The sequence below is a fragment of the Lentihominibacter faecis genome (genome assembly GCF_014306095.1).
Classification (GTDB): Bacteria; Bacillota; Clostridia; order Peptostreptococcales; family Anaerovoracaceae; genus Lentihominibacter; species Lentihominibacter faecis.
In genome coordinates this window covers 1-57,671 of sequence record NZ_JACRWC010000109.1, presented here as the reverse complement: position 1 = coordinate 57,671, position 57,671 = coordinate 1, and the positions used below count along the sequence as shown (strand labels likewise).

The following is a 57,671-nucleotide window of genomic DNA, read 5'->3' as shown; positions in this document are numbered from 1 at the left end:
AGTTTGCCTGCCATGGCCCGTATCTTGGATATTTTGATAAGGTTCATGGTCGCTTTCGGAATATCGCCAAACCGATCCAGCAGTTCATCTATGATCTCCGATTCATCTTCGTCACTGGTGATCATGGCGATCTTTTTATACATCTGCAGCCTGAGCATTTCGTTTTCAATGTAACGTTCCGAAAGGATCGCAGGGATCGGCAGATTGAATGCCGTTTCTTCCGCTTCCGGGATCTCCTCGATCCCGCGGGCTTTGTCGACAGCCTCTTCCAGCATTTTGCAGTACAGCTCATATCCTATATTCAACATATGGCCCGACTGCTCCGTTCCCAGAAGATTCCCGGCGCCACGAAGCTCCAGATCACGCATGGCGATCTTGAAGCCGGAGCCAAACTCCGTAAATTCCTTGATGGCTCGCAGCCTTTTTTCCGAGATCTCAGTAAGCGTCTTATCTTTTTTATACATTAAATACGCATATGCCATCCGATCCGAGCGACCTACCCGCCCGCGAAGCTGATAGAGCTGCGCCAGACCAAAATGATCAGCATCCAGCACGATCATGGTGTTGACGTTAGGGATATCCATGCCGGACTCGATGATCGTGGTAGAAACCAGCACATTGTATTCCCCATTGGAAAAGTCCATGATGATATCTTCCAGCTGGTGCTCCCGCATCTTGCCATGTCCCACAGCCACCGATGCCTCCGGAACCAGCCTCTCTATCTCGCTGGCGACCCGATTGATGGAATCCACCCGGTTGTACAGCACATAAACCTGACCTCCACGCGCCAGCTCCTTTTCGATGGCCTCCCGGATCACAAAATCATCCATTTCCATAACGTATGTCTGCACCGGATATCGGTCTTCCGGCGGTTCTTCAATAGTACTCATATCTTTGATCCCGGAAAGAGACATATGCAAAGTTCTCGGGATCGGCGTTGCCGAAAGAGTCAGCACATCTACATTCTCTTTCAGCTGTTTTATTTTTTCTTTATGCTTGACGCCAAACCGCTGTTCCTCGTCGATGACCAGAAGTCCCAGATCCTTGAACTTTACATCAGAAGAAAGCAGCCTGTGAGTTCCGATCAGCAGATCGATGCTCCCATTCTCCACACCTTCCAGAATAGCCTTCTGCTGCGCTGCGGTACGAAAACGGGACAGCATTTCCACTTTAAACGGAAACTTTTCGAATCGATCCTTCATCGTATAATAATGCTGATTAGCCAGCAGAGTCGTCGGCACTAACACAGCCGCCTGTTTGCCGTCCGCCACACATTTAAACAATGCTCTGGCCGCCACTTCCGTCTTGCCAAATCCCACATCACCACACAGCAGCCGGTCCATAGGCACATCACGTTCCATGTCCTGCTTGATCTCTTCAATGCATCGCAGCTGATCTTCCGTTTCGGTATAAGGAAAGCTGTCTTCAAACTCACTCTGCCATACGGTATCTTCCGAAAAAGCATAACCTTTCTCATGCATCCTGGCCGCTGATACCCGGATCAGTTCCTGCGCCATATCATCGACTGCTGCACGGGCTCTCGCCTTGGTCGCTTTCCACTCGCCACCGGAAAGTTTGTTGAGTCGCGGCGCCACACCGTCTCCTCCAATGTATTTCTGAAGCATTCCCAGCTGATCCACCGGAATGTAGAGAGAATCCTCTCCCGCGTACTTGACTTTCAGATAGTCCTTACGCACCCCCTGCACAGTCAGCTGTTCGATACCCACGAATTTACCGATTCCGTGACTTTCATGGACCACATAATCGCCCGCCTGCACATCCGCAAAACTCTTGATCTGCTCTCCACGCGTTTTCCTGCGTTTTCTCCGGCTTTTCCGATTGCCGCCAAAGATATCGCCCTCCCATATCCAGACCTTCTTTTCATCTGTGAATTCCATGCCTGCTGTAAGGGTTCCCTGCTTCATGGCGATCCTGCCGTCCAGCTTTTCCCGGATCAGAAATTCCCGCAGGTTTTTCTCACGTTCCTGACTGCTGCATACGATGGTAACGTCAAAATTTCTCCGCACATAACTGTCCAGCTCGCTTTTGAGCAGGTCCATCCGTCCGTTAAACGCCGGCGTCTGTCTGCAGTTGACGCTGATCAGTTCTTTCAGGAAAGGCGCATTTTTGATGGTTCCTGTAAAGGGAGTAAAAATATAGCCCGGCTTTTCGTAAAGCAGAAAATAATCTTTTTCCCCGGAAAGTCCCTTGAAATCCTCGCCGATCCCTCGTCCTGAACTTAAAATCGTCTCAATATCTTCGCCACGCTCCTTGTCCCAGACTTCCAGCGTCTCCAGAATGCGAGCCGGATCATCGATAAAAACCTCCGGAGCATGCATATAATCCCAGATATACATAGTTTCCTCGTAGAAATAATGGAGGAATTTTTCCAGATACTGAATATTGATCATGTTCCCGGCATATTCCAGCAGCTGCCCTTCCCTCTGTTTCAGCTGATGGATCAGCTCCGTTCCAGGTTCTTTCTTTTCCAGCTTTCGAATCTGTTTCTCATAAGCTGCACGTATATTTTTTTCTGCCTCTGCAAAAAGCTGGTGCTCCCGAGGGATCTGGGAGCACGGATAAATGCTCACGGATTTCAGGTGCTCCTCCGAACGCTGCGTATTCAGATCAAAGGTACGAATGGAGTCCACCTCCGTATCGAACAGTTCGATACGGTATGGATTGTCGCTATCCGGTGTAAACACATCCAGGATCCCGCCGCGGACACTGTATTCGCCTCTTCCTTCTACCATGGAAACTCTTTCATATCCCTGTAATGTCAGCTTTTCCCGGATCTTATCCAGCTCGATATCTTCTCCTCTCGTGATTTCTATCACGTTTTCTGCAAAGATTTCTTTTGGCGGAAGTTTTTTGATCGCGCCGGTCACGGGAGCGATCACGATACAGTCTTCTCCCCGGCTCACAGCACGGAGCACGCTCATCCGTTTCAGCAGATCATCGTTGCTGCGTGCTTCAAACTGTATCAGAGATTCTTCCTCCGGAGGCAGAATATAGATATTCTCTCCACTAAAAAAAGAAAGGTCCGATGCCAGCCGCTTCGCTCTGTTGAGCGTAGAAACGACGATCAAGCTCTGACCTTTTTTATCTTTTCGGAGATTTGCTATGATCGGTGCGATCCGACCTTCCGACGCACCTGCTATGTTAATCATTCCTTGTTTTGTCACGATCTTCCCTTCCCGATAATCTAGGTTTTACATTATATTCATTCATAGCCTTATCAATACCCTTTTCTAAAATACATCCTACTGCATCTGCTGCACGATCCACAGCATCCTCGATCAGCTTCTCGTCCTGCTTTGAGGTTTTACCAAGAACAAAATCCTTCCATTCGGCACCTCCACCGCTTTTACCGATTCCGATCCTGATCCGCGGGAAATCCTTCGACTGGATCTGTCCGATAATGGACTTCATCCCGTTGTGACTGCCTGCGCTTCCTTTTTTTCTGATACGGATCGTTCCGATTTCCAGATCAAAATCATCATAGATCACGATCAGATCTTCCAGGTCGATATCATAATAGCTGACGATTTCCCTCACAGATTCACCACTGAGGTTCATATACGTCTGAGGCTTTACCAGCAAAGCTTTCTGACCGAAGATGAAACCATCTCCGGTCAGCGCCTTGTGTTTCAGTTTATTGACCTTGATATCGTGCTTTTCCGCCAGCTTATCGATGGCTAAAAACCCCATATTATGTCTTGTCTTTTCGTATTTTTTCCCCGGGTTTCCGAGACCCACGATTACAAACATCTGTCCTGCTTTCTACTCGCTTTTCCGTGAATTCTAGTCAAAAAGTTTACTGATCGATCCATTTGTGAAGATCCGTGTCATGGCTTCTGCAAACAGCGGAGCAACGGATACGATCCGCATTTTTTCGATTCTCTTTTCTTCCGGGATCGGCAGTGTATTCAGAAGAACCAGTTCTTCAATAGCAGAATTTTCGATTCTCTCGATTGCAGGTCCGGAAAGTACAGCATGTGTCGCACATGCTCTTACACTGACAGCACCCAGATCCTTCAGTGCATTGGCAGCATTGGTGATCGTTCCTGCTGTATCGATCATATCGTCCACCAGGATGCAGTTCTTGCCTTCGATATCCCCGATGATGTTCATGATCTCGCTCTTGTTTGGCTCCGGTCTTCTCTTATCCACGATGGCGATCGGTGCATTCAGAGGCTGTGCCATGTTTCTGGCTCTGGTTACGCTTCCGTGGTCAGGAGAAACAATGACCACATCTTCCAGTCCCTTTGCCACAAAATATTTGGACAGGATCGGCATGCCAACCAGGTGATCTACCGGAATATCAAAATATCCCTGAATCTGTGCTGCATGAAGATCCATCGTAACAACTCTGTCGGCTCCTGCTGCCACCAGCAGATCTGCTACCAGCTTGGCTGTGATCGGATCTCTTGCCTTGGCTTTTCTGTCCTGACGTGCATATCCGTAATAAGGGATGACCGCATTGATCCTTCCTGCAGATGCTCTCTTCATGGCATCGATCATGATCAGCAGTTCCATGAGATTGTCATTTACCGGATCACATGTAGACTGTACGATATAGCAGTCTGTTCCTCTTACTGTCTCCCACAGATTCACGGAAATCTCACCATCACTGAACTTGTTTACAGTGGCTTTTCCCAGCGGTTTGCCCATAATAGACGCAATTTCTTCCGCCAGTTCAGGGTGTGAATTTCCTGTAAATACCTTGTAGTTTGAAAATACACTATTTTTCATTTGTTTCTCCTACCTCTGCTTTCTGTTTAAACTGTGTGCTACTTCTTTAAAATACCTCTTTTTTCAACCCATCCTTCGATAGATTTCCCTTTTGATCTTGCTACGTAAAGGGCTCCGTCCTCTACGTCATTTGTAATGGTGCTTCCCGCAGCAATATACGCATCTTTGCCGACATGCACCGGTGATACCAGATTGACGTTACACCCGATGAATGCACCGTCTTCTACCACCGAACGATACTTTTTACTGCCATCGTAGTTGACGAATACCACGCCGCATCCCAGATTGACCTTCTTGCCCACGTCGGAATCTCCCACGTAAGTCAGATGCGCTGCCTTGGCTCCGTCATCGAGCCTGGAATTCTTGATTTCCACAAAGTCACCGACTTTGCAGTGGCTGCCGACCTCACTGTTCGGTCTCAGGTATGCGAACGGTCCCACACTGGTCTCGTTGCCCACCTTGCTTTCCAGAATAACGGAACTCTGGATCGATGTGTCGTTTCCGATGATCGAATCCTTGATCCTGGTATTCTGTCCGATCGTGCAGTTTTCACCGATCTCCACATCGCCTTCCAGTACGACACACGGATAGATGACCGTGCCCTTGCCGATCCTGACTCCTTCATCAATATATACTGCTTTCAGATCGATAAACACCACCCCGGCGTCCAGATATTCCAGGTTGCGCTCGATTCGTCTGGCTTCCATTTCTTCATATTCTGCTCTGTTCATACGGAACTCCTTACCGATTCTTATCTTTATCCAGAATCATTTCACCAACTTTATAAATATCGCCAGCTCCCATCGTAATGACAAGATCACCTTCCTGTGCATTATTATATACGAAGCTTGCTATCTCCTCAAAATCTTCGAAGAAGTATACATCCTTGCCCGGATCATGTTCCTTGATCTTGTTCATAAGTGTCTTGGAGCTGATCTTATGGATGTTCTTTTCACGCGCTGCGTAGATCTCCGCCAGCACGACTTTATCCGCCTCATCAAAGGCTGTTGCGAAATCATCCAGCAGTGCCATTGTTCTCGTATACGTATGCGGCTGGAACAGGCACCACAGAGTGTTGTGTTTCATGTTGCGTACCGCTGCCAGCGTCGCCTTGATTTCTGTCGGATGATGTGCATAGTCATCGACGATGCGGATCCCGGTAGACGTCTCGCCCAGCAGATCAAAACGGCGCTGCGTTCCTGTATAACCGTCCAGCGTCTTCACGATATCCTCCACGGATACTCCCTGGATGTGGCAGCATGCAAACGCTGCGAGCGCATTCAGGATATTATGCTCGCCCGGCACAGCAAGTTCGATCTGGCAAAGTGCTTTGCCGCCGTGATTTACATGGAATTGCGGCATTCCGTCATTGTTGAAGTTGATATCAGATGCATAGTAGTCACAGCTTTCACTAAGCCCGAATGTAATGGCATTCGGCAGTCCGCTGATGACGCTCTTTACGAAAGGATTGGCATCGTATGCGATCACGGCACCGTTTTGCGGAACCAGTTTCGCAAACTTGTCAAAAGATTTGGCAATATGTTCCACATCCTTGAAATAATCAAGGTGGTCGGAATCGATATTCAGAATGATCTCGATTTTTGGCTTGAGATTCAGGAAGCTGTCCATGTACTCGCATGCTTCCGTTACAAAATAGTCATTCTGCCCTACATAAACATTTCCGTTGATTTCCGGCAGATTGCCACCGACCAGGATCGTTGGCTCCTTGTGTGCATTTTTTAAGATCAGCGAAACCATGGATGTCGTTGTCGTTTTCCCATGAGTTCCTGAAATCGCAATACTGCTGTCATACTCTGCCATCAAAGCACCCAGAGCCTGCGCCCGTGTTACAGCCGGGATCCCCAGCTCTTTTGCTTTCGCCAGTTCCGGGTTTTCCATGCTGATCGCAGAGGAGTAGATAATAAGATCTTTGCCCTCTACGTTCTCCGCCTTGTGACCTATATAAATCTGTGCACCGTCATGCGCAAGCTTGGCAGTCATGTCGCTTTCTCTCATATCCGATCCGGAAATATCATATCCTCTCGCCATCAAAATCTCTGCCACTGCAGACAGCCCGATTCCGCCGATGCCGATACAATGGATTTTTTTATAATCCGGTAAATTAATCATAATCACGCCTCCCTAATCATAGATATTGAGATTATACCATATTTAACACGAAAAATGCGGTCTAATATGAAAAAAATTGTTTTTTGCTCACAAGCCTGTTATGATGGTTGTAAAGTTATTACACAGGAGAGTATCATCATGAAGCGAAGTCAAAGAGTTGGCGCCATCTGCCAGATTTTAACCGAATCACCCGGGAAGATTTTCAGTCTCAGCTATTTCTGCGAAAAATTCTCCGCGGCCAAGTCCAGTATCAGTGAGGACATCAGTGCTGCAAAGGAGGCTGTTCGCATAGCCGGATACGGATATATCGAAACGATTCCCGGTGCGTCCGGAGGTGTAAAATACGTCACGGACATTTCCCCGGAAAAGGCCAAAGAAGTACAGGAGAATCTTTGCACCCTGCTGCAGGAGGAAAGCCGGATCCTGGGAGGCGGCTTTCTTTACACGTCCGATATCATGTACAACCCCGACATCGTCAAAGGCATGGCTCAGATCTTTGCAAAAAAATTCCGTGATGCCGGAGCCGATTACGTCGCTACCATCGAAACCAAAGGGATCCCTGTCGCCTTTATGACCGCGCAGCTTCTCAATATTCCTGTCATCGTGATCCGAAGAGAAACCAAGATTTCAGAAGGTGCAACGGTCAGCATCAACTATTTCCCCGGCTCGTCGGAACGTTTGCAGAAAATGTCCATTTCCAAGCGTGCAGCAGCACCCGGATCTAAAGTCCTGATCATCGATGACTTTATGCGGGGCGGCGGGAGCATCAAAGGACTGGTTGAGATCTTCTCCGAAGTAGACATCAGCATCGTAGGGATAGGAGTCGCCATCGTAAATATCGAACCGGAGAAGAAGAAGGTACAGAACTATTTCCCGATCGTTCATCTGGGAGAAGTGGATGAAACCGCAAAATCCGTCGAAGTCATACCAAATTGTCAGATTTTTTAAAATTTACTTGTTTGCAAAACTATTCTGTTGTATAATACTTACATCACTAATGAAGCATTGCGGCACGAAAGGCGGTACTACAAATGAATATTACTGATGTAAGAATTCGCAAGGTTAACGATGAGGGCAAAATGAAAGCCGTTGTTTCCATCACCTTCGATGATGAGTTCGTTGTACACGACATCAAGATCATTGAAGGACAGAACGGTTTATTCATCGCTATGCCTAGCAGAAAGATGGGTGAAGGGGACTTCCGAGACATCGCTCATCCACTGGTTTCCGAGACAAGAAACAAGATCAGAGATGCGATCTTTGCAGAATACGAGAAAGTCCTTGCACAGAAAGCAGCAGAAGGTGAAACCATCACAGAACAATAATCGGATAGCAAAAGAGCCATCATGAAGAGACGGCTCTTTTTTTGCGCACTTTTGTGAGTATTTTTCTATTCTATGGTTTTGACACGGATCAGATTTGTTGTGCCAGGCACCTGCAGCGGCATGCCCGCACTGAGAACGATACAGTCGCCTTTCTTGACGAACTTCATCCGCTCCGCCCCCTCGATCGCTTTTTCCATCAGATCATTCCAGTTGCTGCTCCGCTGAGTCAGAACCGGATACACCCCACGTGTCAGGGCCTGCTGATGATATGTCTTGGAATCCGGCGTGGCAGCAATGATCGGTTCCACCGGCTTGTATTTAGCCATCATCTCTGCCGTATAACCGGAGGTCGTGATCGCAACGATCGCACTGGCCTTGATATCATGTGCCGTCGTGCAGGCAGCATGCCCCATAGCGTTTGACACGTCACGATCGTTTGTTTCTACTTCCAGGAACTTATACTGATTTACTTCTTCTGCATCTTCTTCCGCCTGGCTGACGATCTTCGCCATCGCTTTGACGGTTTCCACCGGATAATCCCCTGCAGCACTTTCTCCAGACAGCATCACGGCCGATGTTCCATCAAACACCGCATTAGCCACGTCCGTTATCTCTGCACGTGTCGGCGCTGGAGAATGTGTCATGGATTCCAGCATCTGCGTCGCAGTAATGACGGTTTTTCCTGCTTTGCAGCATTCTTTTATGAATTTTTTCTGGATGCCCGGAAGTTTTTCAAAATCCACTTCCACGCCCATGTCACCGCGGGCGATCATGATCCCGTCAGAAAGCGCCAGGATCTCCTTGAAGTTTTCGATCCCTTCCGTATTCTCGATCTTGGAAATGATTTTGATACGGTCTCCGCCATTTTCATTGAGAAGTGATCTGAGGACTTTTACGTCTGCTCCGCTTCTCACAAAGGAGGCAGCAACATAATCCACGTCCATTTCGATACCAAACAGGATATCCTGCCGATCAGCTTCACTGATATATTCAAGATCCAGCGACTGGTTCGGAATGTTCACACCCTTGCGGTTGCTGACCTTGCCGCTGTTTACAACAATGCAGCGCACTTCATCTTCTGTAGTGCCTGCCACTCTGAGCCGCACCCGTCCATCATCGATCAGGATGGATGTTCCCAGACTTACCTGCGACGGAAGCGCCTTGTATGTCGTGCTTACTCTTTCTTTTGTGCCCGGGCATTCTTCCGATGTCAGTGTGAATTCATCGCCCTCTTCCAGGATCTCGCTTCCATTTTCGAAATCTCCAAGACGGATCTCAGGGCCCTTCGTATCAAGCAGTATCGCTGCAGGACGATCCTGTTCATCCCGCACGCGACGAAAAGTTTCTATAGTCTTACGATGTTCCTCGTGTGTTCCGTGAGAAAAGTTGAGCCGCGCTACATTCATGCCGGCTTCCAGCATTTCACGCATCGTATCTGCATCCCGGCTCGCCGGGCCGATCGTGCATACGATCTTAGTTTTTTTCAGCATATTATCACCTCGTATTATCATCCATAATTTCTGTTATTATATCACCAAATAATGCGAGGTGCAATCGTGCCGCTGCACGCGCAGTGTCAGCTTCCGCCTACTTCCTCCGGGCATGATCCGCACGAATAGCCTTCGCAGTAAACGAATTATTTTTCCACCAGCTCCACAGGCTGACCACCACCGTCACCACTGCCGACAGCCCCTGATAAAACTCTTCCTCTGTATAGGGCAGCGGGGTGCGACCCGATGCTGCGATCAGCTGATTCACAAGAACCGCCGCCAGTGTAATACTTCTGAGGATCGTCTCTCGATCCGGCATCACAGATTCCTGCAAAGCATCCGCAGACGATATCCGCACTCTCCGCGTTACGACCTTTTCCAGCCTTCGCATTCTTCTCATATCAATACCTCCTTTCCAACAAACATCAGCCAGCTTTAATAATATAGTTCATAACGATATACGGCTGCAGGTTGTTATGTGCACTGCCGCTTCCCACAGCTGCTGCCGTACCGGAAACACTGTGAGAATGAGAGCCTCCTGAACGCACGGAATTCCATGTTAGATCCGTACATCCGGTGGAAGCCACACAACCATTCCAGCTTCCAGATTTTCTCGATGCGATACCACCCAGCGCATGAGTGTGCGCCCCGCCGGACGCAGCTGTACCCGATACAGAATGACTATGACTCGCCATCTCTGCAGTCGTCAATGTATGCGCCTTCTCACCGCCGGTTTTCCCCAACGTGTTAAACGCAGTATCCGATCCGTTCTTTCCAACCGGGATCCGGCCTCTCAGATCCGGCAGCTGAAATGTGGCATCAGTTCCGCCGGATCCAGCAGCTTCTCCCGTCAAAACTTCATACAGCCTCGGATATGTCTCGCACGACACTGTACTTCCGTCAAGCAGCAGCCATCCAGCCGGGATCGCATCGCTGAACCATCCCATCACTGCACCGACCGGGGTCGATCCGAATACCGACATACCGTTCACCGTCAAATCACTTCCTTCTATATGAAGACCGCTTCCCAACGATTCCTCCGGCACGCAGTTGATACCGATCTGATACGCCGGTGTCCCATCCTCATCAGCAAGCTTTCTCATGTAGATCCCCGGACATCCACTGTCCAGCTCCAAACTTACGGTATCTGAAGAAAGCTCATCTGTAACGGTCACTTCCAGTTCAAAGCTGCCGGCCAGAGAAAAGCCTTCCGGATCATCCCCGATCACCGGGATCTCCAGCTGATACAGACCTTCCTCATACCTGAAATCCGATGCTAAAACAGCCTTGGTACCTGTCACCCATCCTTCCGAAGACTTGTCCCGGTACCGGTAGCTGCACGTTTTGATCCCATTCATCACCTGACCGAAACTTTCATTCCACAACCATACTGACATCTTCAGATTGGTTTCCTTTTCCACGCCGTTTTTACGCTCTGCATCTGCGCTCTGGATCACGATCGGTCTATATGATTTCAGCGTCACTTCCTTCCGCACGGTAGTGTAAAGGCCACGCGTATCATATGCCGTAACGTCGATGGTGTTTCCCCATGCCGGATCTAAAACAAGATCAACATCTCTGTCTGCTGCATACGCAGCCTGCACGCTGGTACCGCCGCTTTCCAGAAGATAGGACACCATCTGTGCACTGTTACGTGCTGCCGCCCGGCTGGCTGCCGGTACAGTCACCTCAAGCTTCGAATATCCTTCTATCAGGATCCCGTCGCTTCCCGTCAGTGCCCGCGCCTGCTGATTTCCATCCTTCCACGTAAAGTCTGAGAACACCGGCTCACTCCCGGTCACCTGAATACTCACCGTTTTAGATACGGTCGCGCCCACCTGGCAGATTCCCATCGCTCCGCCATCATAATACGAAGTCAACGTCAGCTGACAGTCTGCTTTCGTCAAGGTCGTCATCCGTTCATAGAATGCTGCCGGTATCTCCCAGCGAACAGATTCATCGCTGACTGGTGCTCCCGCTGCTCCCAGAAGATAACCGCTCAATGCTCCCGAATCGGACTCACCGCGAAAAGAATATGCCAGTGTATGCACATATCCTCCTTTGCGAGATGTCGTGATCGCAAGCTGCTCCCCTACATTTACAGCATCCGCGCAGCTCAGTCCATTCGGCTCTACGATCAATACCGTTCCTGAAGCCGTCTTGCTTCCGATGTTGCTTCCGGAAGATCCACTGCCCGTATAAGTAGTGACTGTCACCACCACTGCCGCACTGGACTTCCCCCCAAGTGCCGAGTAGACCGCATAGTAAAACACATCCCCTGAAAATGTAACACTGGTCCCTACGCCGGTTTTACTTGCCACCTCAACTCCGTTTACCTTCACCGATACAGTATGGGTAAACGAGCTGGAATTTCGACTGATCCCCACGGTAAAAGGCTCTCCCGCTGTAAATGATGCTGCCGTTGAGATCCCTGATGCCCGCGGGATCCGGTCCAGCGTAACCGTGCCGCTTCCAGAATACGTCCCCGCCTGGTTCGTTCCCGAATTGGAATACTTTACGCTGATCCCCACCGACCGTGTTCCATCCGCATTGTGCGCCACCGTTTTCGACGCACTGCCGATGGCGATATAGCTGCTCTGCCACGTGCCATACCGTTTGATGGAATATGCCGTTCCATCAATGGTTATAGTTCCTGAGAACGTACCGGTCGTCGTATATCCATTGGTTTTTCTAAAATAAGCCGTTGCCGAAACTACAGACGAGTTTTTCTCCGATCCATTGGAGCTGGAGCTCCACGCCAGATAAGTCGCTGCCGATTTGGACGGCGATGAAATACTTATTGTGCCACTTGCCATATTGATTCCTCCAATCTGTTCATAAAACTACTTTCCTATTCCCTGATGATCCACATACATGCATTACGCTGATCGATAGGGATCATGCTGGTTTTTCCAGAAGACACCTGTCCATCTGAGATCACCCTCCGGACACTTACTCCGTTCACATCGTATTCCACGATACGATTCTGTCCCGGTCTGTTGTCGGTGATCTTCATGCCCGATGGATCTATAGTAGTCTTCACACCCTGGTCACGATCATCTTCCGGTGCAATGATCAGCATATCCTTCGTCAGTTTCACATTGGTACCGAATACTTCGTTAGACGCCTGATTCCACGTCGTCCCTGCTCCCACGCACAGCATCAGATCCCCGACATAAGCCTTGCCGGCTTCCACTGCGATATCCAGCTTCATCTCTTTATCATCCGGTACGAACTCATAATGTATCAGCTCCCAGTCCCCGATGATTTCCCGGCTCTCAAACACCATATCTTTTCCCAGCGAGATCTGCAAAGAATGTGCAGCAGGCTTTTTCACACGGCAGGAGAACGTGTGCATCTGTCCAGCGGTAACCGGCACTGTCGTCTTCAGATAGCTTGGACCTGTTATGCAGAAGGCTCTCTGAGAAATCAGATTGGTACTGTCTATCTCTATGATCGGCTCAGCACCTTCCTTCGTTATCCAGCCGTCAAACTTATTATCCACTAAATGTCCGGTGGAATTGTATATCAGATTTGTTCCGCCCGTCGAACTGACAGACGCTTCGATCATCCTGTCCAGCGGCTTGCCTTTCAGTGCTACCCGCGTGCCGTCGATCCTGGTGCCGTCGCTGGCATTGATGGTCTCGATCACACCTTCGATATCAATGACATCCGCTGCCACGCTTCCTGACCGTATCATACCAGCTACGATCTTGCCATCGCTGGTCATGGCTGTTTCAAACGGTCCTTCCAGACCATTGGCACTGAATCCCAGTCCGTTTTGATTCCATCTCCATACATGACTGTCAGGCTGGATCTTTTTCGTATTGGAAATGTAGATTTCCGATGGCAGTCCATCATCATCATAGGCGAAGGATACCGTCCCTCCGTTTTTTCCAGTCAGTTTACCGGTAACATCCCTGATTGCCTCCTGCATATCGCTGTACAGTTTTGTGATACGCTGCACCGTCGGCGATGCACTGGAGAAGCTGGCATCAGATGTCGTCTCTCCCTTCGCTGTGATCTTGGATACGATCCCGCCATCGAAGATCAAGGTCTGGCTCATGATCGGAATACGATACGAATTCCCTTCCGTATCCACAGCTGTGATCACATCACCCGCCTGTAATGCCGGATTTCCGCGCCACTGCAGCTCAGCAGGCTGATAACTCATGCGGTAGTTGATCGCCGTGCGATACTGCAGCGACCAGGTAAGCCCTGCTGCAGGATCTGTCAGCATCGACTGATCTGCTTTAAGGAGTACAAAATCATGTTTTTTGATTCCCGAAACAACATACTGCTCTCCATCCTGTGTCAGAATATCTTCTTCTGAGAAAGACTGTGGTTCTTCACAGACCCACTGGACCAGCCGTGTAAATACAGCCGACGGGGTCTGTGTTTCTCCTTCTCCTTCAACATCCGGCTGCAGCGGTATTCCACTGGCGTCAGACAGCTGAAAATCTCTGCTTCCAGCAGAAGTCACCACGACGCGATCCGTTGCCAGATTCCATCCAGATAGGTCACTTACCCGCAGGATATCACCTCTGCACAGATCCACATCGCGTGCTGCCTTCCAGATACCATCCCCCTGGTATTCTGCTTCAAACCCTGATTCCTCCAGCTGCCCGCTGTAAACAGCTGTAAAATTCACCGGTGTCACTTCTGCGATTTTATCTTCCCAGATATCGTCCAGATAGGTCTTTTTCATAAACGGGTTGGTGAAATTCACGATCACACCGAAACCTCCTCTCCCCTGAGAATAAGAAGTTTCTTCCGTACCGGAAATGATCCCGGTCACCGTCAGAGGAGAATCCAGCGTCCTCACAAATCCATTGAGATACTGTTCCTTCGGTGTGATTTCTACATCCGTATCTTCATACCAGCTGAACTCCAGCTTATTTTCTCGATTGAAACGAGCGAAACATCCCATGAGTCCGGCCAGATATCCGATCATCTGACGCAGAGTCAACTCCTGCGGCAGCGCGTCGATCTCATAGTCTGCGAATTTCACATCTTCTGCGAATGTCACATCTGCCAGTGCTGCGATTTCCAGCGCGATCACTTCCATCTTCACCGGGAATCCCACGTGATCTGCTGCATATGGCTGTTCCAGCAGGCACATGGAGTCATATGCCGTGATAGTCATGCTGCCGCAGCTGCCGTCGCTCTTGACTTCGCTGGGATAAAATATACCCAGCGGTACATATTCGATCTGACCATCATCCAGTGAAAGTCCGCTGAACGCCCGCAGGATCATGTGGTCGTAATCCAGACCTGATGGGGCCTGGATCAGCTTTAAGGTCAGTTTCCCGCAGCAGGCACTCCCCATGGTGATCACATCCTCGGAATTTACCATTTCCTCCAGTTCCATGCTGATAATGCAGTCGTCTCCCTGCAGGGTGTGGATCACCTCACCCTGCAGAGAATACAGACATTCAACCTTCAGTCGAAGGCTCCTGTTATCTGCCAGAATCTGTTTCTCATACTTTTCACTTACTTGCAGCATTCCTCTCACCTACCTTTCTGTAAATGTAGCCGACAGGTTCTGCCACATCCAGCTGCCGTCCGGCTTCTGACGAAGCATTGGGGTCGTCCGGTTTCCTACATAAAATTCACTGCGCTTTCTTTCTCCTGTGAGAGCGTCCGGATACTCCAACAGGAAGAAAACATCCTCCATCATGCACAGAAGGCCAGCCATATCATCTCCGCTCAGAGCTCCCCAGGAGCAGGTCAGCGTCCGTTTACTGGTCATACGGTCCCGAAAATACTGTCCCATCTGATTTCTTCCGGTTCCTCCGTCAAGATCGGAGATATCCCACTGCAGGCTCTGTGGATCTTTCAAATCTGTAAAATATCCGAAGACTACCATCTCCCCTTCATGAAACAAAGCCATGATCTCATCCGCCAGCTTAAAACTGCCGTCTCCTCTCTCTGTTACCGTCACTTCTTCCGGCAGTTCCTGATGTGCACCGGAAGTTTTGACGATCAGCAGAGTATCACCTGCTGCCAGATCACCGCTTGCTTCTAATAAAAAAGAGCCTCCGCTCAAGGAAGCTCTCATCTGCTGAATCCGTCTTAATATACTCATTGTAATATATCCTCCTCGTCTTTATTCTTACACATGCAGCGGGCTCATACCCGTCTGCTTCACGATACCATTGTGATAACGGATCACCTGTTTTCCGATCTCTTTTCCATCCAGATGGTTGTTGATATGGAATGTGAAGTTTCCTCCATCGCCTCCGCTCATGGCGCTCTTCACTGCTTCGAATACGCCCCGGGACACGGCTTCCACGATCTGTCCGTTGTTCATAACTCCGCTTCGGCTTCCGAAGGATCCTACCAGCTCCGGTCCCCTCTCTCTGGCTATAAACATCTGCCCTGCTTCCAGGATCCCGCCATCTGCCAGCTTCGGAAGACTCGCCTTCGGGATCAGACTGATGCTGACTCCCGGGATCTTGTTGATGATCTTGACTACCTTGTTGAGACCTCCGATAAAGCCATTGATAATGCCCTGTGCGAATCTTATTACGGTGTTGACAGCGCTCTTAAATGCACCGCCTACTGCAGAACCGATCTTAACGCCGATGTTCTTGAAGATGCTGCAGATCTTATCCCAGATTCCGCTGAAGAACGAGCCTACGCTTGAGAAGGCATTCTTGATCGCCTTCCATGCTCCGCTGAACTTTTCGCCGAACCAGTCTGCCACCTTGTCGAAGATCTTATTGATCACGCTCCATATTGCTGAGAAGATGCCCGTTACGAATCCAAGTCCTGCATCAAAGAGTCCTTTGACTCCTTCCCACATCTTTCCGAAGCCTTCCAGGATCTTATCTCCGTTAAGGGTGAAGATACCGACGATCACGTCGATGATACCGGAGATAAAATTCATAGCGCCTTCTGCAATTCCCATTATGAACTCCCAGACCGCAGTCACTACCATCATGATCTCTTCTCCGAAGTTGTTCCAGATAGCTTTCACGATATCCACTACCGTGCCGATCACCGCCTTGATGGCATCCCACACGACAGAGACGATATCCAGAATCGAGTTCCACAGAGAAGAGGCTGCATCCATCAGTGAAGATCCATGCTTGTCCCACAGTTCTTTGAATACCTCGAAGATCGCTGAGAAGATTTCCAGGATCCCTTCTCCCAGCGTCTGAAGGAATTCTACAATGCCTTCCCAGACTTCCTGAACTTTTTCGATGAGACCTTCTCCGTGCTCTTCCCACAGCTCCGTCAGGAATCCGAAAATACCAGATAAAAGATCTGCTACGATACCGACTACTTCTGAAATGATGTCGATCAGCCCTACGATACCGTCACCGAAACTCTCCACGAAAGAATCAAAGGCATCCGTTTTCGTGATTCCCATGATGGATTCCTTAAAGGTATTGAATGCATCTATGGCAGGCTGGAATGCCTCCTTTACCTGCGCCCAGGCTGCTGTGATCTTCTCCCGGAAAGCCTCGTTGCTATCCATCAGCTTCTGAAACAATGCGACGAATCCTACGATTGCGACTGCTGCCAGAGCAACACCGCCAACAAGTCCGACTGTCATCATTTTGCCTGCCACCGCGCCGATTGAGGATGCTGAAGCAGACAGCTTTTCGCCTGCTCCTTTAAATCCCCCCTCCAGTATCGAAGGGATCTGCTTCACGGAAGCTTTCGCCTTCCCCGGAAGTTCTTTTAACGCAGTCGTCGCACTGGATACCAGTGATTTAAACGAACTGCTCACCTTAGACGGAAGCTGCTTGACCTTCTCCATAAACTCCTTGAAATCGAAGTTTTTGATATGCTCTTTCATGGTGGAGAAGCCGGTTTTAATGTCCTCAACCATATTAGAAGCTTTCTTGGCAACAATTCCAAAAGCCGATGCAACTTTTTCAGGCAAAGCCTTAATGCTGTCCTTGAATTTATTAACAGCATCGGGACACTTCTGCAAACCCGCCCCTATTTTCTTGACACTTTCTGTTACAGATTCCTCAAATTTTTTTATAAATTTACTGTCCACATTTTTTGCCAAGCTTTTTTGGACAGTTTTTGCCATATCTTTTAATGACCCAAAAGCTTCATATGCGCCTCCTGCTGCAACAGCAATATTCAAAATTCCTTCTATCGCCGAAACATTTCCTTCTTTCATCTGCTTCATTTGTTCCTGACAATCTTTTAAAGAATCACTTAAAGCTTTCACTGATGAAGCCGCCTTGCCTATGCTTTTTAGATCCAGCTTTGTTTCTTTTTTTTCTTCCATAAATTCTCTCCTTTCATCGTCTTATAATGTATTTTTATAAATTCTTCTCCCTCATAGGCATCACCTCCTTTGTTATATGCAATAAAAAACTGCTCATGATTCACACTCATGAACAGTTTTTTACTGCATATCTTTATTTCTAACTATTCCAATCCCAGTTCCTCGAAACTGTGTTTCTTGATCAGTTCCATAGCCTCTACCACCGAATCTTCAGTATCATATACATACAAAAACACGGTCATTTCTTCTCCAATTTTCTGGCTTACCATGTTCATCACGATTTCTTCCCTCTGATCTTTACTCAGCCCAGCCAGTTCCTCCTTTTGAAGCAGATCATGCCATTCCTTCATTAACGCCAATCTACCATCTTCATCTCTGGCAAATTCGATAAAACGCTTCATCATCTCTTTCGATTCATATTCTAATTCTGTAGCTGTATATTTTCGACTGGGATTCAGTTGCTTAATAAACTTAGGAAAGGTTTTTGTATACATATTCCTACACCATACTTTCGACTGTGTACGATCTCCCCACTTACTCATTTCATCTGTTTTATCCACCATAGAAGTTCCCAGATTAACTACAAATGCAAATTTCTGGTTGTTGTATTCATCATATTCTTTTCCAATTTGATAGCAGCGTTCTACAATCTGCCGTTCTTCTTCAGAAAATTCCACGGTATTTGCAAAATGCTCCTCATAATTCCACACAGGTTCATAGGTACTTTTATCTTTTTTTGATCTTAAATACATATACCAGCCCAGATTGATTTCCGCCTTATATCGCTTATTTTTTAATTTTTCCTTGACCGGAAGACTCGGATCATAAGGCGGGTATTTTTTTTCAGCCTCTAGGACCTTTTGAATATCCTTTTTATAGAACTTAATAATATGAAGGCGACCTTCCTGCTGTTTAAGATTCTCTGCCGCCAGACCATATGGAAACAACTCTTGTACAATTTGTTGCTGCCGTTCAGTCAACTGATCCCATATACTCTGTATTGTGCCGCCCTCTTGACCTATAAGTTTACCATTATAGACTACCATGTCCTTATTTTTTTTCAACTTTTTCTGCAACTTTTCTATTTTTTTATTATCTTCTGCATTTTGTAATTGATTTTCAACTTCTATAACATGTTCTAACCAACTAAGAAAAAGTTTTTGATTTTTCGCGATTTTCTTCTCGTTCGCCATTACGCACCTCCTGCATGGGTTTCTTTACTGGTTTTATTGTACACTATATGATGCTAATTGGGAATTACATTTTAAATATCGTGCCCGGCGCACGATATTCTATGGTATACTGAAATCACTAAAATATGAAAGGTGAGAAACATCCCTATGTCATCTTATCGCGAAATCGATGTGCTAGATGAAACGAAACCAATTCTTCTGGTGCAGGACACTGACACCCGCAAGATGTATGTGAAGAAGCCCATTCCTGCACACAACAGAGAGCTGTATAACAAACTGCAGGTATTCTCCTTCTCCGGCATTCCACAGATCCATGAGTTCTGTGAAACCGAAGAGGGTCTTTTTCTGTACGAAGACTACATCTCCGGCCAGACGCTGCAGACCGTTTTAAATGAATCTTTTAATCTTCCAGAGGATGCCGCCGTCGATATCGTATGCCAGTTATGTGATATTCTCTCGCCTCTCCATCGCTGTGATCCGCCCATCATCCATCGCGATATCAAACCGTCCAATATCCTTCTGACTCCCTCCGACCATGTGATTCTCATCGACTTCGATGCATCCCGTGAATTTGATGCCGGGAAACCAGAAGATACCGTTCTCCTTGGCACAAGAGAATATGCCGCTCCGGAGCAGTACGGCTTCGGGCAATCGGACGCTCGCTCTGATATCTATGCACTGGGCGTTCTGCTCAACAAGATGCTCACCGGCACTTATCCCAGATATGAACGCCCAGCAGAATCTCTCGGCGAAATCATCACACGCTGCACAGCATTGCTTCCAGAGCAACGGTACGCTTCCGTAGAGGAATTGAAATCAGCTCTGATTTCCCGTTCTTCTAAAAGCTTACCTCCGTGCCCTGTCCGCAAATCCCATCCGATCCTGGCATTCCTGCTGTCTATTGCAGCCATTATGATCGGAAGTTCACTCTCCATTCCCACGAAGACTTCCACACAGCACCTGATGCAGGATCATATCTGCGTTACCCTCTGGCTGCTGTTTCTCGTGATGCTCCTGTGCAACATCGGTGGGATCTCCGATAAGCTGCCGATTCTCCGCAGGTCGACCGTCTCCGGCTTCCTGTTCTGGATGTTGTTCTCCGGGTTTCTGGCTGCAGGACTGCTGCGCCTTCTGTATCTTTTTTAATCCTTATTTCAGGATCGGAAGTCCCAGCCGGTCCAGTTCCAGATTGATATAGATGACCTTGCGGATTCCTTTATTGATATGCATCAGCAATACGGAATCTCTCTTGTTTCGGGAATACAGCGGTGATACCTTCAGCAGCTTCATTGCTCTGTTGATTTCATCTTTCTTCATTCCTGCCGCGATGCACAGTGCCAGAGCTTTGTCTCTTCCGGGATTCCGTTTCGTTCCATTGGTGATCTGAGTGGCATAGTCTTTATCGAGATTGCAGTCAGCGATCACCTGTGCATGAACTATATCATGTTCTGCCAGATATTCATTAAAATACTGACAGAATCCATATCCTTCTTTATTGGTATAGCGATCGAGATATTCCTGCAGCTGTTCTTCTGACGATACACTGTCTAACACCTTGTCCAGTTCTTCCGTTTTTAACTTGTTGTTTGCCATGTTTTTTCCTCCTGATATATTTTAACTGAGCACGTCGTATTATATCCTGAATTTTCTACTGACTCAACACGGCAAACGTTGAAACTTCAGTACTTATAAGGGATTTTTACCCCCCCCCAGAAGGGATTTTCATGGATTTTCGCATAAAAAACGGGCAGTTTTCTCATGTTTTTTTGTTATGAATCACCACCCGTTTTTCTTAAATTTCCTATGTAAGCATCAGCCTCAATTTTTTCAAAATCCGCTGTTTCTGTGAATGCAGAGTCTTGCTGTTTACACCCAGCTTCCTGCCTGCTTTTACTTCACTGAGATTTTCCACATAGATCCAGTACAGGATTTCCTGTTCTTTCAACGGAAGCGTTCTGATCGCCCGCATCAGCTGGCTTTTATCAAAATCCCGCATCACTGTCTCCTCTACGCTTTCACAGTGACGATCCTGATCAGTTTCTTTCAGCTCGCAGGTAGCTGCTGCATATTTGTTGTTGTGATAGCATTGCCTGCTGCGAATCCTGTTATATTCATCGAACAGTTCTTTCTCAACGTAGATCTTACGGCCTTTCACCGGAATATATCGTTTCTTTTCCATGTAAATCCACCCTCATTCCAAATCAGGAGCATATCTTGTGATCAGCTGCATCTAGCTTACATATACTTTGCTTCCCAGCTTCGCACAGATCCATCCAGATGGAATCTGGATCCAGATCTGACTGCCGGACACCTGTACCTTCTGCACGGTAACCCGCGTTCCCTGTGTCAGCACAGCATAAGTCCCACTCAAAGCATGCTTTCTGCCGTCAGCTGTAAGTTCACTGCGCTTTTTTCTCCGGTAGCTTGTCCCCGGGCCGGTGCGAACATTCATATCTGCCCGTAAGGTCAGCGTGGCTCCAGCACGATAATTCCCTGAGGAAGAGGATGATCCTGTATTTCCTGCCTGTGCCACGCCGGAACGAACGAACTGCAGCCCCTTCGTTCCCTGCACCTTTGTAAACGCCGGATCGATATAGAAGATCTTTTCTGGCGGATAATTTCCTCCTGAAGTCGCCAGGACCCAGGCTCCTCTGGTGTTCTGCTTCCATCCGTTGCCCTGCGCTCTGCCGCGCCCCGCAGAAATATGGAAGTGATACCCGGTAGCCCTGCCGTCGTTTCCCTCCAGGAACATGGCCGCTCCCTGCCGGAATACCTGTCCCACTTTCAGCTTGCTCAGCGTATCATCGTTGGGATGGATCACCATGATCGTCACATAATCCGTAAAGCTGGGCGTCTGCACAGGCGCCTGGGACTGGATCCATATGGTATTCGTGCCCTTTGCACCAACTCCATAAATACGCTTGATGCTGCAGTCAAACGGCGCATAAAAATAACTTCTGCCCGTAGTACCGGAGTTATCGTCGATCGGATAATCCCGGGGACTACCGTTATAGTTCTTGCTGTGGCTGTAGGTACCGGTATAACTTTGCGTAATGTTCATGGTTTTTGTGGGATATTTACATCGCTGCATGATGAGGTTCCTCCTTTTTCTTCGAACTGTTTATTGAACATAGCTGCATAGGCGCTGAAATATTCGGCTTCCCAGTCAGTGTTTTCCTGTATCTCCTCCTCCGATCGGAAGATCTGAACCGGTTTCTCAGGGTACTGCACGTTTTCCCCGAAGGCTGCCCCCAGGCTGTAACCTGCGTACATCCCATTGACCCAGCCTGCGATATTGATAAACTCCAGCTGCTCTTTCTGCTTGCTTTCATACGCCTTTAAAAACGGCTCCAGCTTTTTCGGCGTAAGCCGCCAGAAAAGCCCATAGTCTACCCCTATCTGCAGTGCGCCCGGTAAATACACCTCATAAATCAGCTCCCTGATGCTTTCACATACTGTTATACCGTTTTTTCTCCGCTCGTTTCCGTGCTCGCAGCATTCCCCTTCTCCTGGCTCTGGGAGAGAGCGCGAAAAAAACCGCTCTCATTTACCGCCTTATTGATGCTTTCCATGAGAGGGTCCAGACTGCCTCCGGAAGCCAAATGCTGTTCAATTTCCATACCTGCCTTTTCCATGTCATCATCCATGGCGAGGGCTAAGAATCCTCTGACCGTCGTTAAGACTTTCTGATCCATTTCCGTTAAGGACACACCCATGTCCTCCAGCTTGCACATGGTGTTAAAATTCAGTTCAGGCATCGTATATTCAGTTCCGTTGATTTTCATAATTTCCTCCGATTGTTCTCCTTCACCGCCGCCAGCCCGGCAGCAGTTTTTTAACGTTATAACGGGAAAAAGGGCGCAAGGCCCTTTTCCCCGGAAATGTCAGGCATTACCTTTGCCTGGATTATGCAGTCTTTTCGATCTTGGAAGACGGTGTAACAACGATCTTCATGTCTACAGCTGCGTTTACTGCGCCTGCTGCGATCAGAGCGCTGTGCTGACCAGTCATGGAGTAGTTCACGCCGTTGATCTTGATCACATAAGTCAGCTCTTCGTTTTCGCAAGCTGTCAGTTCTGCGAACTGTGCTTCATCGTAGTTAGCAACAAATTCCATAGCGCCCATGCCCTTAACGCCAGGGATGAACTTCTGTACATCATCTGCCAGAGATGTTACGTCGATCGCTGCCGGTGCTACTCCCAGATCCGGGAAAGACTTGATTTTTACTTCGATTTCCTTGTTGTCGCTCTTCTTAACTGTTAAAACGGTTCCTTTTGTGCTAATTGCCATTGTTTTTTCCTCCTAAATTTCCTGTTGTTTGATTTTTACGATTTCCTTCGCCAAAGCGATTTTTTCTTCCCTGCTGGGACATGAGATCCTGCAGACGATTCCCTCGTATTCTTTTTTCCGGAATCCTGCTTCTACAAAAATCTCTTTTAAATCCAGCGTGGTTTTCGCCTCTGCAAAGTCCGACTCGAATTTCTGTAAGCGTTGATTGGCTTCTGTTAAAGCCTTGTTTTCCTCCCGCAGCGCTTTTAGCTTTTCATTGACTTCATCAAAGCGCTTTTTCGGGATCAGGATTTCTGTACTTTCTTCGTTCAAGTCTGTATCCTCCCTTCATTTGTTCTCCCTGTCTGTCAGGTGTGAGATCTAAAAAAGTCTTGGGCTGCGCAGCCTTGCTGGCGGCCCAGCTTTTTTATGCAAGTTCTGTAAGTTCGATGTTCTGATCTGTTTTAATGAGATATACGGTCGTGTCCCGGCGTATACCGGCCGTGCTGTCGTACAGAGTGGTCTTCATATCCAGAACATTCCAGCCATCGTTGAGATACTGATTCAGCTGTTCTTCCACGTACTCGCAATCTCCGTAAATACATTTTGTTTCTACCATCGTTTCCTCCTTTTTCGCTAGTTATAATGCGTGGATGGGCGGCAGTGGCTGGCTGCTCCATAAGGCTTTGATCCGTGTTTCCTGCGGAAGCTCCTTCTCCGACCCCGTCCGAGGCGCCCAATGCTGTGAAGCGTTCAAGACGCAAGTATCATGATTACCCGGCGCAGATCGTCGCCATAAAAACCGCCACGGTCTCTATTTCGCACAGTAGTGTTGCAGCCCGTCAATGCTATTAACTCCACGGCTGCCTTTCTCGCAAAGCGCACTTGTACGGCGGCTCCATGTGCAGGGAACGTACCCATCCTCGCTATGAAATTGTCAAAGTTCTGTTTCTCGAAGGCTTCTTGAAACGGTGTTCCTTTGTCCTTCATCTTTGTAAATAGGATTACTGACAGATTCGCCTGAAAGAATTTGAGATTTTTTGAAAAAAAGAATAAAAAAAGGGAGATTGCAATGTTTTCATATTGCAATCCTCCCTAAAAATACCGGGGAATATAATGGTGTTTAGATAGGTGCGACGAGTTGCTGCCGTTTCCTGCCCGAGCTGCAGCTCGGGCAATAAAAAAAGGCTGCCATACTAATCACTTAGTACAGCAGCCCACCCTCTATTCCGGCCACTCCGCTTCCTTAAATCCCATCAGCACCATCTCGCCGTCGATCAGCAGCGGACGCTTCACCAGCATACCGTCGGAAGCCAGCAGTTCGATCTGCTCCTCCTCGCTCATCTGAGGCAGTTTATCCTTCAGTCCCAGTTCCCGGTACTTCATCCCGCTGGTATTAAAAAATTTCTTGACCGACTTGCCGCTGATGCGGATCCACTGCGTCAATTCTTCCTTCGTCGGATTTTCCTCTACGATATGACGATCCTCAAATTCGATCCCGTGCTCCTCCAGATACTTCTTAGCCTTCTTGCACGTCGAACACTTCGGATTTCTATAAAAAGCATATGATGATTTCCTCCTTTTCCTTCGATACCTCCATTATATTTTGCATGACAATATTTATCAATCTATAATTTTACAGCTCGTCTTTATCTGCATAGTTTTTCCCTGATCGCCTTCACCAGCTGGATCACAGGAATATTCAGAAATGCCAGCCCGTATACCGTCATCAGCTGCGGCAGTCCCAGAGTCTGTACTTTGAAAACATGATCAAGACCAGGACAAGCTATCGCCAACGTAATAAGGATCATGCCCAGCACAAATGCTCCGATGAGCCATTTGTTGTTCCAGACTTTGCGAGTAAACACGACAGGTCTGTCGGATTTGCAGTTGAATCCATGGAACAGACGGCTTACGCACAAAGTCCCGAATGCCATGGTGCTGCCCAAAAGCGCACTGCCGCCCAGATCAGCAGCTGTGAACCATCCATGATATCCGATCAGAAATGCCACTGTCGTCATCACGCATATAGACACGCCCCCTGCACCGATCCTGGCCAGAAATTCACCAGTCAGAATCGACTCGTCTGCCGGACGCGGCTTCTCATTCATAAGCTCCCTCCTGTGCGGTTCCAGCCCCAGTGCGATCGCCGGAAGGCTGTCAGTCAGTAAATTGATAAACAGCAGATGAACCGGCGCGAACGGTACCGGCAGCGCGAAAACAGAAGCAAACAGAACTACCAGGATCGCTCCGAAGTTCCCCGAAAGCAGGAACTGGATCGCATATTTGATATTCTTATACAGATTTCTCCCGTTTTCTACAGCCTTTACAATCGTTGCGAAATTATCATCTGTCAGGATCATAGATGATGCATCCTTAGACACCTCAGTTCCTGTGATCCCCATTGCCACTCCAATGTCAGCCTGTTTCAGCGCCGGAGCATCATTAACACCATCCCCTGTCATGGCAACGATATTGCCCTTATCCTGCCAGGCACGAACGATCCTGATCTTGTGCTCCGGAGATACACGGGCATATACAGAAATATGATCCACATGCTCCCGCAGTTCTTCGTCGGTCATACCATCGATCGAAGCTCCTTCACACGCCTCAGACTCATCCTTTAAAATTCCGATTTTCTTCGCAATAGCAGCTGCTGTCACCTTGTGATCTCCCGTGATCATCACCGGTTTGATACCCGCTCTGATACACTCTGCCACCGCCGCCTTTGATTCTTCTCTCGGTGGATCCATCATGGAGATCAACCCCAGAAATACAAGATCCTGCTCATCGTCAAGCTGCGGGATCAGCCCCTCTTCGATCTTCTTATACGCGAATGCCAGAACACGCAACCCATTCTCTGAAAAACTCTGGTTGCAGGCAGCGATCTCCGCCTTATCCCGTTCTGTTATCTCACGGACTCCGCCGGAAGTCTGGATCTTCGTCACACGATCAAGCAGCACATCTACCGCACCCTTCGTAAGCATCCAGTCCCGCCCTTCAGCCACATCCGACTTTTCTGCACGTTCAAAAAACGCAGCCCGCTCTCCTGAGATCCTGTTGCACGTAGACATCAGTTTCCGATCGCTGTCAAACGGGATCTCACCGACACGGCTACACGCTGCACGTTCCGTTTCGTACGAAACACCCAGCTTCGATCCAATATTGATCAGTGCCGTTTCCGTTGGGTCACCCAGTTCCTTGCCTTCTGCGATAGAGGAATCATTACAAAGCATACTGGTCAGCAGCAGCTGCATTTCCTCCGGATTGTTCAGATCGATATCATCCGCCTTGATCTTACGTCCATGTACATAATAATCTTCTACCGTCATCTTATTCTGCGTCAGCGTACCTGTTTTATCCGAACAGATCACAGAGACACTTCCCAGACCTTCCACCGCCTGCAGCTTGCGTATGATAGCGTGTTCTCTGGCCATTTTCTGCGTCCCGAATGAAAGCACGATGGTGACGATAGAACTCAACGCCTCCGGAATAGCCGCAACAGCCAGCGCTATGGCAAACAGGAACGCATCTCCTATCGCCTCTCCCCGCAAAACGCTGATACCGAACAATATCCCACAAAACACGAGTATCAGTATTGACAGCTTTTTCCCGAAGTTATCAAGATTCATCTGCAAAGGTGTCCGCTTTTCTTTTGTCGTGCTGAGCAGTGTTGCGATCTTTCCTACTTCTGTTTCCATTCCGATCGAAGTAACCAGGAACTCACCACGCCCGTAAGTAACGAAACTTCCCGAATACACCATGCAGAGACGATCGCCAAGAGGTGCTTCGCCTTCAATAGCCCTGCTGTCCTTGTCCACTCCCAGGCTTTCTCCTGTAAGCGCACTCTCATCCACCTTAAGACCGGCATTTTCCACGATGCGTCCGTCTGCCGGAACAAAATCTCCCGCTTCCAGGCTCACCAGATCACCTACCGTGATTTCCGCAGAAGGGATCTTTACAAACTGCCCGTTTCGAAGCACTTTAGCTTCCGGAGCCGACATTTTCTTCAGACTGTCCAGAGACTGTTCCGCCTTGACCGTCTGCACCGTTCCTAAAACAGCATTGAGCGTGATTACGATCAAAATAACTGCAGCACTTTCAAAATCCCCAAGTACCCCGGAGACGATCGCAGCGATGATCAGGATCACAACAAGAAAATCCTTGAACTGTTCTAAAAAAATCTGCGCAACGGATTTTTTCTTTCCCTCTGCCAGTGCATTAGGACCGTATCGTTCCCGATTTGCTGCCACCTGTTCCTCGGTCAATGGAGCCTCGCTGCCATTTATTGCGATCTTGGCTTCCTGCGACGTCATCTGATAAAATTCCTTCATACCTCATTCCTTTCTTCCTGCTAAACTCTCCCATAATTAAAAAAGAGACTTTAACGCACTGTAAAAAACAATGCGATAAAAGTCTCACAATTTCATTACGTACCGGATGGTTCCCCATCGCGCTGACGATATCGTAAACGCAATCTGCGTCTGTTACTCCCTTTCATCGTTGGAATAATATTATCCTTTTCAGCCAAAAAAGTCAACCATTTTTTCAGATATTCTTTCCGTACTACCGCAAAAACGGCATCCATCGGATGCCGTTTCTCATTCATTTGAAATTCAGATTCTGCGTTCCTGCACGATCCTAGGACTCCATAACATCTTTACCGTCATAGTAATTGCAGTTCGGGCAAACTCTGTGCGGAAGCTTTGGCTCGTGGCACTGCGGACAAATAGAAAGTCCCGGTGCTTTCATCTTCATATTCGGAGATCTTCTCTTATCTCTTCTTGCTTTTGAAGTTTTTCTCTTAGGTACTGCCATGTTTTACACCTCCTCGCTCCAATGTGTGATAATTATATTACCAGAAATCACAAATATCCTGTGATTTAATTTGCAACTCCTAAAGTATACCGTTCCTGGGTAGTACTTGTCAACCACTATTTTTGACAAGTCCCCAAAATACAGTCTACGCCTGACCCTTCGTTACGATGTTGAAAGTATCTCTTGCGATCATCAGCTCTTCGTTTGTCGGGATCAGGAGAACCTTCACCTTGGAATCTTCTCTGGAAATGATCATTTCCTTGCCTCTTACCTTGTTCTTCACAACGTCCAGCTTGATTCCCAGGTTGCCCAGGTCATTACAGATAATGTCTCTCATGGAGATATCGTTTTCACCAACACCTGCAGTGAATACGATCGCATCCACACCGTTCATTTCTGCAATGTATGCGCCGATGTAAAATCTTACTTTGTGAGCGAACACCTTCAGCGCCAGCATAGCTCTTTCGTTACCTTCTTCTGCAGCAGCTTCGATGTCTCTGAAGTCACTGGATACACCGGAGATACCTAAAACGCCGGATTTCTTATTCAGGATCTCGTTGGCAACACCCGGTTCGAGACCTTCTTTTTCTCTGATGAACGTAACGATCGCCGGGTCGATATCACCGGATCTCGTTCCCATTACAAGACCTTCCAGCGGAGTGAAGCCCATGGAAGTGTCGATGCACTTGCCTCTCTTGATGGCAGATACAGATGCACCATTGCCCAGGTGGCATGTGATCAGCTTCAGGTCATCCAGATTTACGTTCAGCATGTCAGCAGCTCTTTCTGATACGTACTTGTGGCTTGTTCCGTGGAATCCGTATCTTCTTACGCCATACTTTTCATAGTATTCGTAAGGCAGAGCGTAAATATAAGATTCAGGAGGCATCGTCTGATGGAACGCTGTATCAAATACGCCTACCATCGGAGTATCCGGCATCAGTTCCTGACAAGCTGCGATACCCAGAAGGTTTGGTGGATTGTGGAGCGGAGCCAGTTCGATACATTCTTCCAGAGCCTTGATCACAGCATCATCGATCAGTACAGAGTGAGCGAACTTTTCTCCGGCATGTACGACACGATGTCCTACTGCTCCGATTTCGCTCATATCTTTCACAACGCCGTGATCAGCATCCTGGATCGCCATCAGAACATGCGAGATCGCATCCTTGTGGTCTTCCATCGGTACGATCAGCTGGAACTTGTCGCATCCTGTTTTTTCGTGTGTAATCACAGAACCTTCCATTCCGATTCTTTCAACTAAACCCTTACAAAGCAGAGATTCGTTTGTCATATCGAGAACCTGATACTTTAAGGAAGAGCTTCCGCAGTTAATTACTAAAACTTTCATTTACGATTTCCTCCATGTTATTTTAATTGGTTTCTATTTATAAGCAACTATAATATTATACCGTGTAACCCGCTTTCATTCAAGGGATTTAACTAACTTTTCATGGAATGCTCACCTTTGATATACGGATGCATTACCTTGTCCGAAAAACGATATAGACTCCGCCCGCTGATCAAATTGTAAAAATCCGATGCCAGACAGTCATATTCCAGCATTTTTCCGGCCTCCAGGACTGCTTGTCCATCTTTATTGATATTGGTGATAATCGGGATCGACAGATCTTTCTCTTTTTTTAAATGTCGCAGAAGTTTTCGTCCCATCTCCCCCGCTGCCAGCACCCTCGCATAAGGTTTCCCAAGCGGATCAGAGCCCTTCACCCCCAGGAGCACATAAAGGAGCAGCCTGCGGATCGTCGCCTCTGTATAGCGCTTCGACACCATCATGGATAAAAATCTCTGCATGCTGTCAGCCGAAACGATCTCCTTTTTCAACTTGTTTTCCAGGCCCTCGCCCATACAGTAAATTTCGGAAAGCTCTTCGTGCGGGCTTCTGATCAGTTCATACCGCAAAAGCCGGAACATCTCCTTCTCCATGGCAGCCGGAACGTGAGCTGCAGCAAGCTTTGCATGAACCGACTCCGGAACGTAATTCTTCGTCCCCGCTGCATCGTGCTCGATCATCCGCCGGATAGCAGAAGCTCCCGCATAACCGCTCGCCCCGTTTTTCTCGAAATATCCGGATCCGTACCGCTTGACTGTCACGGCTTTCATCGGATGTCCCTGCTCTCTCCAGTACACCATCCGCTTCAGATATTCCAAAGCCAGAATGTTGTTCGGCTCTGCCATCAGCTTCGTTCTCGCCGTTCCAAAAATATGCTCCGACGCCAGCTGAAGGCTCTTTGCAAAAGAAAAGCCTTTTTTCATGAAATGCATCCGGTCTTCCGCCAGGGTTTCCCGATGCCTGACCATATCTTCCGCAAGTGCCTGCAAAGCTTCCAGATCTCCGCTTTCACTTCCGAAAGAGATATGAGAAACGCCCAGGCTCTGCAAAATATCTACAGCGCCCTGCGCGAAGAATTCCGCCCGGTTACAGGCATACAAAAAAGGCAGCTCCACCACAAGATCTACGCCTTCTTCCGTCGCGATCCTGCTTCTGGTCCACTTGTCCATGACGGCAGCTTCACCTCTCTGGGTGAAATTCCCGCTCATGACTGCGATGATGCAGTCTGCTTCCAACGCTTCCCGTGTCTTTTCAATATGATAACGATGTCCTTTGTGAAACGGATTGTACTCCGCTGTGATCCCTGCTATTTTCATGGTTTCATCATACCATAAGAGCCGCCAGAAGAAAAGCAATGATCGCAGAAAACAAGCTGTGAGTCATTTTGCTGAGAAACAGATATCGCAGCGATATGCCTGAGCCGGCAAGCATGCTCATAGACTGTCCCAGGACCGAAAGCCCGCCCCATGACAATATCCCCGCACAAAGAATGCACCGCAGAGCATCCGAAATCCCCACGCACTCCGCTACCGCTCCGCAGCCCACGGTCATTTCAAAAAATCCTTTGACGATCGCCCGCAGCCAGGTGCATCCGACCAGCGAAAACACCCCGCAAAGATGCATCATATCCGTAGCAAAAGTAAACAGCACAATATAGGCCAGGATTATCCCCAGTGATTTGAACGCTGACAGCATAGCCTCTGTCAGCGATTCCTGCATTCCTTTCTCTTCTTCGATACGCATGCTCCCTGCAAAGCCACACTCCTTTCCTAAAACTGCCGTATATACCATGCCGTTGACAGCAGCTCCCAGATAATGAGCCGCCGCAATGATACCGCCCAGAAAACCAGATCCCAGCATACCGGTTCCAACTGCACCTATGAGAAATGCCGGACCTGACGTGCTGCAAAAGCTCATGAGACGCTTTGCTTCTCCCACTGAGATCTCGCTGCTGCGGCGCAGATCCCCCACGATCTTTGCACCCATGGGATAACCCGAAAGCACACTCATCAAAAACGGGAATGTACCCGATTTCAAATACCGTATCACGCCGATGTTCTGCAAAAAATTCGCACAAATAAAAAAAGGCAGCAGTGCCGGCAGAACGCTGGACGCCCAAAGAGAGATCCCTTTTCTGGCTGAATCCATGGCTACCTGCGGGAATATGACCATCAGGATGCAGCATCCCCCGCTCATCAGCCCCGCCATGATCATTCGTTTTCTTTTGCCATAAAAAATATCCATGGTTCATTGTATTCACGAACCATGGATCGATAGAACTGTTCTTTTATGTCTCCCGTCTCTCTGCCCGGGATCCTGTTACTCTTCTTCCCGCGGAGCCTGCTCAGGGCCTAGAGCAGATGACGGCTCCGGCATTTCTTCTGCATTGATCTGCGTCCGGTAGGACATGTCTTTTAATTCCTCCCGGTTGGCAGCCAAAGCGGAATTGATGTCATCAAAGGCTTTCTCGATGCTGGTGAACATTTCACCAAAATAAATGGAACTCAGATGCTCCATCTTGCCCTGAAAGCTATATAAAATACTGTCCAGATAATCATATGTACCGATTTTCAGCTGCTTGGCCGTACTTTCTGTTACCTGCATCAGCTCGTCAGCACGCATCTTGGCTCTTACGGTGATATCGTTGTTTTCTACCAGAGCGTCTGCCTGCTTCTGCGCATCGTCGATCACTGCCTCGTACTGGGTCTTTGCCTCTGCAATGATCCGTTCCCTTTCATTTTTGATCCACTGTGCCTGCTGGATCTCGTCCGGAAGCTCCGCACGGATTTCTCGCACGATTTCGAGAAGCTCCTGAGAATCTACCATGATCTTTCCTGTCAGAGGAAAACCTGCAGCTGTATCAACGATTTCTTCGATTTCTTCTAAAAGTTCTAAAACTCTCATAACATCCTCCTGTCTTCGGTCAAAGCCTTCATACTTCTCAAAATTTCATCCGGAACCAGTCCTTCTATACTGCCGCCAAGTGAATGGACTTCCTTCACCATGCTGGAACTGATAAAAGAAGACTGCGGATCCGTCATCAGGAACACGGTTTCCACCGCCTCGTTAAACAGACGGGCATTCATCTGGGCCATCTGGATCTCATACTCAAAATCCATGGAAGACCGCAGCCCCCGCACGACAACGTTAAAGCCGTTCTTATTCACATAATCCGCCAGCAATCCGGAAAAGCTGTCTACCCGTACATTCCCCAGCGGTTTCATGGTCTCTTCGATCATCTCCTTCCGCTCCTGCAGCGAGAAAAGAGATTTCTTGGCAGGATTCATGATGATCCCCACCGTAAGCTCGTCATAAAGCTTGGAAGCCCTTTCTATGATATTATAATGTCCATTGGTCAACGGATCGAAAGAGCCTGTATAAAGAGCCTTTGTTTTCATGCCTGATCCTCCTGCTAATACTGATTAAAATTATAGCATGATTATACGCGGGATTCAACCATTTGCATAAATGGAAAGCATGACGATCCCGTATCTTCGTTCTTTTTGTTTCTGAAATCCGTGCAGTTCTTCCGGCATCTTTTCTTCTCTGCGATGCTCCGCTACGATCACACCGTCTTCTGCCAGCAGTTCGTTTTCTGCTATCAGGCGGAAGCATTCATCCAGAAGCCCCTTATTGTAAGGCGGATCCAGCAGGATGATGTCAAAAGGTTCTGTCTGATTTCCCAGGATCTTTCGGTAGTCTCCCGCTTCCACGCGCGCGCCTTCTTCCGCTTTGCAGTGAGCGATGTTTTCTCTGATCAGTCTCAGGCTTTCTCTGGAGCTGTCTGCAAAGACGCATGTCTCCGCGCCCCGGCTAAGCGCCTCGATCCCCAGATTTCCTGTCCCGGCAAACAGATCCAGCACACGGCTGCCCCAGATCTTCTCCGTCAAAATACTGAATAGTGCTTCCTTCACTTTATCTGTAGTCGGCCGAATGGAATAATCCTGCGGCGACTGCAGTCTTCTGCCTTTATAATCTCCGGCAATGATCCTCATTTTATATCCTCCTGCAGCTTCGGCTGCCATTATATTTTCTATATTCTGCTATCCATTCTAGCACCCATGACCAGAAATATCCACAACAAAATGAAAAAGAGATATTCGCCCTTGTGCAGGGGAAACATCTCTCTTTTCACACTTGTTTTGTTACAAGCTTACACCAGCAATAACGAGTTTATTTTCCGGACATCTGCTGTTCGGCCATTTCGACCAGTTTCTTGGTCATATAACCGCCCACGTAGCCATTCTGACGAGCCGTAAGGTTTCCCTTATCTGCCTGTTCATAATTGGCCAGGCCCAGCTCGTTGGCTACTTCCGTCTTCAGACTCTTTAATGCAGGCTTTGCGCTTACATTCATCTTATCCTGTAAAGACATATCTTCTCACCTCCTGTACTAATAATTTAACCAGGGCAGTGAAAAGTATGATATGCAATTATTTCCTAGAGATTCAGGCTCATATCTTCACCAAACAGCTTCGTGATCCGCCGCTTCAATTCTGCGTTTTCTTCTTTCTGCAAAAGCGGATCCTCCGCAAGGATCTTCTTTGCCTCCTGCCGGGCATGCTCCATGATCTTCAGATGCTTTGCAAGATCAGCCACATTCAGTTCCGGGATCCCATGCTGTCTGGTGCCAAAGATATCTCCCGGGCCACGCAGCTTCATATCCTCTTCTGCGATGAAAAATCCGTCAGAAGAGCTTTGCATGATCTCACCTCGTTTCTGAGCCAGTTCCGACTGGCTCTGCGTAATAAGGAAACAGTAGGACTGCCATCTGCCTCTGCCGACGCGACCTCGCAGCTGATGCAGCTGTGCAAGACCGAACCGCTCCGCATTTTCGATGACGATCACAGAAGCATTCGGCACGTTGATCCCGACTTCGATCACGACCGTCGCTACCAGCACATCGATTTCTCCCAGGTAAAACTCCTGCATCACCTGATCTTTTTCCACCTGTTTCATGCTCCCGTGGATCAAAGCCACTTTATACTCTGCAAAGCGTTTTGCCAGTTCTTCATACACCGTCTGCACCGATTTCAGATCCAGCGTGTCGGAATCTTCGATGAGCGGAGTCACAACGTAAGCCTGTCTTCCCTGCTGCAGCTGTTTTTCTACGAAGTCGTAACATGCTTCCCGTTTTTCGCCGGTCACATTTCGCGTCTTGATCACTTGTCTGCCCGGCGGCATCTCATCCAGTACTGACACATCCAGATCTCCATACAGCACCACTGCCAGCGTTCGCGGGATCGGCGTCGCCGTCATTACCAGCACATTAGGATTTTGCCCTTTTTCTTTTAATCGTATCCGCTGATTGACTCCAAAACGATGCTGCTCATCAGTGATCACAAGCCCCAGTCTGGCAAACTCCACTTCCGGCTGTATCACGGCATGGGTGCCTACAAGGATATCGATCTGCCCGTCTTTAAGCTGTTCCAGTATCTCACGCTTTTCTGAGGCCTTCAGCGATCCCGACAGGAACCCTACTCTGATCCCATGCGCTGCAAAGCTTTTTCGCAAGCCCTCAAAATGCTGATGCGCCAGGATCTCTGTCGGAGCCATCATGACCGCCTGACAACCGCCACGCACCGCTTTATACATGGCCGCTTCAGCAACAGCGGTCTTGCCGGATCCTACATCTCCCTGCACCAGCCGGTTCATCGCCCTGCTGCTTTCCAGATCGCCCTCGATTTCTTCTATGCATCGTCTCTGCGCCCCTGTCAGCTCATAAGAAAAGCTGCCAAGATATGGCTGGATATCCACCTTTTTCGAGATCCGAATGCCCTTTTCTCCAGTTTTGATGTTTTGCCGCACCGCAAACAATCCCGTCTGTAAAATCAGCAGCTCATCGAATATCAGCCGGTACTTTGCCTCCAGCAGTTTCTGTTTTTCCTCCGGAAAATGGATATTCTGCAAAGCATATTCCATGCTGCACAGGCGATTTTCTTTGATCAGCTTCTGCGGGATCGCATCCTTCGCTTCCCTGCAAAGGCTGCGGATCTGCTGCTGCCACTTTCTCATATCTTTCTGTGACAATCCCTGAGACAACGGATAGACGGGGAAGATCCCTCGAAATCCCGACTCTTCTTCTATGTCGCAAAACTCCGGCTGAAGCATTTGCAACTTTCCGAAATTTCGTGACACCTTCCCATAAAACACCCACTCACTTCCAGTGCGAAATTTATCTTTCAAATACACTGCATGAAAAAAAACGACTTCCAGAGAACCCGTATCATCGCTCACGAGCACTCGCAGCCGCTGTTTTCCTCCGTAGCGGTATTTATCCTTGACCACCAGATCCACAGTTCCCCGTATCAGAAAAGCACTTCCTTCTTTCAGATCCCCGATCGCGGAACATGCCCTTCTGTCTTCATAGTCTCTCGGGAAAAAGAACAACAGATCCTCCAGAGTATGGATATTTAATTTTTTCAGAGCCGCCGCTTTTTTCGGTCCAACGCCTCTCAGATCTGTAATGACGTCAAAAAGCTCCATCCCTCTCCCATCCTTTCTGTTTCGCCCCGGTCATCAGCGACTCACTTCGATATGCCGCTTGACGATATTTTTCGAAAGAGTTCCGGTCACAACGATCTTCACCGTCTTCGGTTTGATCTTCATCACCCGTTCCAGATTTTCATAGATCCCATCGATAAGTTTTTCTGTCACTCGTTTGATGCTGGTTCCAAAGTGGATGACTACATACACGGTAAGGATCATACCCTCTTCCGTCTCTTCCACCTGGATCCCTCCGGCTTCCTCTTTATAGATGTTCATGCGGGATGCCAGCCACGGCATCATATTTTTATATTTCCCTTTATAGTTCAGGATATCCACTTTGTCGCCGCAGGATTCCACTGCTTCCATCACGATACGGTTGATGGTACTTGCCGGAAAATGGATCTCTCCCAGTTTCGTTTCTATGTCAAACATGCTCTGCTCCTCGTTTTATTCTTTACACGTTTCTTTTTAAATTTTAGCTTTTATCAGGTCATTTGACAAGCAGAATCTTTTTTGGCACACCTTCACATCAGATCTCATATACTAACCTGAGGTGACATGACATGAAGAGAACCCGTTATGGCTGCTGTCCTCCTAAAAAGAAAAAATGTAAACGCCCCTCGCAAAACAGGAAACTGGGACTGGTCATGCTGCTGCTTGGGCTGTTGACAGCCATGGCGCTCCTGCTGCCGCTAAAAGGCTGGATTGTTTTGCTATGCGTCTCGATCATCGTCTGCGGGATTCTGCTGCTGCGCGGGTAGGCGCGCTGTCTTTGGCAGAAGAAAAAAAGGGCTGTCACCCTAACGATCTTAAATCGTTAATGCGACAGCCCCTGGTTTGCGAGGTTCTTAGATGGCACGGTTAACTTTGCCTGACCGGATGCATCTTGTGCATACTTTGGCTTTTCTAACAGTTCCGTTTTCTTCAACTCTTACAGACTGAATGTTAGCATTCCATTTTCTTCTTGTGTGTCTGTTGGAATGGGATACATTGTTCCCGGAAACCTGACCTTTACCACAAATTTCACACTTTCTTGACATCTGCCGCACCTCCTTGTACCTGTAGTATTTAAAAGCTTTCGCAATTCTTCCGTTTCAATTTATCCTCCACTGCCGTTTCTGTCCACATCAAAAATTACAGTTTCAGACTCGAACATATAGCATTATAGCACAGAGCATCCCCTAATACAAGTATATTTTTTCTTCGTTCCTGCTCTTTTTTCCTCGCTTCTGTACTTAATTTTCGTCGAAAAATTCAGAGCGCAGGATGGACATCAAGTGCAGATCATAATACTTGCCGTCCTTCTTCGCTGCATTTCTTGCTGTTCCTTCATCTTTAAAGCCAAGGCGCTCATACAGTGCCGCGCCGCGTCTGTTGCCGGCATAATGATCCAGCGTCACACGCTCCATGTGCAGGAAGGTAAAGCAATACTCCAGCAGCTCGTGCATGATTTCTCTGCCCAGCCCGTTTCCCCACAGGGAGGATTCTCCAATATAGAACCGGGTAATATCCAGGGAGTCAAAGTTCCTGTCGATCCTTGTGATATAGATCCTTCCCACCGGCTTGCCGTTTTCCCTTGCAACGATGGTATAATCCAGTTTCGTCGGATCCTTCTTGCTGTAAAGGGCTTCCGTGACCACATCCTCATAGCTTCTGTTTTCATCGAAGCTCATGTACTTCGTGATATTCTCATCACATTCCCACTTTGTAAAATATTCATAATCTGAAAATCTAGTTTCCCGTATAACAAAGTTTTGTGTCTCCATGAATGTTCTCCTCTTATATTTTTTACTCTTCTTCACAGAATCTTTACACTTTATGATTATTTTATAGTATGATATTATTATATTCGCAAAATTAATATTTAACAAGGAGAATCTCACATTATGAGACGTTTTTTCATAGCAATGGTAACTGTGGTGCTCATGACTTCCGCAGTTTTTTTGAGCGGCTGTTCTCTGGGCACTCCTGATCGGGAAACAGAACTCAAAGACACATTATCTGATACCTACAGTGAATTGAATTCCACATTCTCTGGAAACACCGGGAAATATCCACTGGTCGCTGAATATCTGACTTCATGGGCCAAATCCAACGACCTGACCGTAAAAGAGAATGCCGAACATTATATGGTGATCGTCAACCCGGCAACAAAAGGATGCGGAAAAAAAGAATCCACTGTCCTGGAATGCGCTGTCAAAACAGGTGACTTCGACAACTCTATGCAGCCGCTGGCCGTTTCCATGACTGCTCTGCTGGGACCGGAATCCCACGGCAAGATCACACTGATCGTCACCGAAAACAACGACGGCAATATGATCGGCGCGGCTTCAGTCGATCCGAAATATTATGAGTGTGACAACTTTATCAATATGGAATATTCGAAAGATATCCAGCTATTGACGTCCGGCTCTCATACCTTTACTTCCACTATGTCCGCGGATTTACAGACCGCATCGCCATCTTATTCCAGGACATATACCATTACAATGTCCACATCGGCATATGCGGATCCGTTTGATTTTGACACCCACTACCCGAATCCAGTGGAGACCATAGGAAGCCTGTTGGCCACAGAAAAAAGTTCCGGCAATCTGTTCCAGCTGGTATCCTTTGACTGCAAGGTAGACAATGGGTATACACCTGGTTCTGCCACTGCTGTGGTCGTGATCGACGATAATGATGTAGAAAGCTTTACAAAAAAATTCGACAAATCCAACGAAAGCATGAAGAAAAAATTTGACAAGCTGGAAGATCACTTCGTATACACCATGACGGAGACTTCCACGCCGGATCAGGTGATCGCGTCTCAGTCCAGCGATAACATCATCAGCCTTATGTACACACTCCAGACAGGTATTTTCCTTCAGGATGAGGATTCCGGCGATATCATTTCAGAAGCATACATTTCTTCCATCAGTACAGCAGGAAACAAACTGCAGCTGACCATCGGTTCCCGCAGCCTGCAAAAGAGCGTGATCGATGAAATGAACACATCGTTCTCCACAACATCAGGGCTTTGCGATATCGGATATTCCGCATCCGAGCAGAGCATGACCTGGTCTGCAAACAAGGATAAACCTCTGGCCGGCTTCTTTGCAGATGCGTTGAGCATCGATGATTCCAAGCCGCTGAACACCCTCAACAGTTCAGAATGCGACATCTTCGCATCTAAGGTGCCCGGTCTGAATATCATTTCATACCGGTTCAATTCCGAAAACAGAGAGGCAGCACTGCTGAACACGCTCCACTTCATGGAGAGTCTTGTTGATACAACAAACTAAATGCATGAAAAACCCCGATCCAGGTCGAAAAGTTTTCGTCCGGATCGGGGTTGTTTTTTCTGTTGCGGGATGCGCCGCTTCTATCCTACATAAGCAAAATTTGCCGTCGCTGAAGCAAGAAGCTTTCCTGATTCTTCATCGTAAGCAGTGGATCTTGTTCTGATGAGATTTCTTCCCATGTAGAGGATCTCTGTATCGATCAGAAAGCTCTCTCCCAGAAACGGCCGAATAAAGCTGACATTAAGCTCCGCTGTCGTTACCGGTCTTCCGCTTTTGGCCATGATGCTCATTCCCATAGCAGTATCCATCATACCGGATACTGCTCCGCCATGCACCTGCATCCGCTGATTCCGTTCCCAGTCTTTTTTGATAAAGCGGATTCGGCACTCTGTGCCGTCTTTGCTGCATCCCACTGGTTGAGGATCCAGCGCTGTATTCATATTCTCAAATTCTTCATTCACAACGCCGCTGATAAGTTCCTGAAAGCGCTCCTCCACTTCCTTTGATCTGAATTTATCTAAGCTGTTTTGTTCTGTCATTCTCTTTCTCGTTCTCCTTCTGCTGTAAAATTGCTGCTGCGAGTCTAATTCCTTCTAATCCTCCAGGATATAAGCGCTGAGGATCTGTCCGTAATAGGCTGTATGGTAATCGCGATTTGCCCCATGGAACGATCCATCAACATCTGCCGGATAAAAAATTTTCTTTCGCTTTTCACTGATCTGATCCGGATCCTGCTCCTGCTTGTAAACCACTTTGCACTCCAGGGTCAATGGAAGCTCCCTGATCGCCGGAACGGAGATCTTCTCTGCTTCTACCGGAGTCAGCCCCAGCTCCTGGAATTTGTCCACGTCGCGTCCGGATTTCGTTCCGCAGAAATTCAGGATATCCTTTGCATCCTGACCATAAGGAATATTCACTGTAAATTCACCGTTCTTATCGATCAGCTCTTTGGTGAACCTGTGCTCACGCAGGAACGTTACGAAGACCGGCCTGCCCCATTCGATCCCCAGCATACCCCAGGAAATGGTCATGGAGTTGACCTGATCATCCGCCTTCGCCGTCAAAAGCACACCTTCCTTCAATTCTTTCACGATCCCCGTCAGATTATCGTATACATCTATCTTTTTTCTGTTCATCGTTTCCTCCTCAAAATCACGTTGATCCACTGTCCCTCATGTCTGCCTGGAAGCGCATCGCCCGTAAGCCACATCCGCTCCAGATCAAAACAATTCAGTTCCGCCAGAAGTCTTTCCATTTTCTTTTCTTCGAAATCCGTATAATACCGTCCGTCGCGTTCTCCCTCGAAGGTCCCGTATTTGAACGTCGTATAGAACACGCCCTGTGGTTTTAACGCGCCATGGATCCGCTTCATCACATCCATGATTTCCTCATAAGTAAGGTGCAGGATCGAAGCGCATGCCCACAGCCCGTCATAAGCTTCCGTTTCTTCAAAATCCTGAAACATCATATTACGGACATCCATTCCCAGATATTCTGATGCGATCCTGCAAAGCTCCTGCGAGCCGTCCAGTGCCTCGACGATCCTTCCCGCTTCAGCAAAAGCCTTTGCATCACGCCCGCTGCCGCACCCGAAATCCAGGATCCTGGCATCTCTTCGCAAGAATCCCAGAAAATACTCCCGGATCTCCGCAAGATCCGCATCTACCGTTCTCTCATAATACTCCTGTGCATTCTGATCATAGTAATCAATGGTACTCATATCAGTCGCCCCCTTTTCTCTTGCCGACTATCGCTTGATCATACGCAGATACGCCTTATACTCATTCGGCGTATTTGCACAAAGATATACGTTCATCACCACATCCGGATGTGCTTCAAACCACTCCACTACAGAAATCACTGCCACCGGCGCCACCTTGCCCATCGGGAATCCGTTGGCTCCCGCCGAAATGCTCGGGAATGCAATGCTGGTGCATCCATGCTCCACCGCCAGATCCAGTGCTTTTGTATAGCATGACGCCAGCACTTCTTCCTCTTCTTCATTGTTCTGGAAAAACGGACCTACCGTATGGATGATGTAATCGTCATACTCGATGCCATACGCCTTCGTGATCTTTGCATCACCTGGCATACAGCCGCCTAAAGTCTTACATTCATCAAAAAGCGCCTGACCTGCCGCCGCATGGATCGCTCCGTTGAGCCCGCCGCCGCAGAGCATCGCTTCGTCCATGATGCCCTCTGCTTCGGCCAGCAGCACTTCGTCCACTTCCACGCCGCCCAGAAGGGTCTTATGAGCCGAATTGACCACCGCATCCACATGAAGATCCAGCACGCTTCCCTGCACGAACGCCACATGAGATTTCGGCTGGAAATTCCGGACTTTATCACGGATATTGCGATCTACCATGATCTTGTTGGTAAACGGGTTCACCACATAGCCAAGGCAGTCCGGCCACTGATCCAGAGAGTCCAGGAGTTCACCAAAGGACTGATTGATGGTCGCACTTCCTTCTCCACCGATGTTCAGCTGCTCGCTGCTTGTGAAAATCGGGATCAAATAATGCCCCTCTTCATCCACTACCAGATGCTGAAAACTGATCGGCAGCTCCTCATTAATGGTGAAACTCGCGCCATCCTGCAAAGATTCCGCCTCAAGCAGCTGCTGCAAAAGCTCCTGCGGAGTTTCGATGGGGATCAGGCACTGCATACCCATCTCCGCTCCCTGGCTCATGGCGTTGAAGACCGGTTCCGGATCGGCGCCGTTCTCCCCGTAATACCAGTTATATAAAGCCCGCTCAAGAGCGGTTGCATATTTATCGTTCATGTTTTCCAGTCTCCCTCCTGCTTACAGCAGTTCCTTCAGTTTCTTCGCCTCTTCTTCCGTCAAAGTGATCCCCTTGCCCATTTTCTCATGATCCGGCGCCCAGTCGCGCAGATCGTACTTAGGTGCTCCGCCGTTCCAGGACACTTTGTTCAGCTCCTTGGTCCAGCCTCTGGCATTTTCTGAAAGCACTCCGATTTCTTCTACGATCTCATATTTAAAATCTGCCATATTGTCAATCTCCTTTATTTGTCGCACCACAGGTGCGACATTGACGTGCCCCGGGGTACTCCTTTATATGTTGTTCGTCTTACGATTCTGATTATACCACAGCCTGCAGCCTGCTTCAATACAGTGCATCACCCTTGTCATGCCGCAAGAAAGCCGCTATAATAACACCAGCAGAAAGCGAAAAAGGAGACTAAGATGAAAAAAGAATTTACCCACTACGGACAAAAAGTGCTGCTGGCTGGAAACCGCAGCCGCTATGAGATGATCTTAGAAAAAAACAACGTGGAATACATCCCGCTGCCCATCCTGTCCAAGACGTACCGGGTCGTGAAGTACAACAATAAATACGCTGTGATCTTAACAAAAGAAGCCGAAGATGATCTTGAAAGCGTCATCGTGACGGAAGCCCTGCCGGACGATCTGAACATCGACGCCCTGATCGTGGACGTGTTCAGCCAGCTGCGCGGCGAAAAACCTGCCAAAATGCCGACAAAAGCCATGGCCATCCTCCACGATGCGGAGAAACTTTTGCAGGAAAAACAAAGCCGCACCGGAACCCCTCTGACAGGTGATTCCTATTTTACTGAAATGGCAGGAGCACTTGAGATCTACGGCGGCACGGAATATCTGAAGACCCTGCCCCACGACGATATCGCCCCGGATTACTGGGATCAGCTGATGGCTGCAAAGCCTGCGGCTTTCGTCATGCCACTGTCCCCACAGCCAGATAACGCTCCGCAGCCACTCGGTCAGCAGCCAGCCCCGGCTTCAGCCGGAAATCCCTTCCCTGATATGTCCCAGGCAGAGAGCATGGAAGCCCTCATGTCCTTTTTCGGATCAGCAAAAAAGGAAGACTGAAAAGTCTTCCTTTCCCATGAGAGCCGGCAGTGTATATTCTTAATCTCCTGTGAAGTCGTATTCCTTATCTTCTTCTGCTTCATCCTCCTGTCGAATGATCATTAAAATGCATGCAACAATCAGCAGGAACACGGAAAAATATAGTGCATGTTTGTCAAAATGCTTGATGAAAATACTCTCAATGACCGCCCCTAGCATAAAGAAGAAAATCACGCCGAAATATACGATGGCTTTTTTCATATATTGTTTCTGGTGAGTCTGCATGTATTTATCGAAATTATATGTACCACTTCGCAGATTACCGATGCACATGGTGGTTGCGATACCGTTACCCCGGAAAGATCGGAACGTCTCTACCTGCATACCACACGCCAGCGAAATCAGCATATTCGCCAGATCGTTCTGCGACTGAGGGATCCAGCACACAGCGAACAAAAGCAAGATTTCTCCCACTAAAACGATCTGCCGCCAGTGCACGTGCACATCCTGTATCCTGCTCCGGATAAAGTCCGCTAAAATGATCCCCACTGTGAATGTGATCACCGGCCAGAAGTATTTCATAGCTTCTGCAAAATCTCCGCCGGCGGCGTTCACTCCGAACAGGAGCATGTTCCCGGTCTGCGCATTTGCAAAAACCTCGCCCCTGTATAGATAAGAATAGGCGTCCATGCACCCTCCGGAAAGAGCCAGGACTAAATTGACCACTGCAGATTCAGACATCTGCACCTTCTTTTTTGTAAATTGCTTTATCATAATCTCTCTGTATTTCGTAATGAGCAAAACAAAACACTCTGCTTAGTATTATACCTCATGTGAGAAGGTTTGTCATAAATAAGATTTTAGGATTTTAGCTTGTTCTAAGCTCCAGATCCTTTAACAAGGGCAGCTTTTCCTGTTCTTGCTTTGTTTAACAAAATATAACTTACAATCAACACCAAAATAGTGATGCCAAGTATCATATACATCGCTCCGATATTCACTTGACTTCCAAAAAAATAAACATTGCAATCAATGGAATCTTTTAGTTTTTCAACGACCTTTGTTGGAATGCCTTGATTTTGCATTTCAGCAAATACACCCTGCATTGTATGATTTCGGATCAGTGATGTCCCGTAAGTGCCTGGCAAAAATGAGATTAGTTTTTGAAGACCTTCGCTAAAAGAAGAAATAGGCATATATGCACCACAGATGAAACCATACCCCGCACTGATGATTGTACCTACCGCTGAAATTTGTCCTTGTGTTGATAAGAAAAGATTGATAATCGAAGATAATGCTGTTCCAAACAAAACAAGAAGTAAAATGTCAAGAAACAAAAAGAATATATCTGAAAGCGACATATACCAACCGACAATAGCCACGTAAGCAAGACAGATCCCCGTTGCAACAAAGCAAATAATAAGTGTTGAAAACAAGGTTGCAATATAATAACTCAGCGAAAGCGTCGCCGCCTTTACAGGAGAGATTCGTAAATCTCTTATCGTACCATTTGCTTTATCTTGCACCATTAAAAAATTAGAACAAAAAGCAACCGTTACGCACGAAACAGCAAGAATCGAGGAGATCAGCTGACCGCCTACCAGTCCCTCTATTATGTCTTCTGATAGTTTTAAAGAATCAGGTAAATTAGATGTAAAACTATCCCGATACACATTTCCAAGAAACGTTACATAAAGCACAAGCAATATAGCCGGTGTTATCAAAGAGGTAAAGAACATCCCCTTATCTTTAAAAAACAATTTGATATTTCTTTTGATAAGAATGAAAGCTGTACTCATTTTTCTGCACCTCCTACTAACGTTTTTCCTGTAACAACAAGAAAAACATCGTCCATTTTTCCTTTTGTTATTTCGTAATCATCAAACAGCTGCGGATTACGAATGATCAATTCAGTTGCAGCCTTTGTATTCGGTACAGAAAGACGATACCCGTTTCGGATTCGCTCATATTCTATATTAAGTGCTTTAATATCCTTTTCCTCTACACCGTAAATCGTGATGTAATCTCCAGTATAAATATTTTTTAATTCAAGCGGAGTCCCCTCTGCGGATATTTTTCCATCATCAATGATCACGACATAATCAGCTTCCGCAGCTTCTTCCATATAATGCGTAGTTAAAAATACGGTCATATCTTCAGCTTTGCGAAAACCGGATATAACAGTCCAGATAAGTTGGCGTGTCTGCGGGTCAAGCCCTGTTGTCGGCTCATCAAGAATAAGGATTTTAGGCTTATGAAACAAAGCCCTTGCAATATCGATTCTTCGGCGTTGTCCTCCTGATAATTTACCAACTGTGCGTTTCAATAAGTCTTTAAAATCTAATATTTTCGCCAGTTCCTCAAGCCGGTTCTTAAATGCCATTCCAGTAATGCCATATAAAGCGGCTCTACTTTCCAGATTATCATAGACAGAAAGGGCCGAATCCAAAACAGATGACTGAAAAACCACGCCCAGTTCACGCTTGATATAGTCCATATCCTCATCTAAATCGTGTTTATCAATAACGACGCTTCCACTGTCTTTCGTCAGTTGTCCGCACATAATATTGATTGTAGTCGACTTTCCTGCACCATTGATCCCAAGGAAGGCAAATAATTCCCCTTTTTTCACACGAAAACTCAAATTCCGGACAGCATTTACACTTCCAAAACTTTTATTAAGATTATCGATTTGAATAATATTGCTCATTCACTTTCCTCCTTATATTATGGGCATCCAGGATAATTCCCGTCATCTTCTCACATAAATATCTTATTGGTTATCGTAAAAGGCGGTTTGTATTCTCCCATTGAACTTTTCAATCCCAAAAGCTCCATGACAGCACTCCTGCCGAATACATAGTTGATACTTTTGATATTCTTTTACAGAAACTGCACCAAGTATATCGGCAGACAGAATATATCCTCATCCTTTGCAAAGTCCTTTGTATAAATAAGGTATTTATCTAGTATCCTGTCTGAGAATTTTCTGGAAAACGCATCTAAGGAAGCATGTGTCTTGTATCCGGAAGATTTCACCTCTATCGGACATACTTTGTTTTTTCTGGCCAGGATGAAATCTATCTCATAGTTTCTGCGAGTGCTTTCATTCATGAAAGTATGATAAAATAATGCATTCCCATTAGCAGTAAGTATTTGAGCTACTGCATTTTCATATAGATATCCAAGATTCGCACTCAGTTTATCATTCAGCAGTTTTTCATAAATGATGTTCTCTGTGAAATCTCTGTCTTTGAACATCAACGTAGTGAACAATCCGGTATCACTTAAAAATAATTTGAATTTCCCCGGGGCTTTATTGTTCGACATTCCTGCATTGGGATCATTGGTATGATACGATACCAGTACTGTTTTTGAATCTTTCAGTTCTGCAATCGATTCCAGAATATTTTCTGCTCTCTCACCGTTCAAAACACTCGAAACCTGATATCTTGAAGCATTTTTATTAAGCTGTGCCGGGATCGCATCAAACAGACTTGACAACTTCCCTGTTGGATCTATTTTTTTAAAGTCATCTTCATACAGATTGAGAATATCCCTTTTTATCTGGTCTACTTTTCTGAAATTGTTCGTTTCTATATATTCATTTACAGCCTGTGGCATACCTCCTACAAGCATATACAAGCGGAAGTCTCTCATCAGTTTTCTATGGATCTGAACTCCGACAGGTTTCCCGGAATCAAATACCTTCTTCAGCAATGGAATAGTTGTGAGATCTCCGACAGCCCATAGAAATTCTTCATGATCCATAGGATACATACTGATTTTTCGTTCCTCACTTGGGATAAGTATATCCTTCACGTTACGTTTGATCGAAATCAACGAACCGGTCTCCACGTAATCATATCTGTGATCTGCCACCAATGCTTTGATTGCCTGCCTCGCAAGAGGACACTGTTGTACTTCGTCAAATATAATCAATGATCTTCTCTCATGCAGATCGACCTTATACTGCAATTGCAGTTGGAGAAACAGATAATCCAGATCAGATATATCTTCAAAAAGTTCTTTTACGGCTTTAGATGCTCTCGAAAAATCAATAAGGATGTAACTTTCATATTCCTTTTTAGCGAATTCTTCAACAACTGTCGATTTTCCAACTCGTCTTGCTCCTTCTATCAGTAAAGCAGTCCTTCCATCAGACTCAGTTTTCCACTCTAAAAGCTTGTCATATATCTTTCTTCTGAACATAAAATCAGCCCCCATCGCAAAATCGCACTTTTTATATTTTCATTTTACCACAAAATCGCTATTTTTATATCCTCATTTTACTGCAAAATCGCACTTTTTTCATTATTATGTGAAGATCCTGGTTGTGGAGCTCGTGTTTCTCGTCCAGAAGCAGATTTCTGAGAAATATCTCAAGATATTCTGTGGTTTCATGGATACCTCTCTGTAAATCCGTATAATTCGCTCGAACAAGCGCATTTCTGAAATACTAGGCATTTTCTGCAAAAATATCATTGGTTGCAGAAAAGCCAAGCGTTCTCAAATATTTGATAAAGAACACTGCATCTGGAACATACTCGGCCCTGTTTTCTCCCTGCATTTTTATCTACAAGGGTCCAAAAGAATCGCTTTGATAGATTCTATATCACTAACACTCAATCGATTCTTATTAAATGTATGTACCGCCTTATCAATATCGTTGGAACTGCCAAGAACTTCTTTGCACCAGACAGGACTATTTCCTTGAACAAAAAATGCATACCCCTCTACCCATACATAAAATCCATATTCCTCAAGATGCCTTGCAAGCAAATATACCTGCCGATTTACCTGCTTGATCGGATTTCTTACCGTTTTGGTAAAAGTGTTGCCATAAGGATCGGTTTTGCATTTTATCCAAGTATAATCATCTGTCTTGCCATAGATTGTGCCCGCGTAGTTTTTCACTTCAATGATGAAAACTCCATACTTGTTTATGATGACATTATCAAGCTCAGCTTTTCTCCCATCATAAGAAATATCAACATTTGTCAGAAGAACGTCCCCATTACGCAGAACTCTCCTGATTATGTTCATTGCAATATATTCTCCCTCACGACCCGCACGCTCTTCCGGACGTTCATACTCCTGCGAGCTACGATCAGATATGCTGTTTCCTATTATGGCTATGATTGCGATAATAATTACCACAATGGCAATGATTACAAATATACTTAATTCAGACATAGTTCACCCTCTGAAGTTATTGATTATTGTAATTTAGCTGTGAGCTGGCGTAAAGGAATCCAGCAACCGCTGAAATCCCAGCATCGCCTCATCCGGCCCAATGATACGAATCTTCCCGCCAAACTGGAACACCCAGCCATATCTGTCACCATTCCTTTACTATTACAAAACATTAACTCTGGTTTTATTATAACGGAGTGAAATCGGAAATAAATAAAAAATACTTCTGTCATATTTCCAAACTTACTTCAATTATCTCCCGGATCGGTATTTTCACACCGTCCGTCATGATCAGCACATGCACATACTCATCTATCTTCTTCAGTGCTCCGGTTTTCGTCACATATCCTCCGCCGTCTTTCCTCTCGTCAGGCACGAAATATGTGATACTGACTTCCGGCTGCTCTTCTATATGCTCTGAAAGGATCCGAAGTTTCTCATTCAAACGCTGCCGTTCATCTTCCTCCAGTTCCATACGCTTGTCTGTGACTCTTGCCTCTTCCTCCACTGCTGCATCAAATCCTGTCAGTGCTGCAAATGGCGAGAACTGTGCAGCGCGGTCATGCATGGACATCTGCAGATGCGTCCGTGATACATGGTGCGGATGATCGATGATATCGCTGTAATCCTTCATGCCTTATGCCCTCCGATCTGTCTGTTCCTGTTCTTTGCAGTAGCTCCCTCCTCGAGATTCATCCCTTTAAGGACAGCATTTTTACCAAACTTTTTTTTGATAGAGATCTCCGCCTCCTGCAGTTTCCGTTCCCGTTCAAGCTGTTCGGCTTCTTCACGCTGCGCTTCCTGTCTGGCGTCATAATCTGTAAAAAAATCAAGCTGTTCACATCCATCATTTTTCTCCGGAGCATCCGACTCGCCAACCACACGATTCGCAGAAATGTTCATCCTACTACAATATACTTATGGTTAATATCCCTTGCAGCCAGTAAGGAATTATCCATCTTGTTGCTTAAGCTGTTAAAATGTAAGAGCAATCGGTATAGCGATTTCATCCTTGGGCTTCGCGCCCGGACCGCAGTCTGCTAACCAGCTCTTCATTCGCAGCATTCGTTTTATGCAGGTTGAGCCACCTTAAGGGTGCGTTCGTGTCACACCACAGTAGATTGAATGGGCAATGAGTAAAGCTGGATCTGATCAATTGCAATCTTTGAAACAGGGAGTGACATTTTATGAATATGAACGCAGTAGGTATAGATGTTTCCAAAAGGAAGAGTACAGTTGCAATCCTCCGTCCCGGCGGAGAGATAGTTAAGAAGCCTTTTGATGTGCCGCACCTTTCTTCTGACTTTCGATCGCTTACTCGGTTGATCCAGGATCTTGATGGAGAAACACGCATCGTTATGGAATGCACCGGTCACTACTATGAGCCAATTGCCCGCAGACTGTCGCAGGCAGGTTTCTTCGTCAGTGCTGTAAACCCTCATATCATCCGTAACTTTCAAGGCCACGATAATCCTCTCCGCAAAGTCAAAACAGACAAGGCGGATTCGGTGAAAATCGCACGCTACACTCTTGACAGCTGGGGAAATTTGAAACAGTATACTCTTATGGATGAATTACGTTCTCAACTCAAAACTATGAATCGTCAGTTCAGCTTCTACACGAAGCACAAAACTGCTATGAAAAACAATTTGATCGGGCTGATCGATCAGACTTATCCAGGTGCCAACACCTACTTTAACAGTCCTGTCCGTGAAGACGGCTGCCAGAAATGGGTGGATTTTGTGGATACCTACTGGCATGTGGATTGTGTCCGTAAGATGTCATTGACTGCTTTTATCAATCACTATCAGAAATGGTGTCACCGCAGGAGGTACATCTTCAGCAAGTCAAAAGCTGAAGAAATCTATGGAAAAGCAAAGGAGCTTGTTCCTGTACTTCCCAAGGACAACTTTACCAAACGGATCATCAAACAGGCGATAGCACAATTAAATACTACATCTAAGACTGTAGAAGAACTGCGCAATCTTATGAACGAAACCGCTTCTAAGCTCCCAGAATATCCAGTCGTTATGGCAATGGAGGGAGTAGGTCCATCTCTGGGGCCACAGCTTATGGCCGAAATCGGTGATGTGATGCGTTTTACTCATAAAGGCGCCATTACAGCATTTGCTGGAGTAGATCCTGGAGTAAATGCATCTGGAGAGTATTCCCAGAAAAGCGTACATGCCTCGAAACACGGCTCACCAGTATTACGAAAAACTCTGTTCCAGATCATGGAAGTGCTGATCAAGAACAAGCCTGATGATGCCGTATATCTTTTCATGGACAAGAAACGTGCTCAGGGAAAACCCTATTATGTCTACATGACCGCAGGAGCCAATAAATTTCTACGCATTTACTATGGAAGAGTAAAAGAATATCTTCTGAACTTGTCTGAATTAAATTGATCACTTTATGTCCTTTTTCAGGCCGACATTTCTGGCGGTCTTGTTTTGATACCTAGTTTTCGATCTATACAATACTTTCAATATCCCATAATTTACCCTTGACTTTTTATTTGCAGGCTGCAGTTCCCATCTCGTCCCTTAAAAAAGAAATTTGGGAATTCACGAATTTCAAGCTGGCGGGAAAACGGATGAGAGTTCCGATACAGGTCAAATTATTTTCTATCTGGGAATTCACGATGAGTGTAGTTAAGAGAACTGCTTCATTTACATTTATGCAATGCGGATTTCTGCTATGCAATGCGGATTTCTGCAAAGTGCGAGGCTTGCGGCAGCCATCTCGATATCGTATAATGGGACGAGAGAAATGGGAGGTGCAGTATGGGCGGATTTGTTTTTTCGATCATGTTTGCTTTTGTCATGTGGATGGCTGCCATAGCGATGGCTATCATGGCGGTGATCGCTATTTGTGCATTGATGAATTATATTTTTGAAAGTATTTTTCTGTATCGGGTTTCTCAGATCCGGAATTATTCTCATGGATTTCTGGCGTGGATCCCGTTTCTAAACAAGCTGCGGCTGGGACAGATCGCAGGTAAAAAGAATGTGGGGATTTTGTTGACGATCCTGGATATCATCTGCACTGCCTGTTTTGCAGAAATGTGTTTTGGTCCGCAGTCCATGGCAGATACCAGTCTGAATTCGATCATTTCTATCTTATGGCTGGTCACATTCCCGATCGTTTTCATTTTAAACATCTACCTTTCTCACAGGATCATGAAAAAGGTGATGCCGCGGTGGGCGGATCTGTTGACTTTGGCCAATGTGTTCACTGCTGGAATTTCCAGATCGATTATTTTGTTCCTGCTTCGAAACCGGAAGGAACTTCTGGTGCCGGAGCCGGGACCTATGATTTCATAAATTTTAATTTGGTATGAGAGGAGGATTCCATTATGATCGACAATATCAACTGGTATCCGGGGCATATGAAGAAGACCCGGGAGCTGATTCAGGAAAATTTGAAAATGGTGGATGCTGTCATCGAGGTGATCGATGCGAGGATCCCGATTTCCAGCAGAAATCCTATTATAGATGAACTGGTGAAAAGCAAGCCACGGATCATCGTACTAAACAAGAGCGATCTGGCAGATGACAAGGCGGTAAAAGACTGGGCAGAAACCTTTCGCCGACAGGGAAACAAGGCGCTGGCCATGAACTGTATGAGCGGGGCGGGCAGCAAGGAGCTGTTCCGTCTTTTAAGCAGTATGGAGGCTGAAAAAAACAAGGACAAGGTGCGGCAGAAGCCGTATCGACTGATGATCGTCGGCGTGCCGAATGTGGGTAAGTCGTCTCTCATAAACCGCATGACGGGAAAGAAAAGCGCTCAGACAGGCGACAGGCCGGGGGTCACGAGAGGCAAGCAGTGGCTTCGTCTGCAAAACGGAATGCAGCTTCTCGATACGCCGGGGATATTATGGCCGAAATTCGAGGATCCTAAAGCGGGGCTGAACCTGGCTTTTTGCGGTTCTATCAAAGATGAGATCCTGGATGTGCCGACCCTGGCTATGGAGCTGATCGGTGTGCTGGCAGAGCATTATCCCCAGCTTCTCATGGACCGGTATAAGTTGGAAGAAACGGGGGAAACTCCTCTCGAGACCATGGAGATGATGGCTCAGAAGCGTGGCTGCATCCTGCCGGGCAAGCGGATCGATTACGAGAGGATCGGCAAACTGACGCTGGATGAGTTTCGCGGCGGCAAGATCGGACGGATCACGCTGGAGCTTCCGCCGGTTCCTGCAAAGAATGCTGCTCAGGTTCCTGCAAAGAATGCTGTTGCAGACAGTCACAGTCCGGCTGAAACTCCTGCAAAGGAGGCACAGGAATGACCAGGGAAGAACGGCTTGAAAAACAGAAGCAGCGGCTCATTGAAATGAAAGTGCCGGAGGAAGACCTGCATGAGCAGGGCTACCGGTGCATCGCCGGGATCGACGAGGTGGGCAGAGGACCGCTGGCTGGTCCGGTGGTTGCGGCGGCTGTGGTGCTTCCGGAGGAATTTAGCGTATTGGGAATAGACGATTCCAAGAAACTTTCAGAAAAGCGACGGGAGGAGCTTTTCGTCGAAATCAAAAAACACGCGGTCGCCTGGGGCATCGGTATGGCAGACCATCAGGTGATCGATGAGATCAATATTTTGCAGGCGACCAAACTGGCTATGCGCCGGGCGGTCCACGATCTGGAACAGAAGCTTGCGGATGCCGGTAAAGATCCTTTGGATTATCTGCTGTTTGACGCAGTCAAGATCGAGGAACTGGATCTGCCGCAGCAGTCCATCATAAAAGGGGATGCCAAGGTGCTAGCCATTGCAGCCGCATCTATCATAGCCAAGGTCACAAGAGACAGAATGATGGTGAAATACGCGGAAGTTTATCCGGGATATGCCTTTGAAAAAAACAAAGGCTACGGGACGAAGGCTCACTACGAAGGTCTGGGGCTGCAGGGGATCTGCCCTATCCACCGAAGAACGTTTTTAAAGGGGAAATCTTATCCATCCCAGGAGTAGGGGAAGCCAGCCCGGAAGCAGGGGCGTAGCGGTGCTAAGCCAGTGGGTTCGCATCAAGCCAGCGGGCTCAGCATCACGCCAGGGAGTCTGGCGGCAGACCGGCGCCAAGCCAGTGGGTTCGATGCCAAAGCGGCCCCATGCCAGGGATGGTCCGGGTCTCTTTTCCCCTTGCGCAGAAGACCCCGGCGTGGTAAAATGGATTTGTTATACGACTGACGGTATTTAAAGTGGAACAGACCACGTGGAGTATAATGAGAAGAAGAGAGCCGACCGTCTGGGCTGCATAAGTCCGGATCGTCAGGCCCTTTTTGCATATTAAGGGGAAAAAAGATTCGGCTCACAGTCAAGAGAGCATGAGGAGAAAAGAGATGGAAATCAAAACAGACATTCAGATCGCACAGGAAAATGAGATGGCGCACATCAGCCAGATCGCTGAGAAAGCAGGACTTGCAGAGGAATACGTAGAACTTTACGGTAACTACAAGGCCAAGATCGACTACCGCCTGTTACAGGACAGAAAAGACAGGAAGGACGGCAAGGTGATCCTGGTGACGGCGATTTCACCGACGCCGGCAGGCGAAGGCAAGACGACCACTACCGTTGGTCTGGCAGACGCCATGAAGCGGATCGATAAAGATGTGATCGTAGCTTTAAGAGAACCTTCTTTAGGACCGGTCTTCGGCATCAAGGGCGGAGCCGCAGGCGGTGGCTACGCACAGGTGGTGCCGATGGAGGACATCAACCTTCACTTCACCGGCGATATGCACGCTATCGGAGCTGCCAACAATCTGCTGGCGGCTATGCTGGACAACCATATCCAGCAGGGAAATGAACTGGGGATCGACCCGAGAAGGATCACCTGGAAGCGCTGCGTGGACATGAATGACCGGCAGCTGCGGTTCATCACCGACGGCCTGGGCGGAAGAATCAACGGAACACCTAGAGAAGACGGATTTGACATCACGGTAGCCAGCGAGATCATGGCGATCCTGTGTCTTTCCAGGAATATCGAGGATTTAAAAGAACGTGTTTCCCGCATCGTCGTGGGATACACTTATGATGAGAAGCCGGTCACAGCGGGTCAGCTGAAAGCACAGGGAGCGATGGCGGCTCTGCTGAAGGATGCTCTCAAGCCGAACCTCGTTCAGACGCTGGAAAAAACACCTGCGCTGATACACGGAGGCCCTTTCGCTAATATCGCTCACGGATGCAACTCGGTAATGGCGACGCGCATGGCGATGAAGATGGCGGATTATGTGGTGACAGAAGCCGGATTTGGCGCGGATCTGGGAGCAGAAAAATTCCTGGATATCAAATGCCGCATGGCGGATATCAGACCGTCTGCAGTCGTTGTCGTTGCAACGGTAAGAGCGTTGAAACATCACGGAGGCGTATCCAAGGTGGATCTGGGAACAGAAAACCTGTCAGCACTGGAAAAAGGTCTGCCTAATCTTTTGCAGCATGTGGAAAACATCACGAAGGGCTTCGGGCTTCCGGCTGTGGTAGCGATCAACCGGTTCCCGACCGATACGGAAGCGGAGCTGAAACTGGTGGAAGACAAGTGCAGACAGCTGGGCGTCAACGTAGCTCTCAGTGAAGTCTGGGGCAAAGGCGGAGAAGGCGGTATCGCACTGGCAGAAGAAGTCGTTCGCCTCTGTGAAGAACCGAATGATTTCCATTTCACATACGAGCTTGACTGCTCCATCCGCGAAAAACTGCAGGCGATCGCACAGAAGATCTATCACGCAGATGATGTGAAATTCCTGCCGGCAGCAGAAAAGGAAATGAAGCAGCTGGAAGACCTGGGATTTGGGAATCTGCCGATATGTGTGGCGAAGACCCAGTACAGCTTTTCTGACGACCAGAGCCTTTTAGGAGCACCGAGAGGATTCGATCTGACAGTGCGCAACCTGAAAGTCTCCGCAGGAGCAGGCTTTATCGTGGCCTTGACTGGAAATATCATGACGATGCCGGGGCTGCCGAAGAAACCGGCGGCAGAAAATATCGATGTAGATGCATCGGGAAAGATCACCGGCCTGTTTTAAGATAGAAAGGGTGAAAAAAATGATTTATACGGAGAAATCCTGTAAGAAATTCATCGAAGCGGCAGCGAGCAAAGAGCCGGTTCCCGGTGGCGGGAGCGTTGCGGCTCTGGCTGGTGCGCTGGGGACCTCCCTGGGGCACATGGTAGGTGCTTTGACGGTAGGAAAGAAGAAATATGCCGATGTGGAAGATGAGATGATGGAGCTGATGAAAGAAGGACGGCAGCTGCAGCGTGAGCTTCTGGATCTGGTGCAGGCGGATATCGATATGTTCGAGCCCCTGTCTCAGCTGTATTCTCTAAAACCGGAAACGGACGAGGAGATCGCAGAGAAGGAGCGCCTGATGGAGGAGGCTCTGGAAAATGCCAGTGCAGTTCCTCTTCAGATCATGGAAAAATGCGGCCGGGCAATCGAGCTTTCGGTAGCCTTCGCCAAGCGGGGCAGCAGGATCGCGGTCAGCGATGCCGGATCCAGTGCCATCCTCTGCAAAGCAGCCCTGCAGGCTGCCAGCCTCAACGTTTACATCAACACCAGGATGATGCAGAACCGGGCAAGAGCTGAGGAACTGAACGAGATCTGTGCCATCAGGATGATGAAATACACATCGCTGGCAGATGAAGTATTCGAATGTGTATCAAATCAATTAAAGAAGGGAAATGATTAATGATAGAACTGAAGGGGAAGCCGGTAGCAGATGACATCAAGGAGAGGGCGTTCAAGCGTGTGGAAGAGCTTCGCAGTCAGGGGATCATACCAAAGATCGCGACCATACGGGTGGGCGATGATCCGGGTGATATCGCTTACGAACACGGGATCTGCAGCCGGGCAGAAGAAATGGGGATCGATATCAAGCAAAAGGTTTTTGCAGGGGATATTTCGCAGGAGCGGCTTCTTGCAAAGATCGCAGCATACAACGAAGACCAGGATATCCACGGCGTCCTGATCTTCCGGCCTCTGCCGAAGCAGTTCGACGACAAGACGATCTGCAAAGCTCTCGATTTCCGAAAGGACGTAGACGGCATCACGGCCGGTTCTATGGCAGGGGTGTTCACTGGCAGCGGCGAGGGGTTTCCGCCCTGCACGGCAGAAGCCTGCATCCGTATGCTGGACTATTATGGATATGATCTTACGGGAAAGAAAGTCACGGTGTTTGGCAGAAGCCTGGTGATCGGAAAACCGGTGACGGTAATGGCCCTGGATCGCAATGCCACGGTGACCATCTGTCACAGCAGGACGACGCCGGAGATACTGCGGGAAGCCGGGAAAAATGCAGATGTGCTGATCACAGCTGTAGGCAGGGCGAATTTTTTGACGCGGGATCTGACAGGAGAGGATCAGATCATTCTGGATGTGGGGATCAACGATGATGGCGCCGGAGGCATATGCGGCGACGTAGATCCGCAAGCCGCATCCGCAGCGGCAGCGGCCAGCCCGGTGCCGGGCGGTGTCGGCAGCGTGACCACCGCCGTTCTCATGGATCACGTGGTAACGGCCGCAGCGCGAAGCGCTTTGCAGGAAAAATAAAAGGAATGGAAAAAGGTAAAGTGTCTGCGGGCACTTGCCTTTTTTTTGCATTGCGTGTAAAATTGATATATTATGCAGTTACTATAAAATTGCATGGAGTATGAGTAAAAGAGGGATGATGGATTGAGGAATCTTTTGATCATTCTCTGGCTGATCCTGATCGGGGTCATTGCGGTTCCCGTCTGCTTGGATTATATGAACGGCACGCCGAAGGACGATGTGCTTTCTGTGATCCAGAGGGAGACGGAGACGGATGATATCCGGGTCACGCTGGAGGAGGAAATCGGAAACAAGGCGATGTACTGTTTTCAGACGGGCAGTGATTTTGGGGCGGCAGTGTTTTCCCGGATGGGAGAGCGGTACTGCTACCAGGAGAGCACCATTGGAAACGGAGAGAAATACATTGATGTGCGGCTGGACACGGGCTGGGATGTGTACCAGTATTACGTAACGGCAGATGGAGCGCAGCAGAAGAAGATCGAGACGTACCAGGGGGTATACCGGATCTATCTGGCGGCGTTTCTGATTTTGCTGGGAGCGAGTCTGCTGTATGGTCTTTGGAATATGAGACGAAGGAATAAGAATAAAAACCAGTAAGGAGAGATATAAATCATGGAGAAGAATTTAGCAAAGACTTACGATCCGAAGGATTTTGAGGATCGCATTTATGAGATGTGGGAGTCGAACGGTGCATTCCACGCGGAAGTGGATCCCGATAAAAAGCCGTTCACCAT

Annotated in this window: 59 protein-coding genes, 1 pseudogene and 1 riboswitch (1 of these 61 running past the window's edge); of the genes and pseudogenes, 14 read left to right on the top strand and 46 right to left on the bottom strand. The window is 47.6% G+C overall.

Annotation, left to right across the window (positions count from 1 at the left end; genetic code table 11):
• The 5 genes in view from mfd to murC are tightly spaced (at most 38 nt apart) and all read right to left on the bottom strand, a layout consistent with a single transcriptional unit that may run on beyond the window.
• A protein-coding gene (mfd, locus tag H8876_RS09275) for a transcription-repair coupling factor (protein WP_249287509.1) crosses the window boundary here: on the bottom strand, window positions 1-3,185 show its 5' portion. The gene continues 229 nt to the left of window position 1, outside the view; 3,185 of the gene's 3,414 nt are visible here — the first part of the coding sequence; it begins with the start codon at window positions 3,183-3,185; the stop codon falls past the left edge of the window.
• The gene (gene pth, locus H8876_RS09270; RefSeq protein ID WP_249287508.1) at window positions 3,163-3,771 is read right to left on the bottom strand and encodes an aminoacyl-tRNA hydrolase; all 609 of its coding nucleotides are present in this window, start codon (window positions 3,769-3,771) and stop codon (window positions 3,163-3,165) included. The genes mfd and pth overlap by 23 nt, the downstream gene beginning before the upstream one ends.
• Window positions 3,772-3,804: 33 nt before the next feature.
• Window positions 3,805-4,755 carry a ribose-phosphate diphosphokinase gene (locus H8876_RS09265; RefSeq protein WP_249287507.1) on the bottom strand — a complete coding sequence of 317 codons (951 nt, stop codon included), beginning with the start codon at window positions 4,753-4,755 and terminating at the stop codon, window positions 3,805-3,807.
• A 38-nt stretch (window positions 4,756-4,793) separates the two neighbouring features.
• Entirely contained in the window at window positions 4,794-5,486 is a 693-nt protein-coding gene (locus H8876_RS09260) for a UDP-N-acetylglucosamine diphosphorylase (RefSeq protein WP_249287506.1), read from the bottom strand.
• Between the two features lie 10 nt (window positions 5,487-5,496).
• Window positions 5,497-6,885: a UDP-N-acetylmuramate--L-alanine ligase gene (gene murC, locus H8876_RS09255; protein ID WP_283241798.1), complete on the bottom strand. Its 1,389-nt coding sequence runs from the start codon at window positions 6,883-6,885 to the stop codon at window positions 5,497-5,499.
• A 138-nt stretch (window positions 6,886-7,023) separates the two neighbouring features.
• Here murC and purR point away from each other — a divergent pair, with 138 nt between their 5' ends.
• Together purR and spoVG are read left to right on the top strand one after the other, a co-directional pair.
• Window positions 7,024-7,833: a pur operon repressor gene (purR, locus tag H8876_RS09250; RefSeq protein ID WP_249287504.1), complete on the top strand. Its 810-nt coding sequence runs from the start codon at window positions 7,024-7,026 to the stop codon at window positions 7,831-7,833.
• 83 nt (window positions 7,834-7,916) lie between these two features.
• Complete coding sequence (gene spoVG, locus H8876_RS09245; protein ID WP_249287503.1) at window positions 7,917-8,210, top strand: septation regulator SpoVG; 294 nt, start codon at window positions 7,917-7,919, stop codon at window positions 8,208-8,210.
• A gap of 65 nt (window positions 8,211-8,275) precedes the next feature.
• Here the strand turns inward: spoVG and pyk are convergent, their stop codons facing one another.
• The 7 genes from pyk to H8876_RS09210 form a co-directional block, all read right to left on the bottom strand.
• Window positions 8,276-9,700: a pyruvate kinase gene (pyk, locus tag H8876_RS09240; RefSeq protein ID WP_249287502.1), complete on the bottom strand. Its 1,425-nt coding sequence runs from the start codon at window positions 9,698-9,700 to the stop codon at window positions 8,276-8,278.
• 97 nt (window positions 9,701-9,797) lie between these two features.
• Window positions 9,798-10,100, bottom strand: coding sequence for a phage holin (locus tag H8876_RS09235; RefSeq protein WP_177264916.1), 303 nt, complete (start codon window positions 10,098-10,100; stop codon window positions 9,798-9,800).
• A 25-nt stretch (window positions 10,101-10,125) separates the two neighbouring features.
• Window positions 10,126-12,516, bottom strand: a complete 2,391-nt coding sequence (locus H8876_RS09230; RefSeq protein ID WP_249287501.1) for a DUF859 family phage minor structural protein — start codon at window positions 12,514-12,516, stop codon at window positions 10,126-10,128.
• Window positions 12,517-12,551: 35 nt separating this feature from the next.
• Entirely contained in the window at window positions 12,552-15,206 is a 2,655-nt protein-coding gene (locus tag H8876_RS09225) for a hypothetical protein (RefSeq protein ID WP_249287500.1), read from the bottom strand.
• A 9-nt stretch (window positions 15,207-15,215) separates the two neighbouring features.
• On the bottom strand, window positions 15,216-15,788 hold the full coding sequence (locus H8876_RS09220) for a DUF6711 family protein (protein ID WP_249287499.1): 573 nt from the start codon (window positions 15,786-15,788) through the stop codon (window positions 15,216-15,218).
• A 27-nt stretch (window positions 15,789-15,815) separates the two neighbouring features.
• Window positions 15,816-17,957, bottom strand: a complete 2,142-nt coding sequence (locus H8876_RS09215) for a phage tail protein (protein ID WP_249287498.1) — start codon at window positions 17,955-17,957, stop codon at window positions 15,816-15,818.
• A gap of 143 nt (window positions 17,958-18,100) precedes the next feature.
• A complete protein-coding gene (locus tag H8876_RS09210; protein WP_249287497.1) occupies window positions 18,101-19,150 on the bottom strand; it encodes a hypothetical protein in 1,050 nt (349 codons plus the stop codon).
• Window positions 19,151-19,297: 147 nt separating this feature from the next.
• On the opposite strand from H8876_RS09210, the gene H8876_RS09205 reads away from it, so the two are divergent.
• Entirely contained in the window at window positions 19,298-20,296 is a 999-nt protein-coding gene (locus tag H8876_RS09205) for a serine/threonine-protein kinase (RefSeq protein ID WP_249287496.1), read from the top strand.
• 3 nt (window positions 20,297-20,299) lie between these two features.
• Here H8876_RS09205 and H8876_RS09200 read toward each other — a convergent pair whose 3' ends face one another.
• From H8876_RS09200 to H8876_RS09105, 20 genes and pseudogenes are all read right to left on the bottom strand, one after another.
• Complete coding sequence (locus H8876_RS09200) at window positions 20,300-20,743, bottom strand: hypothetical protein (protein WP_249287495.1); 444 nt, start codon at window positions 20,741-20,743, stop codon at window positions 20,300-20,302.
• 208 nt (window positions 20,744-20,951) lie between these two features.
• Window positions 20,952-21,329: a sigma-70 family RNA polymerase sigma factor gene (locus H8876_RS09195; protein WP_249287494.1), complete on the bottom strand. Its 378-nt coding sequence runs from the start codon at window positions 21,327-21,329 to the stop codon at window positions 20,952-20,954.
• A 51-nt stretch (window positions 21,330-21,380) separates the two neighbouring features.
• Window positions 21,381-22,241: a hypothetical protein gene (locus H8876_RS09190; RefSeq protein ID WP_249287493.1), complete on the bottom strand. Its 861-nt coding sequence runs from the start codon at window positions 22,239-22,241 to the stop codon at window positions 21,381-21,383.
• Window positions 22,208-22,573, bottom strand: coding sequence for a hypothetical protein (locus H8876_RS09185; protein ID WP_249287492.1), 366 nt, complete (start codon window positions 22,571-22,573; stop codon window positions 22,208-22,210). Before H8876_RS09185 ends, H8876_RS09190 begins: the two co-directional genes overlap by 34 nt.
• Before the next feature lie 35 nt (window positions 22,574-22,608).
• A complete protein-coding gene (locus tag H8876_RS09180; protein ID WP_249287491.1) occupies window positions 22,609-22,935 on the bottom strand; it encodes a hypothetical protein in 327 nt (108 codons plus the stop codon).
• A 121-nt stretch (window positions 22,936-23,056) separates the two neighbouring features.
• A complete protein-coding gene (locus tag H8876_RS09175) occupies window positions 23,057-23,440 on the bottom strand; it encodes a hypothetical protein (RefSeq protein ID WP_249287490.1) in 384 nt (127 codons plus the stop codon).
• 12 nt (window positions 23,441-23,452) lie between these two features.
• A complete protein-coding gene (locus H8876_RS09170) occupies window positions 23,453-23,752 on the bottom strand; it encodes a hypothetical protein (protein WP_249287489.1) in 300 nt (99 codons plus the stop codon).
• A gap of 94 nt (window positions 23,753-23,846) precedes the next feature.
• Window positions 23,847-24,038, bottom strand: a complete 192-nt coding sequence (locus H8876_RS09165) for a hypothetical protein (protein ID WP_249287488.1) — start codon at window positions 24,036-24,038, stop codon at window positions 23,847-23,849.
• Between the two features lie 605 nt (window positions 24,039-24,643).
• Window positions 24,644-24,976 (bottom strand): annotated as a pseudogene (locus H8876_RS09160) (arsenate reductase family protein); the annotation flags it as partial.
• Window positions 24,977-25,068: 92 nt separating this feature from the next.
• Entirely contained in the window at window positions 25,069-27,753 is a 2,685-nt protein-coding gene (locus H8876_RS09155) for a cation-translocating P-type ATPase (RefSeq protein WP_249287487.1), read from the bottom strand.
• A 307-nt stretch (window positions 27,754-28,060) separates the two neighbouring features.
• Window positions 28,061-28,237 carry a 50S ribosomal protein L32 gene (gene rpmF, locus H8876_RS09150; RefSeq protein ID WP_249287486.1) on the bottom strand — a complete coding sequence of 59 codons (177 nt, stop codon included), beginning with the start codon at window positions 28,235-28,237 and terminating at the stop codon, window positions 28,061-28,063.
• A 145-nt stretch (window positions 28,238-28,382) separates the two neighbouring features.
• Window positions 28,383-29,588 (bottom strand): acetate/propionate family kinase, encoded by a 1,206-nt coding sequence (locus H8876_RS09145; protein ID WP_177264962.1) that lies wholly within the window; start codon window positions 29,586-29,588, stop codon window positions 28,383-28,385.
• Window positions 29,589-29,680: 92 nt separating this feature from the next.
• Window positions 29,681-30,904 (bottom strand): nucleotidyltransferase, encoded by a 1,224-nt coding sequence (locus tag H8876_RS09140; RefSeq protein ID WP_249287485.1) that lies wholly within the window; start codon window positions 30,902-30,904, stop codon window positions 29,681-29,683.
• A 7-nt stretch (window positions 30,905-30,911) separates the two neighbouring features.
• Entirely contained in the window at window positions 30,912-31,832 is a 921-nt protein-coding gene (locus H8876_RS09135; RefSeq protein ID WP_249287484.1) for a hypothetical protein, read from the bottom strand.
• 75 nt (window positions 31,833-31,907) lie between these two features.
• Window positions 31,908-32,492: a hypothetical protein gene (locus H8876_RS09130; protein WP_249287483.1), complete on the bottom strand. Its 585-nt coding sequence runs from the start codon at window positions 32,490-32,492 to the stop codon at window positions 31,908-31,910.
• Entirely contained in the window at window positions 32,489-32,986 is a 498-nt protein-coding gene (coaD, locus tag H8876_RS09125; protein WP_249287482.1) for a pantetheine-phosphate adenylyltransferase, read from the bottom strand. Before coaD ends, H8876_RS09130 begins: the two co-directional genes overlap by 4 nt.
• A gap of 54 nt (window positions 32,987-33,040) precedes the next feature.
• A complete protein-coding gene (rsmD, locus tag H8876_RS09120; RefSeq protein ID WP_249287481.1) occupies window positions 33,041-33,583 on the bottom strand; it encodes a 16S rRNA (guanine(966)-N(2))-methyltransferase RsmD in 543 nt (180 codons plus the stop codon).
• A 178-nt stretch (window positions 33,584-33,761) separates the two neighbouring features.
• Complete coding sequence (locus H8876_RS09115; RefSeq protein WP_249287480.1) at window positions 33,762-33,962, bottom strand: alpha/beta-type small acid-soluble spore protein; 201 nt, start codon at window positions 33,960-33,962, stop codon at window positions 33,762-33,764.
• A 65-nt stretch (window positions 33,963-34,027) separates the two neighbouring features.
• Window positions 34,028-36,073 (bottom strand): ATP-dependent DNA helicase RecG, encoded by a 2,046-nt coding sequence (recG, locus tag H8876_RS09110; RefSeq protein WP_249287479.1) that lies wholly within the window; start codon window positions 36,071-36,073, stop codon window positions 34,028-34,030.
• 33 nt (window positions 36,074-36,106) lie between these two features.
• The gene (locus tag H8876_RS09105; protein WP_177265762.1) at window positions 36,107-36,508 is read right to left on the bottom strand and encodes an Asp23/Gls24 family envelope stress response protein; all 402 of its coding nucleotides are present in this window, start codon (window positions 36,506-36,508) and stop codon (window positions 36,107-36,109) included.
• A 131-nt stretch (window positions 36,509-36,639) separates the two neighbouring features.
• On the opposite strand from H8876_RS09105, the gene H8876_RS09100 reads away from it, so the two are divergent.
• Window positions 36,640-36,837, top strand: a complete 198-nt coding sequence (locus tag H8876_RS09100; RefSeq protein WP_249287478.1) for a hypothetical protein — start codon at window positions 36,640-36,642, stop codon at window positions 36,835-36,837.
• Window positions 36,838-36,924: 87 nt separating this feature from the next.
• Here H8876_RS09100 and rpmB read toward each other — a convergent pair whose 3' ends face one another.
• Both rpmB and H8876_RS09090 read right to left on the bottom strand, forming a co-directional pair.
• Window positions 36,925-37,116, bottom strand: a complete 192-nt coding sequence (rpmB, locus tag H8876_RS09095; protein WP_177265760.1) for a 50S ribosomal protein L28 — start codon at window positions 37,114-37,116, stop codon at window positions 36,925-36,927.
• A gap of 195 nt (window positions 37,117-37,311) precedes the next feature.
• On the bottom strand, window positions 37,312-37,842 hold the full coding sequence (locus H8876_RS09090) for a GNAT family N-acetyltransferase (RefSeq protein WP_177265759.1): 531 nt from the start codon (window positions 37,840-37,842) through the stop codon (window positions 37,312-37,314).
• 120 nt (window positions 37,843-37,962) lie between these two features.
• On the opposite strand from H8876_RS09090, the gene H8876_RS09085 reads away from it, so the two are divergent.
• The gene (locus tag H8876_RS09085) at window positions 37,963-39,360 is read left to right on the top strand and encodes a zinc-binding metallopeptidase family protein (RefSeq protein ID WP_249287477.1); all 1,398 of its coding nucleotides are present in this window, start codon (window positions 37,963-37,965) and stop codon (window positions 39,358-39,360) included.
• Between the two features lie 80 nt (window positions 39,361-39,440).
• Here H8876_RS09085 and H8876_RS09080 read toward each other — a convergent pair whose 3' ends face one another.
• From H8876_RS09080 to H8876_RS09060, 5 genes are read right to left on the bottom strand one after another with little or no spacing between them, the layout of a single operon-like run.
• Complete coding sequence (locus H8876_RS09080) at window positions 39,441-39,899, bottom strand: PaaI family thioesterase (protein ID WP_249287476.1); 459 nt, start codon at window positions 39,897-39,899, stop codon at window positions 39,441-39,443.
• Between the two features lie 54 nt (window positions 39,900-39,953).
• On the bottom strand, window positions 39,954-40,496 hold the full coding sequence (locus tag H8876_RS09075) for a flavin reductase family protein (RefSeq protein ID WP_249287475.1): 543 nt from the start codon (window positions 40,494-40,496) through the stop codon (window positions 39,954-39,956).
• The gene (locus H8876_RS09070; protein WP_249287474.1) at window positions 40,493-41,080 is read right to left on the bottom strand and encodes a class I SAM-dependent methyltransferase; all 588 of its coding nucleotides are present in this window, start codon (window positions 41,078-41,080) and stop codon (window positions 40,493-40,495) included. Before H8876_RS09070 ends, H8876_RS09075 begins: the two co-directional genes overlap by 4 nt.
• Before the next feature lie 27 nt (window positions 41,081-41,107).
• Window positions 41,108-42,145, bottom strand: a complete 1,038-nt coding sequence (locus tag H8876_RS09065; RefSeq protein WP_249287473.1) for a macro domain-containing protein — start codon at window positions 42,143-42,145, stop codon at window positions 41,108-41,110.
• Window positions 42,146-42,166: 21 nt separating this feature from the next.
• Window positions 42,167-42,373, bottom strand: coding sequence for a YdbC family protein (locus H8876_RS09060; RefSeq protein ID WP_177264906.1), 207 nt, complete (start codon window positions 42,371-42,373; stop codon window positions 42,167-42,169).
• A 195-nt stretch (window positions 42,374-42,568) separates the two neighbouring features.
• Here H8876_RS09060 and H8876_RS09055 point away from each other — a divergent pair, with 195 nt between their 5' ends.
• The gene (locus H8876_RS09055; protein ID WP_249287472.1) at window positions 42,569-43,231 is read left to right on the top strand and encodes a hypothetical protein; all 663 of its coding nucleotides are present in this window, start codon (window positions 42,569-42,571) and stop codon (window positions 43,229-43,231) included.
• 39 nt (window positions 43,232-43,270) lie between these two features.
• Here H8876_RS09055 and H8876_RS09050 read toward each other — a convergent pair whose 3' ends face one another.
• From H8876_RS09050 to H8876_RS09015, 7 genes are all read right to left on the bottom strand, one after another.
• Complete coding sequence (locus H8876_RS09050; RefSeq protein WP_249287471.1) at window positions 43,271-43,951, bottom strand: YoaK family protein; 681 nt, start codon at window positions 43,949-43,951, stop codon at window positions 43,271-43,273.
• Window positions 43,952-44,088: 137 nt separating this feature from the next.
• Window positions 44,089-45,009 (bottom strand): ABC transporter permease, encoded by a 921-nt coding sequence (locus H8876_RS09045; protein ID WP_249287470.1) that lies wholly within the window; start codon window positions 45,007-45,009, stop codon window positions 44,089-44,091.
• Window positions 45,006-45,920: an ABC transporter ATP-binding protein gene (locus H8876_RS09040; protein WP_249287469.1), complete on the bottom strand. Its 915-nt coding sequence runs from the start codon at window positions 45,918-45,920 to the stop codon at window positions 45,006-45,008. Before H8876_RS09040 ends, H8876_RS09045 begins: the two co-directional genes overlap by 4 nt.
• Window positions 45,921-46,093: 173 nt before the next feature.
• The gene (locus H8876_RS09035; protein ID WP_249287468.1) at window positions 46,094-47,422 is read right to left on the bottom strand and encodes an ATP-binding protein; all 1,329 of its coding nucleotides are present in this window, start codon (window positions 47,420-47,422) and stop codon (window positions 46,094-46,096) included.
• Between the two features lie 360 nt (window positions 47,423-47,782).
• The gene (locus tag H8876_RS09025) at window positions 47,783-48,406 is read right to left on the bottom strand and encodes a nuclease-related domain-containing protein (RefSeq protein WP_249287467.1); all 624 of its coding nucleotides are present in this window, start codon (window positions 48,404-48,406) and stop codon (window positions 47,783-47,785) included.
• A gap of 229 nt (window positions 48,407-48,635) precedes the next feature.
• Window positions 48,636-49,040: a YolD-like family protein gene (locus H8876_RS09020; protein ID WP_249287466.1), complete on the bottom strand. Its 405-nt coding sequence runs from the start codon at window positions 49,038-49,040 to the stop codon at window positions 48,636-48,638.
• Window positions 49,037-49,309: a hypothetical protein gene (locus tag H8876_RS09015; RefSeq protein ID WP_465250743.1), complete on the bottom strand. Its 273-nt coding sequence runs from the start codon at window positions 49,307-49,309 to the stop codon at window positions 49,037-49,039. The genes H8876_RS09020 and H8876_RS09015 overlap by 4 nt, the downstream gene beginning before the upstream one ends.
• A gap of 290 nt (window positions 49,310-49,599) precedes the next feature.
• Between H8876_RS09015 and H8876_RS09010 the strand changes: the two genes are divergently transcribed.
• From H8876_RS09010 to H8876_RS08975, 8 genes are all read left to right on the top strand, one after another.
• The gene (locus H8876_RS09010) at window positions 49,600-50,814 is read left to right on the top strand and encodes an IS110 family RNA-guided transposase (RefSeq protein ID WP_249287513.1); all 1,215 of its coding nucleotides are present in this window, start codon (window positions 49,600-49,602) and stop codon (window positions 50,812-50,814) included.
• A 378-nt stretch (window positions 50,815-51,192) separates the two neighbouring features.
• Entirely contained in the window at window positions 51,193-51,732 is a 540-nt protein-coding gene (locus H8876_RS09005; RefSeq protein ID WP_177265139.1) for a hypothetical protein, read from the top strand.
• 32 nt (window positions 51,733-51,764) lie between these two features.
• Window positions 51,765-52,697, top strand: coding sequence for a ribosome biogenesis GTPase YlqF (gene ylqF / locus H8876_RS09000; RefSeq protein WP_249287465.1), 933 nt, complete (start codon window positions 51,765-51,767; stop codon window positions 52,695-52,697).
• Entirely contained in the window at window positions 52,694-53,371 is a 678-nt protein-coding gene (locus H8876_RS08995) for a ribonuclease HII (RefSeq protein WP_177265137.1), read from the top strand. The genes ylqF and H8876_RS08995 overlap by 4 nt, the downstream gene beginning before the upstream one ends.
• Before the next feature lie 198 nt (window positions 53,372-53,569).
• Window positions 53,570-53,658, top strand: a riboswitch (ZMP/ZTP riboswitch).
• An 81-nt stretch (window positions 53,659-53,739) separates the two neighbouring features.
• The gene (locus H8876_RS08990; RefSeq protein WP_249287464.1) at window positions 53,740-55,416 is read left to right on the top strand and encodes a formate--tetrahydrofolate ligase; all 1,677 of its coding nucleotides are present in this window, start codon (window positions 53,740-53,742) and stop codon (window positions 55,414-55,416) included.
• Between the two features lie 19 nt (window positions 55,417-55,435).
• Window positions 55,436-56,077, top strand: coding sequence for a cyclodeaminase/cyclohydrolase family protein (locus H8876_RS08985; RefSeq protein ID WP_177265136.1), 642 nt, complete (start codon window positions 55,436-55,438; stop codon window positions 56,075-56,077).
• Window positions 56,077-56,937 carry a bifunctional 5,10-methylenetetrahydrofolate dehydrogenase/5,10-methenyltetrahydrofolate cyclohydrolase gene (locus tag H8876_RS08980; RefSeq protein ID WP_249287463.1) on the top strand — a complete coding sequence of 287 codons (861 nt, stop codon included), beginning with the start codon at window positions 56,077-56,079 and terminating at the stop codon, window positions 56,935-56,937. Before H8876_RS08985 ends, H8876_RS08980 begins: the two co-directional genes overlap by 1 nt.
• Window positions 56,938-57,060: 123 nt before the next feature.
• Window positions 57,061-57,534, top strand: coding sequence for a hypothetical protein (locus H8876_RS08975; RefSeq protein WP_177265134.1), 474 nt, complete (start codon window positions 57,061-57,063; stop codon window positions 57,532-57,534).
• Window positions 57,535-57,671: the final 137 nt, after the last annotated feature.

Coding starts and splice junctions, on each gene's coding strand:
- rpmF (WP_249287486.1), bottom strand. CDS start 28,237: ATGGCAGTACCTAAGAGAAAAACTTCAAAAGCAAGAAGAGATAAGAGA.
- H8876_RS09230 (WP_249287501.1), bottom strand. CDS start 12,516: ATGGCAAGTGGCACAATAAGTATTTCATCGCCGTCCAAATCGGCAGCG.
- spoVG (WP_249287503.1), top strand. CDS start 7,917: ATGAATATTACTGATGTAAGAATTCGCAAGGTTAACGATGAGGGCAAA.
- coaD (WP_249287482.1), bottom strand. CDS start 32,986: ATGAAAACAAAGGCTCTTTATACAGGCTCTTTCGATCCGTTGACCAAT.
- H8876_RS09165 (WP_249287488.1), bottom strand. CDS start 24,038: ATGGTAGAAACAAAATGTATTTACGGAGATTGCGAGTACGTGGAAGAA.
- H8876_RS09260 (WP_249287506.1), bottom strand. CDS start 5,486: ATGAACAGAGCAGAATATGAAGAAATGGAAGCCAGACGAATCGAGCGC.
- H8876_RS09070 (WP_249287474.1), bottom strand. CDS start 41,080: ATGAGTACCATTGATTACTATGATCAGAATGCACAGGAGTATTATGAG.
- H8876_RS09015 (WP_465250743.1), bottom strand. CDS start 49,309: ATGAACATTTCTGCGAATCGTGTGGTTGGCGAGTCGGATGCTCCGGAG.
- pyk (WP_249287502.1), bottom strand. CDS start 9,700: ATGCTGAAAAAAACTAAGATCGTATGCACGATCGGCCCGGCGAGCCGG.
- H8876_RS09265 (WP_249287507.1), bottom strand. CDS start 4,755: ATGAAAAATAGTGTATTTTCAAACTACAAGGTATTTACAGGAAATTCA.
- H8876_RS09085 (WP_249287477.1), top strand. CDS start 37,963: ATGAGACGTTTTTTCATAGCAATGGTAACTGTGGTGCTCATGACTTCC.
- H8876_RS08985 (WP_177265136.1), top strand. CDS start 55,436: ATGATTTATACGGAGAAATCCTGTAAGAAATTCATCGAAGCGGCAGCG.
- H8876_RS09045 (WP_249287470.1), bottom strand. CDS start 45,009: ATGAGTACAGCTTTCATTCTTATCAAAAGAAATATCAAATTGTTTTTT.
- H8876_RS09020 (WP_249287466.1), bottom strand. CDS start 49,040: ATGAAGGATTACAGCGATATCATCGATCATCCGCACCATGTATCACGG.
- H8876_RS09175 (WP_249287490.1), bottom strand. CDS start 23,440: ATGGCAATTAGCACAAAAGGAACCGTTTTAACAGTTAAGAAGAGCGAC.
- rsmD (WP_249287481.1), bottom strand. CDS start 33,583: ATGAGGATCATTGCCGGAGATTATAAAGGCAGAAGACTGCAGTCGCCG.
- H8876_RS09205 (WP_249287496.1), top strand. CDS start 19,298: ATGTCATCTTATCGCGAAATCGATGTGCTAGATGAAACGAAACCAATT.
- H8876_RS09180 (WP_249287491.1), bottom strand. CDS start 22,935: ATGAAAATCAACGGAACTGAATATACGATGCCTGAACTGAATTTTAAC.
- H8876_RS09135 (WP_249287484.1), bottom strand. CDS start 31,832: ATGGATATTTTTTATGGCAAAAGAAAACGAATGATCATGGCGGGGCTG.
- H8876_RS09190 (WP_249287493.1), bottom strand. CDS start 22,241: ATGCAGCGATGTAAATATCCCACAAAAACCATGAACATTACGCAAAGT.
- H8876_RS09035 (WP_249287468.1), bottom strand. CDS start 47,422: ATGTTCAGAAGAAAGATATATGACAAGCTTTTAGAGTGGAAAACTGAG.
- H8876_RS09200 (WP_249287495.1), bottom strand. CDS start 20,743: ATGGCAAACAACAAGTTAAAAACGGAAGAACTGGACAAGGTGTTAGAC.
- H8876_RS09115 (WP_249287480.1), bottom strand. CDS start 33,962: ATGTCTTTACAGGATAAGATGAATGTAAGCGCAAAGCCTGCATTAAAG.
- H8876_RS09210 (WP_249287497.1), bottom strand. CDS start 19,150: ATGGCGAACGAGAAGAAAATCGCGAAAAATCAAAAACTTTTTCTTAGT.
- H8876_RS09220 (WP_249287499.1), bottom strand. CDS start 15,788: ATGAGTATATTAAGACGGATTCAGCAGATGAGAGCTTCCTTGAGCGGA.
- H8876_RS09050 (WP_249287471.1), bottom strand. CDS start 43,951: ATGTCTGAATCTGCAGTGGTCAATTTAGTCCTGGCTCTTTCCGGAGGG.
- H8876_RS09040 (WP_249287469.1), bottom strand. CDS start 45,920: ATGAGCAATATTATTCAAATCGATAATCTTAATAAAAGTTTTGGAAGT.
- H8876_RS09225 (WP_249287500.1), bottom strand. CDS start 15,206: ATGCTGCAAGTAAGTGAAAAGTATGAGAAACAGATTCTGGCAGATAAC.
- rpmB (WP_177265760.1), bottom strand. CDS start 37,116: ATGTCAAGAAAGTGTGAAATTTGTGGTAAAGGTCAGGTTTCCGGGAAC.
- H8876_RS09145 (WP_177264962.1), bottom strand. CDS start 29,588: ATGAAAGTTTTAGTAATTAACTGCGGAAGCTCTTCCTTAAAGTATCAG.
- H8876_RS09060 (WP_177264906.1), bottom strand. CDS start 42,373: ATGGCAGATTTTAAATATGAGATCGTAGAAGAAATCGGAGTGCTTTCA.
- H8876_RS09055 (WP_249287472.1), top strand. CDS start 42,569: ATGAAAAAAGAATTTACCCACTACGGACAAAAAGTGCTGCTGGCTGGA.
- pth (WP_249287508.1), bottom strand. CDS start 3,771: ATGTTTGTAATCGTGGGTCTCGGAAACCCGGGGAAAAAATACGAAAAG.
- H8876_RS08995 (WP_177265137.1), top strand. CDS start 52,694: ATGACCAGGGAAGAACGGCTTGAAAAACAGAAGCAGCGGCTCATTGAA.
- H8876_RS08980 (WP_249287463.1), top strand. CDS start 56,077: ATGATAGAACTGAAGGGGAAGCCGGTAGCAGATGACATCAAGGAGAGG.
- H8876_RS09105 (WP_177265762.1), bottom strand. CDS start 36,508: ATGTTTGACATAGAAACGAAACTGGGAGAGATCCATTTTCCGGCAAGT.
- H8876_RS09075 (WP_249287475.1), bottom strand. CDS start 40,496: ATGAACAGAAAAAAGATAGATGTATACGATAATCTGACGGGGATCGTG.
- H8876_RS09235 (WP_177264916.1), bottom strand. CDS start 10,100: ATGAGAAGAATGCGAAGGCTGGAAAAGGTCGTAACGCGGAGAGTGCGG.
- H8876_RS09215 (WP_249287498.1), bottom strand. CDS start 17,957: ATGGAAGAAAAAAAAGAAACAAAGCTGGATCTAAAAAGCATAGGCAAG.
- murC (WP_283241798.1), bottom strand. CDS start 6,885: ATGATTAATTTACCGGATTATAAAAAAATCCATTGTATCGGCATCGGC.
- H8876_RS09140 (WP_249287485.1), bottom strand. CDS start 30,904: ATGAAAATAGCAGGGATCACAGCGGAGTACAATCCGTTTCACAAAGGA.
- H8876_RS08990 (WP_249287464.1), top strand. CDS start 53,740: ATGGAAATCAAAACAGACATTCAGATCGCACAGGAAAATGAGATGGCG.
- H8876_RS09100 (WP_249287478.1), top strand. CDS start 36,640: ATGAAGAGAACCCGTTATGGCTGCTGTCCTCCTAAAAAGAAAAAATGT.
- H8876_RS09155 (WP_249287487.1), bottom strand. CDS start 27,753: ATGAAGGAATTTTATCAGATGACGTCGCAGGAAGCCAAGATCGCAATA.
- H8876_RS09090 (WP_177265759.1), bottom strand. CDS start 37,842: ATGGAGACACAAAACTTTGTTATACGGGAAACTAGATTTTCAGATTAT.
- H8876_RS09025 (WP_249287467.1), bottom strand. CDS start 48,406: ATGTCTGAATTAAGTATATTTGTAATCATTGCCATTGTGGTAATTATT.
- H8876_RS09080 (WP_249287476.1), bottom strand. CDS start 39,899: ATGACAGAACAAAACAGCTTAGATAAATTCAGATCAAAGGAAGTGGAG.
- H8876_RS09195 (WP_249287494.1), bottom strand. CDS start 21,329: ATGGAAAAGAAACGATATATTCCGGTGAAAGGCCGTAAGATCTACGTT.
- ylqF (WP_249287465.1), top strand. CDS start 51,765: ATGATCGACAATATCAACTGGTATCCGGGGCATATGAAGAAGACCCGG.
- purR (WP_249287504.1), top strand. CDS start 7,024: ATGAAGCGAAGTCAAAGAGTTGGCGCCATCTGCCAGATTTTAACCGAA.
- recG (WP_249287479.1), bottom strand. CDS start 36,073: ATGGAGCTTTTTGACGTCATTACAGATCTGAGAGGCGTTGGACCGAAA.
- H8876_RS09130 (WP_249287483.1), bottom strand. CDS start 32,492: ATGAGAGTTTTAGAACTTTTAGAAGAAATCGAAGAAATCGTTGATACA.
- H8876_RS09065 (WP_249287473.1), bottom strand. CDS start 42,145: ATGAACGATAAATATGCAACCGCTCTTGAGCGGGCTTTATATAACTGG.
- H8876_RS09005 (WP_177265139.1), top strand. CDS start 51,193: ATGGGCGGATTTGTTTTTTCGATCATGTTTGCTTTTGTCATGTGGATG.
- H8876_RS09010 (WP_249287513.1), top strand. CDS start 49,600: ATGAACGCAGTAGGTATAGATGTTTCCAAAAGGAAGAGTACAGTTGCA.